Annotated in this window: 53 protein-coding genes (2 of these 53 running past the window's edge); 26 read left to right on the top strand and 27 right to left on the bottom strand. The window is 75.0% G+C overall.

Features of this window, described 5'->3' with window-relative positions:
* The 5 genes from AYX06_RS15750 to AYX06_RS20270 all read left to right on the top strand — a co-directional run.
* On the top strand, nt 1-675 hold the 3' portion of the coding sequence (locus AYX06_RS15750) for a glycosyltransferase family 2 protein (RefSeq protein ID WP_062736574.1). It extends 291 nt beyond the left edge of the window; the window shows 675 of its 966 coding nt (coding positions 292-966); its start codon lies off the left edge, out of view; it ends in the stop codon at nt 673-675.
* A 7-nt stretch (nt 676-682) separates the two neighbouring features.
* Entirely contained in the window at nt 683-1957 is a 1275-nt protein-coding gene (locus AYX06_RS15745; RefSeq protein ID WP_062736573.1) for an O-antigen ligase family protein, read from the top strand.
* Entirely contained in the window at nt 1954-3480 is a 1527-nt protein-coding gene (locus tag AYX06_RS15740) for a lipopolysaccharide biosynthesis protein (RefSeq protein WP_062736572.1), read from the top strand. Before AYX06_RS15745 ends, AYX06_RS15740 begins: the two co-directional genes overlap by 4 nt.
* 167 nt (nt 3481-3647) lie before the next feature.
* Nucleotides 3648-4775: a GumC domain-containing protein gene (locus AYX06_RS19405; RefSeq protein WP_084271666.1), complete on the top strand. Its 1128-nt coding sequence runs from the start codon at nt 3648-3650 to the stop codon at nt 4773-4775.
* On the top strand, nt 4700-4960 hold the full coding sequence (locus tag AYX06_RS20270; protein WP_198161404.1) for a hypothetical protein: 261 nt from the start codon (nt 4700-4702) through the stop codon (nt 4958-4960). Before AYX06_RS19405 ends, AYX06_RS20270 begins: the two co-directional genes overlap by 76 nt.
* A 392-nt stretch (nt 4961-5352) precedes the next feature.
* On the opposite strand, the gene AYX06_RS15720 is transcribed toward AYX06_RS20270, so the two are convergent.
* On the bottom strand, nt 5353-6300 hold the full coding sequence (locus AYX06_RS15720; protein ID WP_062736568.1) for a 4-(cytidine 5'-diphospho)-2-C-methyl-D-erythritol kinase: 948 nt from the start codon (nt 6298-6300) through the stop codon (nt 5353-5355).
* Nucleotides 6297-7199: a 16S rRNA (adenine(1518)-N(6)/adenine(1519)-N(6))-dimethyltransferase RsmA gene (rsmA, locus tag AYX06_RS15715; RefSeq protein WP_062736567.1), complete on the bottom strand. Its 903-nt coding sequence runs from the start codon at nt 7197-7199 to the stop codon at nt 6297-6299. The genes AYX06_RS15720 and rsmA overlap by 4 nt, the downstream gene beginning before the upstream one ends.
* A gap of 368 nt (nt 7200-7567) precedes the next feature.
* On the opposite strand from rsmA, the gene AYX06_RS15710 reads away from it, so the two are divergent.
* Nucleotides 7568-8464, top strand: a complete 897-nt coding sequence (locus AYX06_RS15710) for a DUF559 domain-containing protein (protein ID WP_186815675.1) — start codon at nt 7568-7570, stop codon at nt 8462-8464.
* Between the two features lie 249 nt (nt 8465-8713).
* On the opposite strand, the gene AYX06_RS15705 is transcribed toward AYX06_RS15710, so the two are convergent.
* A complete protein-coding gene (locus AYX06_RS15705) occupies nt 8714-9727 on the bottom strand; it encodes a TatD family hydrolase (RefSeq protein WP_062736565.1) in 1014 nt (337 codons plus the stop codon).
* Nucleotides 9728-9849: 122 nt separating this feature from the next.
* On the opposite strand from AYX06_RS15705, the gene AYX06_RS15700 reads away from it, so the two are divergent.
* From AYX06_RS15700 to AYX06_RS15690, 3 genes are read left to right on the top strand one after another with little or no spacing between them, the layout of a single operon-like run.
* Nucleotides 9850-10800: an AAA family ATPase gene (locus AYX06_RS15700; protein ID WP_062736564.1), complete on the top strand. Its 951-nt coding sequence runs from the start codon at nt 9850-9852 to the stop codon at nt 10798-10800.
* A gap of 53 nt (nt 10801-10853) precedes the next feature.
* Nucleotides 10854-12344: a DUF58 domain-containing protein gene (locus AYX06_RS15695; protein WP_232319329.1), complete on the top strand. Its 1491-nt coding sequence runs from the start codon at nt 10854-10856 to the stop codon at nt 12342-12344.
* The gene (locus AYX06_RS15690; RefSeq protein WP_062736562.1) at nt 12341-14671 is read left to right on the top strand and encodes a transglutaminase family protein; all 2331 of its coding nucleotides are present in this window, start codon (nt 12341-12343) and stop codon (nt 14669-14671) included. The genes AYX06_RS15695 and AYX06_RS15690 overlap by 4 nt, the downstream gene beginning before the upstream one ends.
* 445 nt (nt 14672-15116) lie before the next feature.
* On the opposite strand, the gene cynS is transcribed toward AYX06_RS15690, so the two are convergent.
* Nucleotides 15117-15566 carry a cyanase gene (cynS, locus tag AYX06_RS15685; protein ID WP_062736561.1) on the bottom strand — a complete coding sequence of 150 codons (450 nt, stop codon included), beginning with the start codon at nt 15564-15566 and terminating at the stop codon, nt 15117-15119.
* Between the two features lie 303 nt (nt 15567-15869).
* On the opposite strand from cynS, the gene AYX06_RS15680 reads away from it, so the two are divergent.
* Nucleotides 15870-16880 carry an IS481 family transposase gene (locus AYX06_RS15680; protein ID WP_062736560.1) on the top strand — a complete coding sequence of 337 codons (1011 nt, stop codon included), beginning with the start codon at nt 15870-15872 and terminating at the stop codon, nt 16878-16880.
* A gap of 84 nt (nt 16881-16964) precedes the next feature.
* Here the strand turns inward: AYX06_RS15680 and AYX06_RS15675 are convergent, their stop codons facing one another.
* Both AYX06_RS15675 and rsmI read right to left on the bottom strand, forming a co-directional pair.
* Nucleotides 16965-17807, bottom strand: a complete 843-nt coding sequence (locus AYX06_RS15675; RefSeq protein WP_062736559.1) for a formate/nitrite transporter family protein — start codon at nt 17805-17807, stop codon at nt 16965-16967.
* A gap of 163 nt (nt 17808-17970) precedes the next feature.
* On the bottom strand, nt 17971-18876 hold the full coding sequence (rsmI, locus tag AYX06_RS15670; protein ID WP_062736558.1) for a 16S rRNA (cytidine(1402)-2'-O)-methyltransferase: 906 nt from the start codon (nt 18874-18876) through the stop codon (nt 17971-17973).
* A gap of 73 nt (nt 18877-18949) precedes the next feature.
* Between rsmI and AYX06_RS15665 the strand changes: the two genes are divergently transcribed.
* Nucleotides 18950-20602, top strand: coding sequence for a dolichyl-phosphate-mannose--protein mannosyltransferase (locus tag AYX06_RS15665; RefSeq protein WP_186815676.1), 1653 nt, complete (start codon nt 18950-18952; stop codon nt 20600-20602).
* A gap of 54 nt (nt 20603-20656) precedes the next feature.
* Here AYX06_RS15665 and AYX06_RS15660 read toward each other — a convergent pair whose 3' ends face one another.
* From AYX06_RS15660 to AYX06_RS20780, 5 genes are all read right to left on the bottom strand, one after another.
* The gene (locus AYX06_RS15660) at nt 20657-21718 is read right to left on the bottom strand and encodes a TIGR01906 family membrane protein (protein ID WP_232319327.1); all 1062 of its coding nucleotides are present in this window, start codon (nt 21716-21718) and stop codon (nt 20657-20659) included.
* Between the two features lie 100 nt (nt 21719-21818).
* Nucleotides 21819-23129, bottom strand: a complete 1311-nt coding sequence (locus AYX06_RS15655) for a L,D-transpeptidase (protein WP_062736557.1) — start codon at nt 23127-23129, stop codon at nt 21819-21821.
* Nucleotides 23130-23302: 173 nt separating this feature from the next.
* Nucleotides 23303-23626 (bottom strand): hypothetical protein, encoded by a 324-nt coding sequence (locus AYX06_RS15650; RefSeq protein ID WP_062736556.1) that lies wholly within the window; start codon nt 23624-23626, stop codon nt 23303-23305.
* A gap of 116 nt (nt 23627-23742) precedes the next feature.
* Nucleotides 23743-24216 (bottom strand): DUF3499 domain-containing protein, encoded by a 474-nt coding sequence (locus AYX06_RS15645; RefSeq protein WP_062736555.1) that lies wholly within the window; start codon nt 24214-24216, stop codon nt 23743-23745.
* 14 nt (nt 24217-24230) lie between these two features.
* Complete coding sequence (locus AYX06_RS20780; protein WP_062736554.1) at nt 24231-24761, bottom strand: WhiB family transcriptional regulator; 531 nt, start codon at nt 24759-24761, stop codon at nt 24231-24233.
* A gap of 312 nt (nt 24762-25073) precedes the next feature.
* On the opposite strand from AYX06_RS20780, the gene AYX06_RS15635 reads away from it, so the two are divergent.
* Nucleotides 25074-25862: a TIGR03089 family protein gene (locus AYX06_RS15635; protein WP_147017751.1), complete on the top strand. Its 789-nt coding sequence runs from the start codon at nt 25074-25076 to the stop codon at nt 25860-25862.
* A gap of 10 nt (nt 25863-25872) precedes the next feature.
* On the opposite strand, the gene AYX06_RS15630 is transcribed toward AYX06_RS15635, so the two are convergent.
* The gene (locus AYX06_RS15630; RefSeq protein ID WP_232319326.1) at nt 25873-26517 is read right to left on the bottom strand and encodes a GtrA family protein; all 645 of its coding nucleotides are present in this window, start codon (nt 26515-26517) and stop codon (nt 25873-25875) included.
* Nucleotides 26518-26787: 270 nt separating this feature from the next.
* On the opposite strand from AYX06_RS15630, the gene AYX06_RS15625 reads away from it, so the two are divergent.
* From AYX06_RS15625 to AYX06_RS15610, 4 genes are all read left to right on the top strand, one after another.
* Nucleotides 26788-27903, top strand: coding sequence for a 5-(carboxyamino)imidazole ribonucleotide synthase (locus AYX06_RS15625; protein WP_062736552.1), 1116 nt, complete (start codon nt 26788-26790; stop codon nt 27901-27903).
* 136 nt (nt 27904-28039) lie between these two features.
* A complete protein-coding gene (purE, locus tag AYX06_RS15620; RefSeq protein ID WP_062737125.1) occupies nt 28040-28525 on the top strand; it encodes a 5-(carboxyamino)imidazole ribonucleotide mutase in 486 nt (161 codons plus the stop codon).
* A 49-nt stretch (nt 28526-28574) separates the two neighbouring features.
* Nucleotides 28575-30185 carry an LCP family protein gene (locus tag AYX06_RS15615; protein WP_062736551.1) on the top strand — a complete coding sequence of 537 codons (1611 nt, stop codon included), beginning with the start codon at nt 28575-28577 and terminating at the stop codon, nt 30183-30185.
* A gap of 75 nt (nt 30186-30260) precedes the next feature.
* The gene (locus tag AYX06_RS15610; protein WP_062736550.1) at nt 30261-31274 is read left to right on the top strand and encodes a lipid II:glycine glycyltransferase FemX; all 1014 of its coding nucleotides are present in this window, start codon (nt 30261-30263) and stop codon (nt 31272-31274) included.
* Nucleotides 31275-31428: 154 nt separating this feature from the next.
* On the opposite strand, the gene AYX06_RS15605 is transcribed toward AYX06_RS15610, so the two are convergent.
* Together AYX06_RS15605 and glpX are read right to left on the bottom strand one after the other, a co-directional pair.
* Nucleotides 31429-32610 carry a hypothetical protein gene (locus tag AYX06_RS15605; RefSeq protein ID WP_062736549.1) on the bottom strand — a complete coding sequence of 394 codons (1182 nt, stop codon included), beginning with the start codon at nt 32608-32610 and terminating at the stop codon, nt 31429-31431.
* Nucleotides 32611-32808: 198 nt separating this feature from the next.
* The gene (gene glpX, locus AYX06_RS15600) at nt 32809-33756 is read right to left on the bottom strand and encodes a class II fructose-bisphosphatase (RefSeq protein ID WP_062737124.1); all 948 of its coding nucleotides are present in this window, start codon (nt 33754-33756) and stop codon (nt 32809-32811) included.
* 235 nt (nt 33757-33991) lie between these two features.
* Here glpX and AYX06_RS15595 point away from each other — a divergent pair, with 235 nt between their 5' ends.
* The 3 genes from AYX06_RS15595 to AYX06_RS15585 all read left to right on the top strand — a co-directional run bounded on the left by AYX06_RS15595 (nt 33992) and on the right by AYX06_RS15585 (nt 36827).
* Nucleotides 33992-34684 (top strand): DUF4245 domain-containing protein, encoded by a 693-nt coding sequence (locus AYX06_RS15595; protein ID WP_062736548.1) that lies wholly within the window; start codon nt 33992-33994, stop codon nt 34682-34684.
* Complete coding sequence (locus tag AYX06_RS15590) at nt 34681-35331, top strand: carbonic anhydrase (RefSeq protein WP_062736547.1); 651 nt, start codon at nt 34681-34683, stop codon at nt 35329-35331. Before AYX06_RS15595 ends, AYX06_RS15590 begins: the two co-directional genes overlap by 4 nt.
* Before the next feature lie 62 nt (nt 35332-35393).
* Complete coding sequence (locus tag AYX06_RS15585; RefSeq protein WP_062736546.1) at nt 35394-36827, top strand: class II fumarate hydratase; 1434 nt, start codon at nt 35394-35396, stop codon at nt 36825-36827.
* A gap of 114 nt (nt 36828-36941) precedes the next feature.
* Here the strand turns inward: AYX06_RS15585 and AYX06_RS15580 are convergent, their stop codons facing one another.
* From AYX06_RS15580 to AYX06_RS15570, 3 genes are all read right to left on the bottom strand, one after another.
* On the bottom strand, nt 36942-37187 hold the full coding sequence (locus AYX06_RS15580) for a hypothetical protein (RefSeq protein ID WP_062736545.1): 246 nt from the start codon (nt 37185-37187) through the stop codon (nt 36942-36944).
* A gap of 154 nt (nt 37188-37341) precedes the next feature.
* Nucleotides 37342-37812, bottom strand: a complete 471-nt coding sequence (locus AYX06_RS15575) for an NUDIX hydrolase (RefSeq protein WP_062736544.1) — start codon at nt 37810-37812, stop codon at nt 37342-37344.
* 111 nt (nt 37813-37923) lie between these two features.
* Nucleotides 37924-38448: a prepilin peptidase gene (locus AYX06_RS15570; RefSeq protein WP_062736543.1), complete on the bottom strand. Its 525-nt coding sequence runs from the start codon at nt 38446-38448 to the stop codon at nt 37924-37926.
* Nucleotides 38449-38516: 68 nt separating this feature from the next.
* On the opposite strand from AYX06_RS15570, the gene AYX06_RS15565 reads away from it, so the two are divergent.
* A complete protein-coding gene (locus tag AYX06_RS15565) occupies nt 38517-39272 on the top strand; it encodes a hypothetical protein (RefSeq protein ID WP_062736542.1) in 756 nt (251 codons plus the stop codon).
* A gap of 21 nt (nt 39273-39293) precedes the next feature.
* Here AYX06_RS15565 and AYX06_RS15560 read toward each other — a convergent pair whose 3' ends face one another.
* Complete coding sequence (locus tag AYX06_RS15560; RefSeq protein WP_084271662.1) at nt 39294-40658, bottom strand: PhoH family protein; 1365 nt, start codon at nt 40656-40658, stop codon at nt 39294-39296.
* Nucleotides 40659-40788: 130 nt separating this feature from the next.
* Nucleotides 40789-41550, bottom strand: coding sequence for an isoprenyl transferase (locus AYX06_RS15555; protein ID WP_062736541.1), 762 nt, complete (start codon nt 41548-41550; stop codon nt 40789-40791).
* Nucleotides 41551-41767: 217 nt separating this feature from the next.
* On the opposite strand from AYX06_RS15555, the gene trhA reads away from it, so the two are divergent.
* Entirely contained in the window at nt 41768-42475 is a 708-nt protein-coding gene (trhA, locus tag AYX06_RS15550) for a PAQR family membrane homeostasis protein TrhA (protein WP_062736540.1), read from the top strand.
* A gap of 1 nt (nt 42476) precedes the next feature.
* On the opposite strand, the gene AYX06_RS15545 is transcribed toward trhA, so the two are convergent.
* From AYX06_RS15545 to mca, 3 genes are read right to left on the bottom strand one after another with little or no spacing between them, the layout of a single operon-like run.
* Nucleotides 42477-44594 (bottom strand): thioredoxin domain-containing protein, encoded by a 2118-nt coding sequence (locus AYX06_RS15545; RefSeq protein ID WP_062736539.1) that lies wholly within the window; start codon nt 44592-44594, stop codon nt 42477-42479.
* 56 nt (nt 44595-44650) lie between these two features.
* Nucleotides 44651-44986 (bottom strand): hypothetical protein, encoded by a 336-nt coding sequence (locus tag AYX06_RS15540; protein WP_084271661.1) that lies wholly within the window; start codon nt 44984-44986, stop codon nt 44651-44653.
* Between the two features lie 8 nt (nt 44987-44994).
* Nucleotides 44995-45873: a mycothiol conjugate amidase Mca gene (gene mca, locus AYX06_RS15535; RefSeq protein WP_062737122.1), complete on the bottom strand. Its 879-nt coding sequence runs from the start codon at nt 45871-45873 to the stop codon at nt 44995-44997.
* A 184-nt stretch (nt 45874-46057) separates the two neighbouring features.
* Between mca and AYX06_RS15530 the strand changes: the two genes are divergently transcribed.
* The 3 genes from AYX06_RS15530 (at nt 46058) to AYX06_RS15520 (ending at nt 47481) form a co-directional block, all read left to right on the top strand.
* Complete coding sequence (locus AYX06_RS15530) at nt 46058-46528, top strand: DUF4307 domain-containing protein (protein ID WP_232319325.1); 471 nt, start codon at nt 46058-46060, stop codon at nt 46526-46528.
* A 232-nt stretch (nt 46529-46760) separates the two neighbouring features.
* Nucleotides 46761-47264 (top strand): transcription elongation factor GreA, encoded by a 504-nt coding sequence (greA, locus tag AYX06_RS15525; protein WP_062736537.1) that lies wholly within the window; start codon nt 46761-46763, stop codon nt 47262-47264.
* 7 nt (nt 47265-47271) lie between these two features.
* Nucleotides 47272-47481 (top strand): hypothetical protein, encoded by a 210-nt coding sequence (locus AYX06_RS15520; RefSeq protein ID WP_062736536.1) that lies wholly within the window; start codon nt 47272-47274, stop codon nt 47479-47481.
* 90 nt (nt 47482-47571) lie between these two features.
* Here the strand turns inward: AYX06_RS15520 and ilvA are convergent, their stop codons facing one another.
* The gene (ilvA, locus tag AYX06_RS15515) at nt 47572-48819 is read right to left on the bottom strand and encodes a threonine ammonia-lyase (protein ID WP_062736535.1); all 1248 of its coding nucleotides are present in this window, start codon (nt 48817-48819) and stop codon (nt 47572-47574) included.
* A gap of 88 nt (nt 48820-48907) precedes the next feature.
* Complete coding sequence (locus AYX06_RS15510) at nt 48908-50311, bottom strand: AI-2E family transporter (protein ID WP_062736534.1); 1404 nt, start codon at nt 50309-50311, stop codon at nt 48908-48910.
* Nucleotides 50312-50474: 163 nt separating this feature from the next.
* On the opposite strand from AYX06_RS15510, the gene AYX06_RS15505 reads away from it, so the two are divergent.
* A complete protein-coding gene (locus AYX06_RS15505) occupies nt 50475-51077 on the top strand; it encodes a nitroreductase family protein (protein ID WP_062736533.1) in 603 nt (200 codons plus the stop codon).
* A gap of 102 nt (nt 51078-51179) precedes the next feature.
* On the opposite strand, the gene AYX06_RS15500 is transcribed toward AYX06_RS15505, so the two are convergent.
* From AYX06_RS15500 to AYX06_RS15490, 3 genes are all read right to left on the bottom strand, one after another.
* On the bottom strand, nt 51180-52067 hold the full coding sequence (locus AYX06_RS15500) for a Bax inhibitor-1/YccA family protein (RefSeq protein WP_062736532.1): 888 nt from the start codon (nt 52065-52067) through the stop codon (nt 51180-51182).
* Nucleotides 52068-52301: 234 nt separating this feature from the next.
* A complete protein-coding gene (locus AYX06_RS15495; RefSeq protein WP_062736531.1) occupies nt 52302-53597 on the bottom strand; it encodes a Glu/Leu/Phe/Val family dehydrogenase in 1296 nt (431 codons plus the stop codon).
* Between the two features lie 292 nt (nt 53598-53889).
* A complete protein-coding gene (locus tag AYX06_RS15490) occupies nt 53890-55428 on the bottom strand; it encodes a PucR family transcriptional regulator (protein WP_062736530.1) in 1539 nt (512 codons plus the stop codon).
* A gap of 314 nt (nt 55429-55742) precedes the next feature.
* Here AYX06_RS15490 and AYX06_RS15485 point away from each other — a divergent pair, with 314 nt between their 5' ends.
* Nucleotides 55743-55970 carry the 5' end (the start) of a carbon-nitrogen hydrolase family protein gene (locus AYX06_RS15485; protein ID WP_062736529.1) on the top strand. The gene runs 579 nt beyond the window's last position, so the window shows 228 of its 807 coding nt (coding positions 1-228); its start codon is at nt 55743-55745; the stop codon falls past the right edge of the window.

The following is a 55970-nucleotide window of genomic DNA, read 5'->3' as shown; positions in this document are numbered from 1 at the left end:
GCCGCCACCGGGGAGATCATCGCCTTCTGCGACGACGACGACGTCTGGGCCCCGCGCAAGCTCACCCGCCAGGTCGCGCACTGGAATCGGCATCCGGAGGCCTCGGCGATCGCCGGGGCGATCCACATCGTCTCCCACGAGCGCACCATCCGGCGCGTCCCGCAGGCCGTGGCCACCTTCGAGGAGCTGCTGGCCGACCGGATGATGGAGATCCACCCCTCCGCGCTGATCTGCCGCCGCGCCGACCTGTACGGGCCCGTGGGCCTGGTCGACGAGGACCTGCCCTCCTCCTACGGCGAGGACTACGACCTGCTGCTGCGCCTGGCCCGGCACGCCCCGGTGCACTCCGTGCCCGAGACCGTGCTGACCGTGCGCTGGGACCGGCCCTCCTTCTTCCGCCAGCAGTGGGGGGACATGGCCGACGCGCTGACCTACATGCTGCGCAAGTTCCCCGAGTTCGAGACCTCGGCCCGGGGCACGGCGCTGATGGCCGGGCAGGTGGCCTTCGCCCACGCCGCCCGCGGCGACCGCCGGGCGGCGGTGCGGTGGGCGCGGGCCGCGCTGGGCCGGGACCGCGGGCAGCTGCGGGCGTGGGGCGCCCTGGCCGTGGCCACGGGCGCGGTCAGCGCCGAGCGGCTGCAGAACGCGGTGTCCTTCTTCGGCCGGGGAGTGTGAGCCGGCCGTGGCGCTGTCGACCTCCGCGGTGGTGCGGCCGGCCCCGGTCCGCCGCACCACCGGCGCCCTGCCCGCCTGGCCGCTGCTGGCGCTGTTCTGGGGTCTGCCGCTGATCTGGGCCTCCGGGGCGCTGCAGTTCGCTCCGGCCCTGCTCGCGGTGGTCATGCTGTTCCTGCTCGTGCTCCGCCGCGGCGTCACGGTCCCGTGGCCGGCGTGGGTGCTCGGCGTGTTCCTGCTCTGGATGGCCGCCAGCTCGGTGCAGATCGAGGGGTTCGGCTCCTGGATGGGGTTCGCGCTGCGCTGGGTGAACATCTTCGCCGCGCTGGTCTACGTCGTCTACTACTGGAACGCCCGGGAGACCCTGGACTCCCGGCGGTTCCTGCGCGCCGCCGTGGTCGCGTGGGCCACGCTCGTGGGGTTCGGCCTGCTGACCTTCGTGATCCCCGAGGCGCGGCTGACCACCCCGATCGGCCTGCTGCTGCCGGAGGGCATCACCTCCAACGCGCTCGTGCAGAACTACTTCTTCCCGCCCCTGGCGGAGGTCCAGCTGCCCTGGGGCGCCCCGGAGCCCTACAACCGGCCGGCCGCCCCGTTCCCGTACACCAACGGGTGGGGCTCCGGGTTCGTGCTGCTCACGCCCCTGGTGCTCGCCTACCTCACCACCGTCCGGTTCCGCGCCCGGCACCTGCTGGTCGTCGCCGGGCTGCTGGCCTCGCTCGCCCCGGCCGTGGCCACGACCAACCGCGGCATGTTCCTCGGCATCGCGGTGGCCCTCGGCTACGTGATGGTCCGGATGGTCCTGCGGGGCCGGATCGGGGTGGCGCTGGCCGGGACCGCCGCCGTGGCCGCCGTGGGGGCGTGGCTCGTGGCCAGCGGCGCCGTGGAGCGGATCCTGGGCCGGCAGGAGTACAGCGACAGCACGGGCACGCGCTCCGACCTCTACCGGGACACCTTCTTGGCCACCCTGGACTCCCCGCTGCTGGGCTACGGGGCCCCGCTCTACGACGAGACCGTGGGCATCGAGATGGGCACCCAGGGCTACGTGTGGACCCTGATGTTCTGCTACGGGTTCGTGGGCCTGGGCCTGTTCGTGGCCTATCTGCACGGGACCACGCTGGCGACCCTGCGGGTGCGCACCACGACCGGGCTGCTCGTGCACTCCGCCCCCGTGGCCGCGTGCCTGTTCTTCACCTACTACGGCCTCGACGCGGTGCAGTTCATCCTGATCAGCCTGAGCCTGGCCGTGCTGCTGCGCTCCCGGCACCACGGGGAGGGGCTGTGACCCCGCAGCGGCTGGCGCGCTCGGGCACCCTGACCTTCGCGTTCGTGGTCACCGGGGCGGGGCTGGCCTTCGCCGCCACGCTGGTGGTCTCCAACGCCTCCGGGGCGGCGGCGGCCGGTCAGTTCTTCCAGGTGGTCGCCGTGCTGGCGATCGCCACGACCCTGTCCACCTTCGGCGCCGACACCGGGCTGGTCCGGTCGGTGCCCGCCCTCACCGCCCGGGGACAGGGCGCGGCGGTGCCCGCGGTGCTGCGGATCGCCGGCCGGCCGGTGCTCGTGCTCGCCGCCGGGGTGGCCGCCACGGCGGCCGTGCTCGCCCTCGCCCCGGGGGCCCTGCCCGACGGGGTCGGGCCGGCGGTGCTGCTGGCGGCGCCCTTCCTGGTGCTGGGGGCCGTGCTCAACCTCGCCTTCGGCGCCCTGCGCGGGCTGCACCGCGTGCCGACCTTCTCGTTCTTGCAGAACGTGGTGCTGCCGTCGCTGCGGGTGCTCGGCGTCCTCGGCGTCGTCGTCGCCGGCGGCGGGCTGCTCGCGCTGACGGCGGCGTGGACGGTGCCGGTCGCCGTGGTCTGCGTGCTCGCCCTCGTGCTGCTGCACCGGATCGTCCGGGACCTGCGCGACGAGCCGGGGGCCGCTCCCCCGCCGGACACCGGCACGCAGCGGCGGGCGTTCTGGTCCTTCTCCTCCGCCCGCGGGGTCACCGCGGTGGTCGAGGCGCTGCTGGAGTGGCTCGACGTGCTGCTCGTGGCCGCGTTCCTGGGCCCCGCCGCGGCGGGCGTCTACGGCGTGGTCAACCGGTGCATCAGGGTCGGGGCCATGCTCGACCACACGGCGCGCATCGTCACGGGACCGTCCATCAGCGCCGCCCTGGCCGTCGACGACCTCGCCACCGCCCGCTCCGTGTTCACCCGCACCACGGCCGTGCTCGTGGCCGGGGCCTGGCCCTTCTACCTGACCCTGCTGCTGTTCGGGCCCGGGGTGCTCGCGTTCTTCGGCGACGGCTTCGCGTCCGGCTACCCCGCGATGCTCGTCATCGCCGCCGCGATGCTGCTGGCCGTCTCGGCCGGCGGGGTGCAGTCGCTGCTGCTGATGGCCGGGCGCAGCCGGTGGCAGCTGATGAACAAGTCCACCGCGCTGGCCGTGGCCGTGGCGCTCAACCTGTGGCTGATCCCGCAGTGGGGGCTCGTGGGCGCGGCCACGGCGTGGGCGGCGTCGGTGCTCACCGACACCGGGCTGGCCCTGTTCCAGTGCGTGCGCCTGCTGGGCATCTCGCCGCGCTGGCCCGTGGTGGGCGCGATCGCCGCGGCCGCCGCGGTGCTCAGCGGCGGGAGCGGGCTCCTCGTGCGCGCCGCCCTCGGTCCGGGCACCACCGGGCTGCTCGTCCACCTCGGGCTCACCGGCGTGCTCGTGGCCGTCGCCGCGGCGGTGCTCGTGCTCCGGCAGCGGTCGGCCGTCCGGGGGACGGAGGCCGCCGCGTGTGGCCCGAAGAGACCACGGAGCTCCCGGCCGCTGCTGTGGTCCCGCTGAGTTTGCATCTGTAACATTCAAATCGATCGACATCGGATCAGGACGCCGCCGGCCGGGCTGGGCCCGGCAGCGCATCCCGAGGCCGGGGTCGGCGATCCGCCGGGGGGCGGAGGCCGGCCACGACCGCTCCTGCCGAGCCGACCCGCGATCCACCAGGGGGGAACCACATGAGTGACACCATCAACGCCGTCGGCGCCGAGCGGCGCCGCACCCAGTACGACACCGCCCGGCCCCGGCCGCGCCGACCGGAGCCGGCGGACCCGACGCCGGCCTGGCGCCGCGTCCTGCGCCGGTGGCCCACGATCCTCAGCACCTGGCTGCTCGTGCTCGCCGCCGCCCTGGTGGCGGGTCTGCTGTGGCCGCCGACCTACCAGGCGACCGCCTCCATGACCGTCACCCCGAGCGCGGTGAACCCTCTCACCGGGGACGCCGGCTTCGAGGAGGTCGAGATGCAGACGGAGATGGCCACGATGGCCTCGCAGCGGATCACGCTGCGGGCCGCGGCCCTGCTCCAGGACGTCCCCCTCGAGGAGGCCGACCCCGTGCTGGCCGAGGAGCTGCTCGAGAGCCTCTCGACCACCGCCCCGGACGACACCCAGGTGCTCCGGGTGACCGTGGACGCCCAGGACCCGAACCTGGCCGCCGAGCGGGCCAACGCCCTGGCCGACGCCTACCTCGCCGACCGCGGCGAGGACGTGCAGACCACCGCCGACGACACGCTCAAGCGCATCGACGAGTCCATCGCCGGGCTCGAGCGGACCGACGAGGACTCCTCCAGCCTGCGGCAGCTGCGCGAGCAGCGCACTGCCCTGGCCCTCATCGCCCCGACGCCGGGCCGGGTGATCAGCGAGGCGACGCCGCCGCAGGCGCCCTCCTCCGCCGGACTGCTGCTGTTCATCGCCGGCGGCCTCGTCGGCGGCCTGGTGCTCGGTGCCCCGACAGGCTCGCCGACGCGACCGGCTCGGCCGTCGTGGTGCTGCGCTCCGAGGACGACGAGGACGGTGCCCTCGAGCTGCTGCGCCGCCTCTCCCAGGACGAGGACCGCGCCGTGCCGCGGCCGGGCTCCCGGATCGCGGTCCACTCGCCGCTGCCCGGCCAGTCCGCGGTGGTCGTGCAGGCCCTGGACGCGGTGGTCTCCTCGTGGGGCGGCACCGTGGAGGTCGTCGACGTCGACACGCTCGCCGAGCCCGTGGGCCCGCTGGCTGCCGGCTGGCTGGACATGGACAGCGCCACGCCCTCGCTGTACGTGGCCACGGTCCCGCCGCGGACCGGTGCCGCGCAGCTGGCCGCCCTGACCGACAGGGTCGACGGCGTGGTCCTGGCCGTGGAGCCCCGGGGCCGGCTGCGCCGGTTCCGCGAGCGCTTCGAGCGGCTCAGCGGCCGCGGCGCCGCGGTGGTCCCTGCGTACGTGGTGCAGCGCCAGGCCCGTCCCGCCGTCGCCCCGGCGCCGGCCCAGGAGGCCCTGCCGCAGCACCGCTGAGCGTCCGCCGGCGCCACCCGGACCCGGGAGGCCGGCATCCGGCGCCGGCGGCCGGAAGCCAGGGGCCAGGGAGACCGCACCGCGAGAGCGGGCGCTCCCTGGCCCCTGAGCCGTGCCGCCGGGTCCGGGTCCCCATCAGCTGCGCCCGCCACGGGATGCGACGCTCACCCGGGCCGGGGGGCCCGCACCCCCGGAGCGGGCACTACCTCGCCCCGAGCCGTGCCGCCGGGTCCGTGACCGCCATCGGCCGGCCCCGCAACGGGATGCGAAGATCGCCGAGGGTCAGGGAGCCCACACCGCCAGAGCGGGCGCTCCTAGCTCCCCGAGCTTTGCGGCCGGGTCCGTGTCCGCCACCGGCCGGCCCCGCAACGGAACGTGAAGATCGCCGGGGGTCAGGGAGCCCGCACCGCCAGAGCGGGCGCTCCCTGGCCCCGGAGCCGTGCGGCCAGGCCCTCGGCCGCGTCCGCGTCCGCCATCAGGTGGGCCACGGTGGGCCCGGAGCCGGACACGAAGCTGGCCAGGGCACCAGCCGCAGCGCCCGCGGCCAGGACCGGCGCCAGCTGCGGGGCCAGGGAGAGGGCGGCGGGTTGGAGGTCGTTGGCCAGCAGCGGGGCCAGCTCCTCCGGGGTCCCGGCCGCCAGGGCGTCCTCGAGCCCCTCCGGCAGCCCGGGCGCCGGCACGTCCTCGAGCGCGCGCAGCCGGTCCAGCTCGGCGTAGACGGCCGGCGTGGACAGCCCCGCCTCGGCGGCCACCAGCACCAGGTGCAGGGGCGCACCGACCGCCGCGGGCCGCAGCCGGGCGCCCGTGCCGGTGCCCACCGCGGCGCCGCCCGTGAGGGCGAAGGGCACGTCCGCGCCGAGACCGGCCGCGAGCCGCAGCAGGGCGTCGTCGTCGAGCCCGGGGACGCCGCCGGCGCGGGCGGCGAGACGGTTCACGGCGACGAGCGCGGCGGCGGCGTCGGCGGATCCCCCGCCCATGCCGCCGGCCACGGGCACGGCCTTGTCGATCTGCAGGTGGAGCCCGCCGGGCAGCGCGGGCAGGTGCTCGAGCACGGCGCGGGCGGCGCGGACTACCAGGTTGGAGTCGTCGGTGGGGACCGCGTCGAGGCGGAAGCTGCCGCGGGCGATCTGCTGGGCCACGAGCGAGCCCGGGACCGCGGCGACGCCCACGGCGATCCCGGTTCCCGCGGTGAGCGTGGCGGTCACGGTCTCGGTCGTGCCGACCGCGCAGTACAGGCTGGCCACGTCGTGGTAGCCGTCCGGGCGCGGCGGGCCGGCGGCGAAGAAGAGGTTGACCTTGCCGGGGGCCTGGGCCCGCTCCGCGAGCATCATCGTGCTCATGCGCCGCGTGCTCCAGCGGTGAGCCCGGCGGCGGCCCCGGCCTGGGCGATCCGGGCGAAGGCGGTCACGTCCAGCTTCTCGCCGCGCTGCCCCGGGTCGATCCCGGCGGCCTCGAGCAGCTCCCCGGCCGCCGCGGCGGAGCCGGCCCAGCCGGCGAGGGCGGCGCGCAGGGTCTTGCGCCGCTGGGCGAACGCCGCGTCCACGGCGGCGAAGACCAGCTCCCGGTCCACCTCCGCCACCGGCTGCTCGCGGCGCACGAAGCGCACCAGCCCGGAGGCGATCTGGGGGGCCGGCCAGAACACGTTCTTGCCGATCGTCCCCGCCTTCGTGACCTCGGCGTACCAGGCGGCCTTGACCGACGGCACCCCGTAGACCTTGGACCCCGGCGGCGCGGCGAGCCGGTCCGCCACCTCCTCCTGCACCATGACCAGCCCGTGCCGGATCGAGGGGAACCGGGCCAGCAGGTGCAGCAGCACCGGGACGGCCACGTTGTAGGGCAGGTTCGCCACCAGGGCGGTGGGCTCGGCCGGGAGCTCCAGGACGCGCAGGGCGTCCTGTTCGAGCACGTGCAGCCGATCGGCCAGCTCCGGCCGGAAGCGCTCCACGGTCAGGGGCAGCTGCGCGGCCAGCGGGGGGTCGATCTCCACGGCCACCACGTGCTCCGCGGCGTCAAGCAGCCCGAGGGTGAGCGAGCCCAGGCCCGGTCCCACCTCCAGCACCGTCTCGTGCTCGCCCAGCCGTGCGGCGGCGATGATCCGCCGGATCGTGTTGGGGTCGATCACGAAGTTCTGCCCGAGCGTCTTGGTCGGCCGGATGCCCAGCTGCTCCGCGAGCGCGCGGATCTCCGCGGGCCCGAGCAGGGGGCGGGCGGCGGGTCCTGACGGGGTGGATTCTGTCACCGGGACATCGTATCGGCCGCCCCGCCCCCGCCCCGCCCCCGCCGCCGCCCCGCCCCCGCCGCCGGCCTGGGCCCCTCGCCCCCTCCCCCGCCGAGTCCCCACACCCCAGCCACGGAAGCCGCCGAGCTCCCACTGTTGCTCCGTGTCCCCAGTAATCGGCGTGGGGGAATGCCACTGCATTGGGGACTCGGCGGGAGGACGACGTGGGTATGGCAGGGCTCGGCGGTTGCTCGGCGAGGGGGCGGCTGGGGCTCGCAGGGATGCCATCTTCACTCCCCATGGCAGTGTTGTCCGGCCGTTCCACTTGCTTTTTCCCCGTCGCGGTGATGCCGAGCCACCAGGGGTTCCGTACGGCCTATCAACATGGCATGACCGAGCTGATGAGCCTGACCCAATTGCACGACACCGGCCTCAGCGGCCACGAGATCCGGCGTCGTCTGCGCGTCGGAGAGCTCTACCGGGTCCACCCCGGCTACTTCGCGGCGGCGGACGCCTACCGGATGCTCAAGCCCGAGGAACAGTCGCTGCTCCGCCTCCGGGCGCTCAGCCGAGCCGCTACCGCGCCGCCGGTGTTCTGCCTGGCCTCGGCCGCCGTGGTGCACGGTCTCGCCCTCCGACGTGTCCCGGCACGCGTGCACACGCTCACCCGTCCGGGACAAGGGACCCACAACGGATACGCCGGCGTCGTCAGACACCAGGAGCCGCTGCCGGAATCAGACATCGTCACCGTCGACGGGTTGCGGACCACATCGGGCGAGCGGACACTGCTGGACTGTGCCCGGCTGCTGCCCTTCACCGACGCCGTGGTCCTGGCGGACCAGGCGCACCGCTTCGGTCTCACCCGGGTCCGGCTGGAGAACCGCCTGTCGGAGTGGGTGGGTCGGCGGGGCGTGCGCAGAGCACGGCGCGTGCTGGACGCCATGGACACCCGCGCCGAGTCGGTCGGCGAGACCCTCACCCGGCTCCTGCTGGCGGAGTCGGTCCTGCCTGCGCCGGAGCTGCAGTGGGTGATCGTGGGCCGGACGGGCTCCTACCGGGCCGACTTCGCGTGGCCCGAGCACCGGCTGGTGCTCGAGTTCGACGGCGAGATGAAGTACACAGACTTCGCCGCCACGGTGATCCGCAACGAGCGGAGGCGCGAGATCGAGATCCAGGAGCTGGGCTGGACCGTCATCCGGGTGGGGTGGCACGACGTCGTGCGCGCTCCTGCTGCCACCCTCGCCCGGATCGAGGCGGCCCTGCGCCGCACGGCCGCCGCCCACTGACCCCCGTCCCCCCAGCCCGCGGTGTGTCCGCCGCCGTGACCCCCACACCCCGCCGAGTCCCCAGGGCGCTCCCGTTTCCCCACGAACATTCATGGGGACATACGAGCGCCCTGGGGACTGGCCGCGGGTGGGCGCCGCGGGGTGGGGACTCAACACCGCACAACAACCTGGTTGGGGGCTCGGCATGCGGGGGTGGCAAGGCCGGGTTGGAGAGAAGGAGCCGGCAGAGACGGAGCGGGGCGCTGCGGGTCAGAAGGGGCCGTAGGCCTCGGCCGTGTTCGACCAGATCCGCTCGCACAGCGGCTCCAGGTCCTGCTCCAGGATCTCCGCCATGCCGCGGACCGTGTAGTTGACCACGTAGCTGGCGTTGGGCCGGCCCCGGTACGGGTGCGGGGTGAGGAACGGGGCGTCGGTCTCGGCGAGCACCAGCTCGGGCCGGGCGGTGCGCAGCGCGGCCTTGAGGTCGTGGCTGTTCTTGAAGGTCACGGTGCCGGAGAAGGACATGTACCAGCCGTGCTCGTTGCAGGTCCGGGCGAGCTCCGCGTCCCCGGAGAAGCAGTGGAAGACGGTGCGCTCCGGGGCGCCCTCCTCGAGCAGGACGGCGACGACGTCGGCGTGCGCGTCCCGGTCGTGGATCTGCAGCGCCTTGCCGGTCTCCCGGGCGAAGCGGATGTGCTCCCGGAAGGAGCGCTTCTGGTGCTCCCGGCCCTCCCCCTCGGTGCGGTAGTAGTCGAGGCCGGTCTCACCGAAGGCCCGCACCCGGTCGTGCTCCCCCAGGGCGCGGATCTCCGCCAGCGCCTCGTCGAGGGTGCCGGCGGCGGCCAGCTTCGGCGCCTCGTTGGGGTGCAGGGCCACCGCGGCGAGGACGCGGGGGTCGGCCTGGGCGGCTGCCACGGCGAAGCGGGAGGAGGGGACGTCGCAGCCGACCTGCACGAGCCCGCCCACCCCGGCGAGCGCGGCGGCGTCCGCGGCGTCGCGGACCGAGACCTGGACCCGGCCGTCCTGCAGGTCCAGGTGGGTGTGGTTGTCGACCACCGGGTGCGGCAGCGGCTCCGGCGCCGGCGGGTAGGCGAGGTTGCGGCGGCGCCCGTCGTCGCCCTGGGCGGAACGGCGCCGGGTGCCCTCCCCCGCGGGGGCGTCCTCGGGCACGGCGTAGTGCTCGGGCGCGTAGGCGGCGGGGGCCGCGCCAGCGGCGGGCTCGGGCCGGGACGCCGGATCGGGCCACAGGGAGGTGGTGAGGAGGGTGGTGTTGGGGTCGGTCACGGGCGGCACCTCGGGGGGACTCGGGGAACGGGGCGGGAAACACGCGGGCACCGACCAATCTACGAGCTGGGGCCGGACAGACATACTGGGAGCAGACGCCCGAGCAGGAAGCCGAGGAGCCCATGGAGTCCTTCCCCCAGTACACGCAGGCGGTCCTGGACCGGATCAACACGGTGATCGAGGGCAAGCCCGAGGCGGCCCGCACCGCCCTGAGCGTGCTGCTGGCCGGGGGCCACCTGCTCGTGGAGGACGTGCCGGGGGTGGGCAAGACCATGCTGGCCCGCACGCTGGCCTCGGCGATCGGCGGGTCGGTGGCGCGCATCCAGTTCACCCCGGACCTGCTGCCCACGGACATCACCGGGGTGGCGGTCTACGACCAGGCCCGGCGGGAGTTCGAGTTCAAGCCCGGCCCGGTGTTCGCCAACGTGGTCATCGGCGACGAGATCAACCGGGCCTCGGCCAAGACGCAGTCCGCGCTGCTCGAGTGCATGGCCGAGGGGCAGGTCACCGCGGACGGCACCACCTACCGGCTGTCCTCCCCGTTCATGGTGGTCGCCACGCAGAACCCGGTGGAGATGGACGGGACCTTCCCGCTGCCGGAGGCGCAGCGGGACCGGTTCACCGCCCGCATCTCGATGGGCTACCCGGACACCGCCGCGGAGACGGCGATGCTCGCCGACCACGGCGGCGGCTCCCCGCTGGAGGGCCTGCGCCCGGTCGTCCCGCTCGAGGACGCCGCCCGCCTGGTCGCCCACGTGCGCGGGATCCACGTCTCGGACGCCGTGCGCGCCTACGTGGTGGCGATCGGCCAGGCCACCCGCTCGCACCCGCAGATCCGGCTGGGCGCGAGCCCCCGGGCGCTGCTCCAGCTGCAGGCCACCGCCCGCGCCGAGGCCGCGCTCTCCGGACGGGAGTACGTCCTGCCCGACGATGTCCGCGCGGTCGCGGTGCCCGTCCTGGCGCACCGGCTGATCCTGGACCGCCGCGCCGGCACCGACTCCGCGGAGGAGCTGGTGCAGGCGGTCCTGGACGAGGTCCGCGTCCCGGCCGAGCCGGCCTCCCGGTCCCGATGAGCCGCCGGCCGGAGACCGTGCGGACGGAGGACGGCGAGCGAGCGGAGCAGCCCGTGGACTCCCGCGCGCGGTTCACCGGCCGCGGCTGGGCGTTCCTCGGGGCGGGGGCGCTGTGCCTGCTGCTGGCCACCTGGCTGGGCCGCAAGGACGTGCTGGCGCTGGCGCTGTTCCTGGGCGGGGCCCCGCTGTTCGCGACCCTGTCCCTGTACGTGGTCAAGCCTCGGGTGCTGCTCAAGCGCGGGGTGGACCCGGCGCTGGTGACGGCCGGGGACTCGGCCGTGGTGCGGCTGCGGGTCCGGCACCGGTCCCGGCGCGCCGGCAGCGCCGCGGGCGCCGTGGCCGTGCTCGAGCGGGTCCCGGAGCCCCTGGGCGGGGACCGGGAGCTGAACGTGCAGGCCGGTGGGGAGCCGGCCGCCTACACCGTCCGGCCGCGCCGGCGCGGGGTGTACGCGCTGGGTCCGGCCACGGTGCGGGTCGCCGATCCGTTCGGCCTGGCCACCGAGCTGCTCGACGCCTCCGAGCGCACCTCCCTGCACGTGGCCCCGGATCCCGTGGAGCTGCCCGAGATCCGCGCCGACCGGCTGCGGGAGTCCGGCACCGACCCCGCCCGCACCGCGCAGCCCCAGCCCGGCCCCGACAACGTGACCGTGCGCGAGTACCGGCACGGGGACCCCGTGCGCCGGGTGCACTGGGCCGCCTCCGCCAAGCAGGGCACGCTCATGGTGCGCCAGGAGGACCCCCGCAGCATCCGGCGGCTCAGCCTGCTCCTGGACCTCGACGACACGGCGTGGCCCGGTGAGCGGCAGTGGGCCGGGGTGCTCCCCAGCACGGCCGAGTTCGAGTGGGCCGTGTCCTTCACCGCCGCGGTGCTCGAGCACCTGACCCAGCGGGAGACCGCCGTGCACGCCCTGGACACCCGCGGCCGCCCCCTGCCCCGGGGCGGGGAGGACGACGACGCCGCTGTCCGCGGGCGCGTCACCGCGATCGACGACGACACCGCCGAGGACGCCCGGCACGGCCTGGCCCGGGTCCGGCCCCTGCCGGCGCCCGGGAGAACCGCAGGCGCCGCCGGCACCGGGGGCAGCAGCGGAACCGCCGGCACCGACGGCGGCCGCGGTGGAAGCGTCGACCCCGGCCGCCGCGGGATCGTCCGCACCGTCAGCGGCAGGCGCAGCGGCAGGACGGCCGGCAGCGGCGGCGCGGACCCGGGCTCCGTGCCCGGCGCCGGCCCGGAAACGGGTGCCGGTGCCGGTGCGGACGACCGTCTGGCCGACCGGTTCGACCGCGACGGCCTGGTCCACCCGGTGCTGCTGGTCTCCGGCGACCTGGACCGGGCGGGCGCGCAGCGGATCCTGCACGGCACGCACCGGGCGGGCGCCGGCAGCGCGGTGCTCGTGGCCTCCGCCGCCGACCGGGTCCCGGACGGCGCGGCAGTGCTCGAGGCGGCGGGCTGGTCCGTCGTCGTCGTCACCGCGGCCACCGCCCCGGAGGAGGCCTGGGCGCACCTGGGCACCGGGCCCCGCACGGCCGGGGCGCTGCGGTGACCGCCGCCCCCGTGCGCGCCCCCGCCGCCCCCGGCGCGCCCCCGGCATCCCGGCGCCCCGTGGCCGCCGTGCTCGGCCTGGCCGGCACGGTGCTGCTGGCCGTCGCGCTGTCCTTCGTGGGGCCGGCCGCGGTCCTCGACGGCGCGGGCTGGGTCCCCGGCTGCCTGCTGGCCGCACTTGCGGTGCTGGCCGCCACCGCGACGTCGCGGGTGCTGGGCCTGTCCGTGCTCGCGCCCCTGTTCGGGGTGGGCGCCCTTGCGCTGGTGCTCACGGTGGTGTTCCTGCGCGAGCCCGCGCTGCTGGGCTTCGTCCCGACCCCCGGCAGCCTCGCCCTGGCCGGGGAGCTCGGGCGGGAGGCCGCCGGGATCGCGGCGGAACAGCCCGCCCCGTACCCGGACACGACGGCGCTCGCGTTCGTCACCGCCCTCGGCGCGGGCCTCGTGACCCTGTTCGTGGACACCGTGCTCGTGGCGCTGCGCCTGCCCGGCGCCAGTGCCCTGGGCGTGCTCGCCCCGCTGGTGCTGCCCGCCCTGGTCCTGCCCGAGAGCGTGGGGCTGGCCGGGACCGCGGCGGCCGTGCTCGCCGCCCTGCTGCTGCTCGCCGGGGCCCGCCGCTTCGGCGCGGTCCGCGAGGCCCGCACCGCCGCCGCCCCGGGCACCTGGGCCCGGGCGGTGGTGGTGGTCGCCGGGGTGCTGGCCGTGACCCTGCTCGTGCCCGGTGTGGTGCCGGGCTTCGTCAACGGCGTGTTCCCCCAGGGCAGCGGACCGGGCGGGGACCGGGCCCCCGGGGTGGGACCGCTGCGGGCCGTGGGGCAGGACCTGCGCTCGGCGGAGCAGCGGCCGCGCCTGGAGTACAGCACGAGCACCGGTGAGCCCGAGCTCCTGCGGGTGCTCGTGCTCGACGACTTCACCGGGGCCGAGTGGTTCCCGGACAGCACCGGACTGGAGCCCGGTCTCGACGCCCTCGGCGCGGACACCTCCGGACCGGGCGCTGCCGAGCGCAGCGCCGCCGTGCAGCTGCGGGACTGGTCCGAGCGCTGGCTGCCCCTGCCCTGGGCGCCCGTCGGCGTGACGGGGCTCGACGAGGGCGACTGGGCCGTGAGCCCTCAGCACCGCACCGTGCACGCGGACCGCGTCCCGCCCGAGGGCACCGCCTACGAGGCGCGGGCGGTGACTGCCGAGCCCACGTCCGCGCAGCTGCGCGGAGCACCGGCTGCGCCGCGGACCCCGGAGCTGGCCCCGTTCCTCGGGCTGCCCGAGGACACCCCGGCGGCCGTGCGCGAGGCCGCCCGGGAACGGGCCGGGGACGCCCCGACCGCGTTCGACCAGGCGCTGGCCCTGCAGGAGTGGCTGCGCTCGGAGGAGTTCCGCTACGACGTGGACGCCCCCGCCGCCCAGGGCTACGACGCCGGTGGCATGGCCGCGCTCGAGCAGTTCCTCGCCACCCGCACGGGCTACGCCGGGCACTTCGCCCCGGCGATGGCCGTCATGGCGCGCGAGCTGGGCATCCCGGCCCGCGTGGCGGTGGGCTACCTGCCGCCGTCCACCGCGGCCGAGGACCCGTTCGGGGGCACCTTCACCGTCCTGCCGCGCGACGCCCACGCCTGGCCCGAGCTGTGGTTCGAGGGCACCGGATGGGTGCGCTTCGAGCCGACCCCCGGCACCGGTGACGTGCCCGGCTACGCCGCCGAGGGCGCCGCCGAGGACGAGGGGCCGGCGGAGGGGGAAGGCTCCACCGAGCCCACCGAAGCACCGACGGACACCCCCACCCCGGCGAGCACGGCCGGGCCCGAGGAGAGCGGCGCGCCCTCGGCCGCGCCCACGGCCGTGCCGACGCCGGAGCCTCCCCCGGCGCCCGCGCCCGAGGCCGATCCCGGACCGGCCGGCTGGCTGCTGTGGCTCGCCGGCGGACTGGCCGCGGCGCTGCTCGCCCTGCTCGCCGCCCTCCCCCGTCTGCTGCGGGACCGGCGGCGCCGGCGGCGCATGCGCCTGCTCGGGGACGCCGGCGCCCCGGCGGGCGCCCGCGCGGCGGCGGGCTGGGCGGAACTCGAGGACCTCGCAGCCGACCACGGCCTGGGCCGGGCCGCCGCGGAGACCCCACGGGCCTTCGTGGACCGGGTCGCGGTGACCGTGCCCGCGGCCGCCGCTGCGCTGGGCCGGCTGGGACGGGACGTGGAGCGCGCCCTCTACGCGCCGGCAGCGGCGCAGTGGTCCCCCGAGGCCGGTCCCGAGGACCTCACCGCGGTGCGCGCCGCGCTGGCCGGGCGCGGAGGGCCGGGTGCCCGGCGGGCCCGCTGGCTGCCGCCCACCTGGCGCCGCCGGCCCTGACCGCCCCGCCCCACGCGCTCCACCGGCCCTCACTCGCCGAGTCCCCCACATACCGGCGCTCCACCCACCGAGTCCCCCACATCCCGGCGCTCCACCCACCGAGTCCCCCACATCCCGGCGCTCCACCCACCGAGTCCCCCACATCCCGGCGCTCCACCCACCGAGTCCCCCACATCCCGGCGCTCCACCCACCGAGTCCCCCACATCCCGGCGCTCCACCCACCGAGTCCCCCACATCCCGGCGCTCCACCCACCGAGTCCCCCACATCCCGGCGCTCCACCCACCGAGTCCCCCACATCCCGGCGCTCCACCCACCGAGTCCCCCATGAGCTCGCAATTCCCCCCGTCTGATCGGGGGGAATTGCGAGCTCATGGGGGACTCGGCGCTCGAGGGGCATCGCCTCGGGGCTCAGGGCGCCCGGAGAGGGAGTGGGAACGACGAGCTCACCACTTGTAGTCGAGGAACTTCCCGTCGAAGGTGACCACGACGCGGTCGCCGTCCGGGTCCGGGCGGCGGGAGACGTCGACCCGGAAGTTGATCGCGCTCATGATCCCGTCCCCGAACTCCTCGTGGATGAGCTCCTTGAGGGCCGGTCCGTAGACGGCCAGCGCCTCGGTGAAGCGGTAGATCGTGGGGTCGGCCATGCGTGCCGGGTCGGCGCCCCGGGACGGCTGCCGCTGCAGGCTCTCGGCCACCGTCCCGTCCAGCCCGAGGAGCTCGCACACCCGGCCGGCCTGTTCCGCGCTCAGCGGGTGCTGCCCGAGCAGCGCGGCGGTGGTCCACACCGGTGCGGCGCCGATCTGCTCGGCGATCTCGTGCCAGGACAGTCCGCGCCGCAACCGGGCGGCGACCACGAGCTCGACGGCGTCGGATCTGGTCATGATGGGGGTCATCTGTGCTCCTCGATATGGCGTAAATGGCGGAAGGGCGGAAGGACGTTCGGTGCGGAGGACTCGGGCCCGGAGGGCAGGTCCCTCCCCGGGAAGCTCCAGGGGCGGCTTCTCGAATCCGTTCGGCGGTCCGGGTCTGCGGGACGGTGCCGACGGGTGCGGCCGACGAGCACAGCCGACGGGTGCGGCCTAGGTGTTGTGGGGCATGAGGTTCTTGCCACGGGTGTGCCGGTGAGATGAGGAACGGGCTCCTCGCCACAGGATGGAAGTTCCTACACCGTCCGTCCGCAGCAAGAGAGCCCGTTCATGCCCCACGTTAACGCACCCCTGACCCCGACCGGCCGGCTGCGCATGGTCCTGCGCCACCTCGACGACGGGATCCCCAAGGCCCACGTGGCCACCGAGTTCCGCGTCAGCCGACCCACGGTGGCCACGTGGGTGGCCCGCTACCTCGAATCCGGCGAAGCTGGGTTGGCCGACCGGCCCTCGACTCCCCGGCGCAGCCCTCAGCGCACCCCGGCGGCCGTCGTGGAGCTCATCGAGTCCCTCCGGCGAGACCGGAAATGGTCCGCCCGACGCATCCACCGCCACCTGCTCGGTCTCGGCCATGAAATGCACCTGCGCACGGTCGGTCGCTGGCTGGCCCGCCTGGGCATCTCCCGGCTGCGCGACCTCACCCCGGCGGGGGACGACCTGCGACGCCCACCCCAGCGGATCCGTGCCGCCTGGCCCGGGCACATGGTCCACCTGGATGTGAAGAAGGTCGGGCGGATCCCCGACGGCGGCGGCTGGCGCGCCCACGGCCGCGGCAGTACGGCGGCGAAGGCGGCCAAGCGCGGACCCGGGGCGAAGGTCGGCTACACCTACCTGCACTCGGCCGTGGACGGCTTCTCGAGGCTGGCCTACACCGAGGCTCTGGCCGATGAGAAGGCGGTGACGACGATCGGATTCTTCTGCCGAGCCCGGGCGTTCTTCGCCGCCCACGGCATCACCCGGCTGCACCGGGTGGTCACCGACAACGGCGCCAACTACAAGGCCCGCGACTTCACCCGCACCGTGGAGGCCCTCGCCGGCCGGCACCAGCGCATCCGCCCCTACACGCCCCGGCACAACGGGAAGGTCGAACGGTTCAACCGGCTGCTGGCCGACGAGGTGCTCTACGTCCGCCCCTACGCCAGCGAGCAGGCCCGCCGGGACGCCATCGTGGTCTGGGTGAATCACTTCAATTACCATCGGCCCCACACCGCCTGCGGCGATCAGCCCCCGGCCTCACGCACCCCGGCCCGAGTCAATAACGTCACGCCCTCTTACACCTAGGTGCACAGCCGACGGATGCGGGCGACGGGCACGGCCGACGGGCACGGCCGACGAAGGTGACCGGCAGGTGCGGCCGGCGGCGGGTCACTCCGCGGCGACGGGCACGTCGTGGGCCACCGGGCGGGGGCGGGTGAGGCCCGTCCGGGCGTGGGTGGCGTAGAGGGTGAGCCCCACGAAGGTCAGCCCGCCCACCAGGTTGCCGAGCACGGTGGGGATCTCGTTCCACACCAGGTAGTCCATGACGGAGAAGTCGCCGCCGAGGATCAGGCCGGAGGGGAACAGGAACATGTTGACGATCGAGTGCTCGAAGCCCATGTAGAAGAAGAGCAGGATGGGCATCCACATGGCGATCACCTTGCCGGAGACGCTCGTGGACATCATCGCGGCGACCACACCGGTGGAGACCATCCAGTTGCACAGCACGGCCCGGACGAACAGGGTCAGCATCCCGGCGGCGCCGTAGTCGGCGTAGCCGACCGTGCGGCCCTCCCCGATCGAGCCGATGGCCTGTCCGACCTCGTCGGGCGCGGTGGAGAAGCCGTAGGTGAAGATGATCGCCATCATGACGGCCACGGTGAACGCCCCGGCGAAGTTGCCGAGGAAGACGAGCCCCCAGTTGCGCAGCATCGACCGCACCGTGACGCCGGGACGCTTGTCGATCAGGGCCAGGGGCACCAGGGTGAACACCCCGGTCAGCAGGTCGAAGCCGAGCAGGTACAGCAGGCAGAAGCCGACCGGGAAGAGCAGCGCCCCGACCACCGCCTGACCGGTCTGCACGGTGACGGTCACGGCGAACGCCGCGGCCAGGGCCAGGATGGCCCCGGCCATGAACGCCCGGATCAAGGTGTCCCGGGTGGACATGAAGACCTTCGCCTCACCGGCGTCGATCATCTTCGTGACGAAGTCCGAGGGATGCACGTAGGACATGGCATGGCTCCGATGCGGGAAGGACGGGAGGTGCCGGGGACCCGGCTCTCCCCGATTCTGGGCGAGCCGTGTTTCCGTGCCGTGACGGTGCCGGCACCACCGGGTCAACTCGGGCGCACCCGGGACGGGCCCCGCAGTGAGGGGCCGCGGTGAGGCGCCGGCCTCAGCCCCTGCGGGCGGCCAGCACCGTCTCGTAGAGCTCCCGCTTGCCCACGCCGGAGCGGGCGGCGACCTCCCCGGCGGCGTCCTTCAGCCGGGCGCCTCCGGCCACGAGGGCCTCGACCTCGGCCACGAGGTCCTCGGGGCGGGCCGCCTCGGGGGCCGGGGCACCGGCGACGACGACGGCGATCTCCCCGCGCACCTGGCCCTCGGCGCACCAGTCGAGGAGCTCGGCGAGGGAACCCCGCACGACCTCCTCGTGCAGCTTGGTGAGCTCCCGGGCGACGACCGCCCGGCGCCCGGGCCCGAACGCCTCCTGCAGCGCGGTCAGCATGACCGCGAGCCGGTGCGGGGCCTCGTAGAAGACCATGGTGCGGCGCTCGCCGACGAGCTCGGCCAGGCGGGCGGCCCGCTCGGAGGACTTGCGCGGCAGGAAGCCCTCGAACGTGAACCGGTCGGTGGGCAGCCCGGACACCGCCAGGGCCGTGAGCACCGCGGAGGGGCCGGGCACGGCGGTCACGGTCAGGCCCTCCGCCGCGGCGGCCTCGGCCAGCCGGTAGCCCGGGTCGGAGACGGTGGGCATCCCGGCGTCGGAGAGGACCAGCACGGTGGCCCCCGAGCGCACGGCGTCGAGCAGCTCGGCGACCCGCCCGGCCTCGTTGTGCTCGTGGTGGGTCAGCACCCGCCCGCGGGTGGTGACGCCGAGGCCGGCGGTGAGCCGGCGCAGCCTGCGGGTGTCCTCGACGGCGAGCACGTCCGCGGTCTCCAGGGCCTCCCGCAGCCGGGGCGGGGCGTCCCCGAGGTTGCCGATCGGGGTGCCCGCCAGCACGACCCGCCCGGGGCCCGCGGTGCCGCCGGCCGGGTCGGCGGGGGCGGCGGTCGGGGCGTCGTCGTGGGGTTCGGTGTGCACGGGTCCACTCTACGGCCCGGCCCCGGGGCACTCCCCCGCGGACGTCCGGGGCGGGCGGGAGCCGTCCCCTACGATGACTTCCGTGAGTTCCTCGGTGCGCGCCCCAGCCCCCGGCCCGGTGACCCGGGCCGCGGACCCGGTGACCACGCTGCGCCGGTCCCTCGCCCCGGACGCCCTGCGGGAACGGCTGCTGCCGCCCGCCGCGGCGCTGCCCCGCCTGGCCTGGCTGGCGCCGCTGCTGGTCGTGGTGCTGGGCGGGGTGCTGCGCTTCCACGGGCTCTCCCACCCGGACGCGATCGTCTTCGACGAGACGTACTACGTGAAGGACTCCTACTCCCTGCTGCGCTACGGCTACGAGCGGCAGTGGCCGGAGGGCGCGGACGAGCTGTTCGTGGCGGGCACTCCGCCCGAGGCCCTGAGCGGCCCGTCCTACGTGGTCCACCCGCCGGTCGGCAAGTGGCTCATCGCCTGGGGGATGTGGCTGGTCGGCGCCGAGGACCCCGTGGGGTGGCGCTTCTCCTCGGCGCTGTTCGGCACGCTGTCGATCGCGCTGGTGTGCGCCGCCGGGTGGCTGCTCTTCCGCTCGGTCACGGTGGCCACGCTCGCGGGGCTGTTCACCGCCGTGGACGGGCTGCACCTGGTGCAGTCGCGGCTGGCGATGCTGGACGTGTTCCTGATGTTCTTCGTCCTGCTCGCCTTCGTCCTGCTCCTGCTGGACCGGCGGGACGGCCGCCGCCGCCTGGTCGCCCGGCTGGGGGTGCCCCCCGGCGAGCGGGTGCCGGAGGCGCAGCTGGCCCGCCGCCTCGCGTGGGGGCCGTGGCTGGGGGTGCGCTGGTGGCGGATCGCCGCGGGCGTGGCCTGCGGGCTGGCGGTCGGCGTGAAGTGGAGCGCCCTGTTCCTGGTCGCCGGCCTCGGGGTGCTCACGGTGCTCTGGGACCTCAACGCCCGCCGCACGGCCGGGATCCGGCACTGGTTGCCGGCCGCGGTGCTCAAGGACGGCGTGCCGGCGTTCCTGGCGGTGGTCGGCACGGGAGCGGTGGCCTACGTGCTCACGTGGACGGGTTGGCTCGCCTCGACCGGCGCCTACGACCGCCGGTGGGCGCAGGATCACCCGGGCGAGGGCGTGCTGTGGCTGCCCGCTCCCCTGCGCTCGCTGTGGGCCTACCACTCCTCCGCCTACGGCTTCCACAGCGGCCTGGGCACCGAGCACTCCTACGAGGCGCTGCCGTGGCTGTGGCTGACCCTGGGCCGGCCCACCTCCTACTTCTACGAGGCGCCCGAACGGGGTGCGGCCGGATGCACCGTGGAGCACTGCTCGCAGGCCATCCTCAACATCGGCAACCCGTTGCTGTGGTGGACGGGGATCGCCGCCGTGCTCGTGGCGGCGTGGCTGTGGGCGGTACGGCGGGACTGGCGCTGGGGGGCGCTGCTCGGCGTGTTCGCCGCCGGGTACCTGCCCTGGTTCCTGTACCCGGAGCGGACCATGTACTACTTCTACGCGCTGCCCGTGCAACCGTTCCTGATGCTGATGCTGGCCGGGATGCTGGGACTGGTGCTGGGCCGGCCGGAGGACTCCGTGCGCCGGCGGCGGGCGGGCCTCGTGGTGGTCGGGGTGTTCACGGCCGCGGTGCTGATGCTGAGCGCCCACTTCGCCCCCGTCTGGTACGCCGAGACGGTGCCCTACGGGCAGTGGCGGGAGCGGATGTGGTTCGCCGCCTGGATCTGAGCCGCCCCGACTCGAGCCGTCCGGAACCGAGCCGCCCGGGTCCGGGCCGCCCGGTCAGCGCCCGGCGAGCCGCCGCTTGAGCTCCTGGCGCCGGCGCACCCGGTCGAGGGCCCGGTGCCGGCGGAACGCGGTGGGCCAGGTCGCGGCCATCACGGCGAGGGCGCCCAGCAGGGTCAGCGCGCCCACCGTGATCGCGGCGTCCATCCAGAACTGGGTGGGATAGAGCCGGATCAGGGTGTCGGAGACCCGGAAGGTCCAGGAGCCCTCCGCGAAGAACAGCGAGTGGAACAGGGCGAAGAACTGCTCCCAGCCCAGCACCGCCGCCACGGCCAGCAGCACCAGCAGCACCACGGTCAGCCACGACCCGAAGAACAGGGCGCCCGAGGCCGCCCCCGGCGCCTTGGCCCGCAGGTACAGGGAGGAGACGAGGCCGAGCACGGCCAGGACGGCGACCGCGGCCAGGGCGCTCTGCAGGACGATCTTCACGTCCGTCATGTGCGCGACCTCCGAGCCCAGGAAGAGCCGGCCCCCGCCCGGGCCCACGAGCCCGCCGAGGAACTCGGGCGGCGCCCAGTTCAGCACGTAGTCCAGACCGTAGGACCCGTAGACCATCCGCTCGTCGGTGGAGAAGCCGTAGCGGTCCGCGGGGAAGCCGGGCCGGTGGTACTCCGACCACAGGAACAGCGGCGTGGCCACCGTGCGCACCGCCGCCGCCAGCAGCGCCAGCGGCAGCAGCAGGGCCAGGAAGACCTGCTGCAGGCGCGGGAACCGGGGCTCGTCGGCCAGCGCATCGCGGCGCAGGGCGGCCCGGCGGCGGGCCTCCGCGTCCGCCTCCTCGTCCTCCCCGACGTCGGCGGCGCCGACGGCGCGGGAGCCGCCCGGGGCCCGCCCGGACCCGGCGGCCCCCGCGGTGCCCTCCGCGGGTCCGGTTCCGCCCTCGCGCGCGGGGGCGCCGTCGCGGCCGGACTCCGCCGCGGTGCCCGGCTCCGGCGCGGGGTCCGCGGGCGGGACGGCGGGCAGCAGCCCCGTCCACACCGGGTCCTCGCCGCGCCGGGCGTCCGCCGCGGCGGAGCCGGCCTGCTGCCAGGGGGCCTTGTCGTTGCTGGAGGAGGGCACGGGCGGGTCCTTCGGTCGGGGGTGCTCGGGGGCTCCGGCGCGGGCGGGACCGCGCCGGTCGGTCCCGATCCTACCCACCGGGGACCTCAGCGGCGGCGCCTCACCAGTTGCCCTTCCACGACTCGTCGGCGTAGTGCTCCAGCGGGATGTTCCAGTCGCCGTAGCCGTCGTCGGGGTCGGCCTGCGGGTACCCGGTGCCGACGACCTCCACGATGTCGCCGGGGCGGAAGACGTCGTGGATGAACCTCGCGCCCTCGGCGGACATGCCCACGCACCCGTGCGAGACGTTGGCCTGGCCCAGGACGGGCATCGCCGAGGGCAGGGCCTGGTGCACGAACTCGCCGCTGGCCGTCAGCCGGGACACGTTGGAGGCCCAGAAGGTCTCGTACCAGTGCGGGTCGCCGGGCTGCAGGCTCAGCGAGGAGGCCTTGAACAGGTAGCTGGGGGCCTGCTCCATGATGACCTTCCGGCCCGTGGTGGAGGGCCAGTCGGGGTTGCCGAGGGTGACGGGGAACGTCCCGGCGACCTCGCCGTCGACGTAGGCCGTCAGCGTCTTGGTCGCGTCGTCGACGCGGGCGTAGTGCTCGGCGCCGATCGAGAAGCTGCGGCGCAGGTCGTGGTTGCCGATCATCCCGCCGCCCACGTCCAGGCCCAGCAGGTCGAGGGAGACGGTCACCTCGGAGTGCGGCTCCCAGGTCTCCGCGGGCCGGTAGCGCAGCACGGTGTCGGAGTACCAGCGGAAGGCCCCGGCCCGGTCGCCGCCGCCGCGCACGGTGATCGCCCGCTCGATCTCGTCGCGGTGCAGGACGGGCTCCGAGAAGGTGAACTGCAGGATCTGACCGGTGCCGTAGGTTCCGCCCTCGGCCACGTTGACCCGCGCGTCGACCTCCTGGGCCGCCGAGACGGTGCTGAACGTGCTCGTGCCGGCGCTCGGGGTGCCGCCGGCCGCGGCGGTCCAGTGCAGCACGTACGCGGTGTCGAAGGCCAGCACGTCCGTGCTGGTCCACGTGCGTCCGTCCGCGGAGCGCTCCCCGGGCACGGGCTCCCCGCCGGCGGCGGGCACGAGCACGACCTCGCCCAGCTCGCCCCGGCCGGTGCGCACCACGACCGGGTCCACGGGGTTGTGCTCGACGGCGGCGTCCGCGGGCGTGACCACGACGCCAGCCGACTGCGGGTCGGCCGGCCCCGTGGCGGCCGGCGTGGCAGCGGACGTGGCGGTCGGCGTCGCGCTCGGGGGCGGCGTCGCCGGCGACCCGGTGGAGGACGCGGCGGTGGGAGCGGGCTCACCGGAGTGGGCCCCGGCGGAGTACGCGCAGCCGGTGGCGAGCAGGGCCGTCACCGTGCCCAGGGCGAGCAGGCGGCGGGCCGGGACCGCGCAGGGCGCGCGGTCGGGACGGGAGGACAGGGGCATGGTGGGGGGCACCTCGCGGGGAAGGGGGGAAGCGCTCGGGGACGGGCCCCACGATAGGCGCACCGGCCCGCGCAGGACCTACTCGGCCGCCCCGTGGGTACGAATGTTAACTGCTTCGTGACCCCGCTCGGCGCTGGAGGGAGGGCGCCGGCAGGCGCGCCGGTCACCGGCGCTCAGCGGTCGGGGCACAGGCAGGCGATCCCGTTGCGGATCGGATAGACGGGGTGCACGCCGTCCCGGAACGGGCGGTCGCTCATCAGGCGGTCCGCGTCCACGGGGATCAGCGTCCCGCCCGTCAGGGGGCAGCGCAGGATCGCGGCCAGTCCCGGGTCCAGGGCGGTCGCCGCCGGGGGCGCCGGCTCCGGAGCGGCGGCGGGCGCCTCCCAGGGAGCGGCACGGTGACCGCCGCCGGTCTGCGGGTGGCGCACGGGGCCGTCCGCGTGCGGGATCTCGGCCGGGACGGCGTGCGTCGGCTGCGTCGTTGCAGGGACAGTCATGGGGTCTCCTGGTGCTCCGGGGGGAAGAGCCTCCGTGCCGGACAGGCACGGTCTGCGGCTCATCCTAGGGCCGGGGCACCGCCGTGCGGGGGATCCCCCGCAGGACGCCGCGCCGCTCAGGCCTCGGGCACCGCCGCGCCCCCGTGCCCGATGGGCCGGCGCAGGTGCGGCCGCCGCAGGCTGTCGGGCATCGGGACGTCGCGCCGGACGGGCTCCGGGGGGCGGCGGGCCGGGGGCGTGTCCCGGGGCGCGGCGGAGCGGGGCAGGGACACGTCGCGCAGCACGGCCCGGGGACGCTCCCGGACGGCCGCGGGCGGCTCCGGCTCGCGGACCGCCTCGGCCACGGCGCCGATGTCCTCACGGCGTGCCCGGTCCTCCGGCAGCTCCAGGCGCACCACCTGCCAGCCGCGCGGCACCGTGAGCCGGTCGGAGTGCACCGCGCACAGGTCGTAGGCGTGGGGCTCGGCGTGGCCGGCCAGCGGTCCGACGACGGCGGTCGAGTCCGAGTACACGTAGGTGAGGGTCGTGACCGCGTCCCGCGTGCAGGTCTGGCGGGAGCAACGTCGGGTGGCACTGCCGGAGGAGCTCATCGAACGAAACTACCTCAGCGCGTGAGCCGGCGCAGGCGGCGGCGCTCCCGTTCGGACAGCCCGCCCCAGATGCCGAACTTCTCGTCCTTGCTCATGGCGTAGTCCAGGCACGCGCTCTGCACCGGGCACGCCTCGCAGACGCGCTTGGCGTCACGGGTGGATCCACCCTTCTCCGGGAAGAAGGCCTCCGGGTCCGTCTGGGCGCACAGGGCGTCGGTCTGCCAGGCGAGCTCGCCCTCGTCCTCCTCCACCGCGTACAGCCCGGCGACCGAGCCCCAGTCCAGGCCGCCGTCGGCGACCGGGGTCCCGAGCAGGTCGACGACCGGCCCGGATGCGTGCTCCGCGAGGTCCTGCACGGTGTCGTGCGCGGCGAGGTAGGCGGTGGCCTGCTCCTCCAGGCTTCCACCGGTGCGGCGGACGTGGCGCTCGGCGGCCCGCGGGTCGGCCGGATCCACGAACCAGTCCTCGGGCACCGAGCGCACGCTGCGCCGCGAGGTGCTGAGGGGGGTGGAATCGACGAGCTGCTGGCGTGCGGCCTCTCCCATGACTTTCCTTCCATCCGACACGTTGGCCCCGGACTGGCATACTGCGGGGGTACCAGTCCGTTGCATCCCGGAGAACGTATCTTTGGTGATCGCCTGCCGGACTTCCTCATTACACGTGTGTAACTACTACTGCGTCAACCCTCTCGCCGGAGGGACCCTTGGAACCATATCGGCCTGGATTTTCTTTGGGAGTAGACGTTTTTCCAGGTCACGACGGCTTTGGCGCGAGGCGCCCCGAAACGTGAAGAATGCACGCCGACGCATATGCTCCGGGGCGGCCTCCGGCGGCCCCGCACCCCTCAGGAGGAGCCCTTGGACACCCCGATCCCCGCCTCTGTCCCCCGCTTGGTGGACAGGTTGCGCCGGAGCAGCCACCCCGCCCTCATCTGGTACGGGCAGGACGGCGAGCGCGTGGAGCTCTCCGGCCGGGTGCTGGACAACTGGGCGGCCAAGACCGCGAACCTGTGGGTGGACGAGCTGGACCTGCAGGCGGGCGACGTCGTCGCCCTGGGCGACGAGGTGCACTGGCGCAGCCTCGCCGTGGCCCTGGGCACGTGGACCATGGGCGCCGCGCTGCGGCCGGTCGACCCGTCCGGAGGCGCCCCGGAGCCCGGTGACCGGGCCGTGGCGGGTCTCGTGGACCCCCGGGGCGAGCTTCCCGCCCTGCTCGGGCGGGTGCCCTCCGGGGCGCGGGCGGTGGTGTTGGACCGCCCGGCGCTCTCCCTCGGATACCGGGGGGAGCTGCCCGGCGGGGACGCGCTGGACTACTGCGCCGAGGTGCGGTCCCACGCGGACGTGTACGAGGGACTCGAGGAGCCGGACCCGGACGGCCCCGCCCTGTGGGCGGCGGGAGCGGACGGGCCCCTGAGCCACGGGGCGCTGCTGCCGGGCGCCGCCGCGCGCGTGTCCGGTCGGGAGCAGGCATGGGGCGGTGCCGCGGCGGTGCACGTGCCGGGACGGCGGATGGACGCGGAGCACCTGCTGCGCGCCCTGGGGGTGCTGGCCGGTGGCCGGGCGGTGGTCGTCACGGACCGGCCGGCGGACGGCACCGACCCGTCCTGGACGTCCGTGCTGGCGGCCGAGAACGCCGTGGCGTTCTGATCCGCTCCGCTCAGCGGCCCTCGGCCGGGCCCGCGCCCTCGTGGGCGTCCGGGCCGGGGTGCACCGCACTCTCCCGGGGCGAGTGCTCGGCGGTCTCCGGGGGCGCCTGCTCGGCGGTTCCCCGCCGCGCGTGCTCGGCGCGGCCCGCCGGGGCGGCCCCGGTGATCAGCGCGATCTCGAGGGCAGCGGTGTCGGCGAAGTTCGGGTCCTCGTCGAGCTCCTCGGTGAAGACCCAGAAGCGGTAGGCGAAGTAGCGGAAGATCGTGCCGAGGATGGTGCCGATGATCGTGCCGGACACGAAGGACGCGTAGGCGCTGGTGAGGCCCAGGACGTAGTAGCTGAAGCCGAGGCAGCCCAGCTCGATGGCCATGCCGATGCCGTTGGCCACGAGGAACTGCACCAGCTCGCGGCGCTTGTCCGACTGGCGCTTGTGCCGGAAGGTCCACAGGCGGTTCGCGACCCAGGCGAAGAGGATCGCGACGGCGGTGGCGATGAACTTGGCCTTGAGGTGCCCGTCCTGGAACCAGGTGTGCATCAGCACCCAGGTGAGCGACGCGTTGATGACGAAGGCGAGCGCCCCGACGACTCCGAACTTCATGAGTTCCTTGACGAACAGGTGCCACAGGGCATCGAAACGGTCGACGAGACGGTTCACGCGGCTTCAGGTCTCCCAGGTGGTGGGTCGGTGGGCGCCGGCCGGCGCAGCGGTCGACGGGCGCGGGGAAGCCCCCGCGGCGGACCTCGGCACATCCTACCCCGCCCCTCCTGCGCGGTCCCTGGGCGGCGGTGCCCTGTTACGGGCGCCCGGTGACGGGCGGGGGACGGCCCGCCGGGCAGTCCCTCCGGGCCGGGATACGCTGGTCGGGTGAGAGCTTCTGGAACCGCACCTGTCGTCGGCGTCGTCGGAGGCGGGCAGCTCGCCCGCATGATGGCGCCCTCCGCCACCGCCCTGGGCATCGAGCTGCGCGTGCTCGCCGAGGGCCCCGACGTCTCGGCGGTCGCCGCCGTACCCACCGCGCCGGTGGGCGACTACACCGATCTCGAGGCGCTGCGCCGGTTCGCCGCGGACGTGGACGTGCTGACCTTCGACCACGAGCACGTGCCCACCGAGCACCTGCACGCCCTGCTCGCGGAGGGCGTCGCCGTCCGCCCCGGGCCGGACGCCCTGGTGCACGCCCAGGACAAGCTGCGGATGCGCCGGGCCGTGCAGCGCCTCGGCCTGCCCAACCCCCGGTGGGCGGCGGTCGCCGACGCCGACGAGCTCGTCGCCTTCGGCGAGCAGGCCGGCTGGCCCGTGGTGCTCAAGACCCCGCGCGGGGGCTACGACGGCAAGGGCGTCATGGTGCTGGACACCGCCGCCGACGCCCGTGGCGACGAGCCGGCGCAGTGGTTCGCGCGCACGGACGGGCCGCTGCTGGCCGAGGAGAAGGTGCCGTTCTCCCGCGAGCTCTCGGCCCTCGTGGCCCGCACGCCCTCCGGCGAGGTGCGGGCGTGGCCGGTCGTGGAGTCCATCCAGGTGGCCGGCGTCTGCGACGAGGTGCTCGCCCCTGCCCCGGACCTGCAGCCCGCGGTGGCGACCGCCGCCGCCCACGCCGCCCGGACCCTGGCCACCGAGCTCGGGGTCACGGGCGTGCTGGCGGTGGAGCTGTTCGAGACCCCCGGCCGCGGCCCCGGGTTCCTCGTCAACGAGCTGGCCATGCGCCCGCACAACTCCGGGCACTGGACCATGGACGGGTCCGTGACCAGCCAGTTCGAGCAGCACCTGCGCGCCGTGCTCGACCTCCCGCTCGGGGAGACCGGGCTGATCGGCGGGTCCGCGGTGATGAAGAACTACCTGGGCGGGGCCAACCAGGACCTCTTCGGCGCCTACCGGGACGCCATGGGCGCCGAGCCCCGCGCCAAGATCCACAACTACGGCAAGGCGGTGCGGCCCGGGCGCAAGATCGGCCACGTGAACATCACGGGCGCGGCGGACGAGATCCCGGAGCTGCGCCGCCGGGCGTCCCGCGCCGCGGCCGTCCTGCGCGACGGCCGGGCCTGACCCGCGTGCCTCCCACAGCCCGTCCAGCCGGGACGGCTACCGTAGCCCCAGACCGGAGCGCGGTTGCGCCGCGCACCACCCCAGCAGTCCAGGAGTGCCAGTGAACGAGAAGCAGCAGCCCGTCGTGGGCGTCGTGATGGGGTCGGACTCCGACTGGCCCGTGATGGAGGCCGCGGCCACCGCCCTGGACGAGTTCGGCATCGCCTACGAGGTCGACGTCGTCTCCGCCCACCGGATGCCCGCCGAGATGATCGACTACGGCCGGCGCGCCCACGACCGGGGCCTGCGCGTGATCATCGCCGGGGCGGGGGGCGCCGCCCACCTGCCCGGCATGCTCGCCTCGGTGACCCCGCTGCCCGTGATCGGGGTGCCCGTCCCCCTGAAGACGCTCGACGGCATGGACTCGCTGCTGTCGATCGTGCAGATGCCCGCCGGTGTGCCGGTGGCCACCGTCTCCATCGGCGGGGCCCGCAACGCCGGGCTGCTCGCGGCGCGCATCCTCGCCGCGGGCGCGGACGACCGGGCGGCGCAGCTGCGCGAGCAGCTGGTGCACTTCGCCTCCGAGCTGCGGCAGACCGCCCAGGACAAGGGCGCCGCCCTGCGCTCGCGCCTCGGCGCCTGAGCCCGCCGCCCCGCCCTTCCCCGCCCGCCCTTCCCCGCCGGAGCTGCCCGTGAACGGCCACATCCCCCGCGCCGAGCCGGACCCCCGTCCGCCGCACCACCGATCCGACCCGGGCCCCGGCGCCACGCCCGAGGACGTCGTCACCGCCGTGCGGCGGGCCGACGACGACGCCGCGTCCCCGCCGCGGCTCACGGACCCGCTGCGCCACCCGCAGCACGCCGGGGAGGGCACGCGCGCCCGGCGCGCCTGGACGCTGCTGCTGTCCACGCTCGTGGTCCCCGGCAGCGCCCAGCTCGTCGCGGGCCGGCGGGCGACGGGGCGCGCCGCCCTGAAGGTCGACGTGGTCGTCTGGGCCGCCCTGGTGCTGGCCCTCGTGAGTCTCCTGCTGTGGCGGACCCCCCTGATCTGGTTCCTGACCAACTCGGTCACGTCCCTGCTGCTGATCGCCGTGCTGCTGGGTCTGGCCCTGGGGTGGGCGTTCCTCTTCTTCGACACGCTGCGCCTGATCCGGCCCGGGCTGCTGGCGCAGCGCACCCGCCGGGCGGTGGCCGCGGCCACCGTGGCGCTCATGCTCGTCACCTCGGGCGGGCTGGCCTACTCCGCCTACCTGCTGTCCGTGACGCGCGGGGCGGTCTCGGACGTCTTCGGGGGCGGGCTGCCCTTCCGGCCCACGGACGGGCGCTACAACATCCTGCTCATGGGCACCGACTCCGGGGAGGACCGCTCGGGCCGCCGCCCCGACTCGATGACGGTGCTCAGCGTGGACGCCGACTCCGGGCGGACCGTGACCATCTCCCTGCCCCGCAACCTCCAGAACGCCCCCTTCCCCGAGGACTCCCCGCTGGCCGAGGTCTACCCCGAGGGCTTCAACTGCGGCGACGAGTGCATCCTCAACGCCCTCTACACCGACGTCACGAACAACCACGCCGAGCTGTACCCGGACGCCGCGGACCCCGGCGCCGAGGCCATGAAGGACGCCGCGTCGGGGGTGCTCGGCATCGAGGTGCAGGCCTACGCGATCGTCGAGATGAACGGCTTCGAGCAGCTCGTGGACGCCCTCGGCGGGATCACCATCGACGTCGGAGGGCGCGTGCCGATCGGCGGCGGCACCGACATGGTCACGGGCCTGCCGAACGAGATCTTCGGCTACATCGAGCCGGGAGTCCAGCACCTGGACGGCTACCACGCCCTCTGGTACGCCCGGTCCCGTGAGGGGGCCACCGACTACGACCGGCAGGCCCGCCAGCGCTGCGTGCAGGCCGCGATGCTCAAGCAGCTGAACCCGGTCAACGTGCTCGCCCGGTTCCAGGACCTCGCGGAGTCCGGCACGCAGGTCGTCGAGACCGACATCCCGCAGAGCCAGATCGGCTCGTTCGTGGACGTGGCCCTGAAGGCCAAGGAGCACGAGCTGGTGGAGTTCGCCGCCGGACCGCCCTACTACGACCCGTCCTTCCCGACCTACCCGGACTACGACCGGCTGCACGAGGATCTCGCCCGGGTGCTGGAGGAGGCCACCGACCGCGGGGCCCGGGACGCCGAGGCCCTGCCGCGCGGCGCCGCCGTGGGCCCCGGCGTCGCCATGGCCGTCCCGATCCCGGCCGCGCTCCCCCGGGTTCCTGCCGAGGAGCTCACCCCCAACGGCACCTGTTCCGTGCCCTGACCTGGGCCGCCGTCCCGGTCGGAGGGCCCGGTCGACCGCGCCGGGGGCTCCCGGACGCACCGGTACAGTGGGGGCGTGGCGAACATACTTCAGTCGAATGCATGGGCCGATTTCCAGCGGAACCTGGGGCACCGGGTGTTCCAGGCCTCCGGGGACGGATGGCGCTACCTGGCCATCCTGGAGGGCGGCCGGCTCGGCCGCTACCTGTACTGCCCGTACGGTCCCGAGGCCGGCACCCCCCAGGCCTTCGAGGAGGCGCTCGAGCACCTCGTGCGCACGGCCCGGGAGGAGCGGTGCTGGTTCGTGCGGGTGGAGCCGGTGGACGCCGCCGTGACCGACGGGCTCGAGACCCCCGAGGCCTCGCTGCGCCGGCGCGGCCTGCGCCCGGCGCCGCGCCAGGTCCAGCCCGGGCACACCCAGGTGATCGACCTGACGCAGGACGAGGACGCGATCCTCAAGGACATGAAGTCCACCAACCGCAACCTGCACCGCAACATCGCCAAGAAGGGCGTGACGTTCACCGCCTCCACCGACCCCGGGGACGTCGACGTGCTGCTGGGCTTCCTGGACGCCACCGCCGAGCGCAAGGACTTCACCCGGCAGCAGGACGCCTACCTGCGCGAGGCCGCGCGCACGCTCATGCCGCTCGACGCCGCCGTCCTGTACGTGGCGCGGCTCGACGGCCGGCCCATCGGCGCCTCCCTCGTCTACGACTCCGACGACACCCGCACCTACGCCCACGCCGCGATGGACTTCGAGCACCGCAAGCTCTCCGCGGGCATCCCGATGGTGGTGCGGATGGTGCTCGACGCCCGGCAGAAGGGCCTGCGCCGCTTCGACCTGTTCGGCACGGCCCCCGAGGGCGCCGGCCCGGAGCACGCCTGGCACGGCTTCACGAAGTTCAAGAAGTCCTTCGGCGGCCGCCCGGAGGCCTACCCGGGGACCTGGGACCTGCCGGTGAGCCGCAGCCGGTACGCGGCCTACACCGGTCTGCGCGCCGCCCGCGAGACGGCCGCGTCGGCCCGGCGGGAGCTCCCGGGAGCGCCGGGGCGCCTCCGCGCGGCCCTGGCCCGCCGCCGGGACGGCTGAGCGGATCGCCACGGGCGGCGCCCGCCCCCGGTCGAGCCTCGGTCAGGACGACCGCCGGCACGGACGCCGCGCCGGTCACGGGGACGAGGCCCGGCCGGTGACTCGGCGCCGACGGCGCTCCTGCGGCCGCCGCCGGGTGGCCGGCGCGGCCTCGTCAGCGCCCGGCCGCGTCGCGCAGCGCGGAGAGCCCCTCCCCGACCACCCGCCGGGTGAGCTCCCGGGCCCGGCGGGCCCGGGAGCGGGCGGCGTCCCCCGTGCCGTCGCCGTCGGTGGCCGCGGCGGCCGTCTCGGCCCCGTCCGGGGACCACGACCGCGCCGGGGCCGGCGTCTCCAGGCCCAGCTCCGCGGCGACGGCCGTGCCGGTGCGCGCCGCCGCGGCGTCGGCCGCCTCCGCCGAGAACTCCCCGGCCGGGCTGCGCCCCAGGGACTTCTCCCACGGGCCCAGCACCGGCCGCTCCGTGCCGGCCAGCTCGCGGACCACCTGGGGCACGTCCGCCTCGTCCGGGTCCCCGCCGTCGAGGCGCTGCACGCGGCGCTTCTGCAGCTCCACGAGCCCGGTGAGCAGCAGGGCGTCGTCCAGGCCCAGGTCGCGGCCCCGGCGGGTGAAGCCCAGGCGGTAGATCATCGCGAGCCCACGGGTGTGCACGAACCACAGGTAGCCCAGGGCTGCCTCGGCCCCGTCGTCGCCGGCCTCGGTGGCCACGAGCAGCAGGGAGTCGTCCCCCAGGTCCTCGAGCAGCTGCGAGATGAGCCGGGTGCGCAGCCCGATGTTGGCCAGCGCCCGGCTCTGCGCGGTGACCTCGCGCACGGTCACGCCGGGGGTGCGCAGGGCCGCCCGGCACCGGTCCAGGGTGGCCTCGGAGAGCCGGCGGGAGAGGTCCTGCTGGGTCTCCCCCAGCAGGACCTCCAGCCGGCGCGGCTCGTCGGGGCCGGCGCCGGTGGCCGGGCGCGCGAAACCGGCGGCCGCCAGGGCCTCGGCCGTGCCCGGCGCGCGCAGCGTGTCGGGCTGGAAGCGCAGCAGCTCCGCCGCGTGCTCCTCCCGGGCCCAGACCGCGAGGGCCTCGGCGACCACCGGCAGGTCCTGGGGCCGGTGCACGTGGGCGTGCACCGTGCCGGCGACCACGCGCTCGGCCTCGGAGCGCAGGTAGAGCTGGGCGTAGCCCACGGTGCGCTGCTCGGCGTCGTGGACCATGACCCGGTCCACCCGCAGGCCCGGGCCCTCGGCCGAGATCTGGGCCTGGCCGATCCCCCACAGCTGCTGGGGGTGGCCGCCGGTCACCCGGACGGTGGCGTCCCAGGTCTTGCGGTTGGGGCACGGGCTGACCGTGGTGCTCACGATGGAGTCCTCCTCATCACCCGGGCGCCCCGCCCCGGTGGGGGGACCGCGGTCGGCGCCCGCAGTTCGGCTCCAGTCTAGGGCGGCCGGTCGCCGCAACCGCCCCCGGACACGGGATGACCGGGACGACGAGGACCCCCCGTGCCGGTGGCCGGCCCGAGGGGTCCTGTGCCGGCCGGTCGGGCCGGGGCGGCGAGGTCAGCGGCGGGCGTACTTCTCCCACTTCGCGGCGAGGTGCTCGGCCTCGACCATGCGCACGGTCCCGGAGCGGGAGCGCATCACGATGGACTGGGTGGTGATCCGACGGCCGCGGTAGCGCACGCCCCGCAGCAGGTCGCCGTCGGTGATGCCCGTGGCGGCGAAGAAGCAGTTGTCCGAGGTGACGAGGTCGTCCGTGGAGAGCACCGCGTCGACGTCGAGCCCGGCGTCGACGGCCTTCTGGCGCTCCGCGTCGTCGACCGGCGCGAGCCGGCCCTGGATGATCCCGCCGGTGGCCTTGACGGCGCACGCGGTGACGATGCCCTCCGGGGTGCCGCCGATGCCCATCATGACGTCCACGCCGGTGCCCTCGCGGCACGCGGCGATCGCCCCGGCCACGTCCCCGTCGAGGATCATCCGGGTGCGGGCACCGGTGGCGCGGATCTCGTCGACGAGCTTCTGGTGCCGGGGGCGGTCCAGCACGCACACGGTGAGCTGGTTGACGTGGATGCCCTTGGCCTTGGCCACGAGGTGCAGGTTCTGCTTGACCGGCAGGCGCAGGTCCACGAAGTCCGCGGCCTCGGGGCCCACCACGAGCTTGTCCATGTAGAACACGGCCGAGGGGTCGAACATCGACCCGCCGTCGGCCACCGCGATGACGGCCAGGGCGTTGTTCATGCCCAGCGCCGTGAGGCGGGTGCCGTCGATGGGGTCCACCGCGACGTCGGAGGCCGGCCCGGAGCCGTCGCCCACCTGCTCGCCGTTGAACAGCATGGGCGCCTCGTCCTTCTCGCCCTCGCCGATGACCACGGTGCCGTTGAAGTGCACGGTGGAGAGCAGGGACCGCATGGCGTCGACCGCGGCCCCGTCGGCGGCGTTCTTGTCGCCGGCGCCCACCCACTGGCCCCCGGCGATCGCCGCGGCCTCGGTCGTGCGCACCAGCTCCATCGCCAGGTTGCGGTCGGCCACGTTGTTGCTGGGTGCCTTGGTCGTTCCGGTGGATTCCTGGGCCACGATGTTCCTCACCTTCGAGTTTCGGGTCTGCGGGCCTCCGGGCCGGGATCGGCCGCGGCGCGGACCACGTCCCGCCCAGCATATCGCCCGCCCGTCCGCGCGCTGGGAGCCGGCTCACAGTCAGCCCGGCGGTGCGACCGCGACCGCCCGGACAGGGCACAATGGACCCGTGAGTTCCCCGACCCCCGACCGTTCCGCCGAGCCGCCCGCGGACGCGCCCCGTGCGGCCGCGCCCGGGACCGCGCCCGGCCCCGAGACGCCGCCCCTGCCCCGGATCACGGAGAAGCAGGCGCGGCGGATCAACGCCCCCGTGCAGGGCATGATCATCTCGATGGCCGTTCTGCTGCTGCTGGTGCTGCCGTTCGTGTGGCTGCAGCCGCGCCCGGACGCCCAGCCGTACCGGCCCGACGTCGACGTGGCGCAGGAGGCGGAGTACGTGGCCGACGAGGCGCCGTTCCCGCCGGTCGTCCCGGAGCCGGGCGAGGGCTGGACGGCCAACTACGCCCGCTGGGACGCCGGGGCCGCGGAGGGCGTGCCCTTCTGGGAGATCGGCTGGGCCACCCCGCAGGGCAACTTCATCGGCCTCGTCCAGACGTCCCTGGCCAACCCCACGTGGCTGGCCCAGCAGACCGAGGCGGTGCCCGTCTCCGCGTCCGTCGAGGCCGGGGGCGCGCAGTGGGACGTCCACGTCCGGGAGGAGTCCCGGGACCAGGGCGCCCTGACCGTGTACTCCGGCGAGGTCGACGGCTCCACCGTGGTGCTCAAGGGCGACGCGCCAGGCGCCGAGCTGGACCACCTCGCCACCGCAGTGACCGCGGCACTCGCCGAGGTCCCCGACCCCACACCCACGGAGCAGCCATGACCCCCGAGACCCGATCCGACGACTCCTCGCCCCGCACCCCGGCCGCCGCCTGGCAGCGCCTGCGCGAGGGCAACGCCCGCTTCGTGGCCGGCGAGTCCCTGCACCCCAACCAGGACGCCTCGCGCCGGCAGTCCGTGGCGGCGGGCCAGGACCCGTTCGCGGTGATCTTCGGCTGCTCGGACTCTCGGCTGGCCGCCGAGATCATCTTCGACCTCGGGCTCGGGGACGCCTTCGTGGTCCGCACCGCCGGGCAGGTCATCGACGACGCCGTGCTCGGCTCCATCGAGTACGCCGTGGCCAACCTGGGCACCCCGCTGGTCATGGTCCTGGGCCACGACTCGTGCGGGGCGGTCAGCGCCACGCACGCGACCGCGCGCTCCGGGGACATGCCGCGCGGCTTCCAGCGGGACCTCATCGAGCGGATCATGCCGTCCGTGCTCGACGCCCGGCGGCACGGGGAGTCCGACGTCAACTCGGCCGTGGTCGAGCACACCAAGCAGACGGCCTCCCGGCTGCTGGAGCAGTCGCGGATCATCAACGAGGCCGTCTCGCAGGGCGAGGTGGCCGTCGTGGGCGTCTTCTACCACCTGGAGGACGGGCAGGCCGAGCTCGTGCACGGCCACGGGACCTGGCTGCCGGCCCGCTGAGGGCCCCGGACGCCGCGGGTCACCGTGCCGGGCGTCACCTCGGGCTGACCTAGACTGACGCCATGGCAAACACCACGGCAAACAGCACGGCAGCGTCCACCGAGTACCGCATCGAGCACGACACCATGGGCGAGGTGCGGGTGCCCGCACAGGCCCTGTACCGCGCCCAGACACAGCGCGCCGTCGAGAACTTCCCGATCTCCGGCAGGACCCTCGAGCCCCAGCACATCGTCGCGCTGGCGCAGATCAAGAAGGCCGCCGCCCTGGCGAACGCGGAGCTGGGGGTGCTCGACGACGAGCGCGCCCGCGCCATCGCCGAGGCCGCGGACCAGGTCGCCACGGGCCAGTACGACGAGCACTTCCCGATCGACGTGTTCCAGACCGGCTCCGGGACGTCCTCGAACATGAACACCAACGAGGTCCTGGCCACCCTGGCCACCCGGGCCCTCGAGGGCAAGGACGTCGAGGTCCACCCCAACGACCACGTCAACGCCTCCCAGTCCTCCAACGACGTCTTCCCGACCTCCGTGCACGTGGCCGTCACGGGCGCCCTGGTCAACGACCTGGTCCCCGCCATGACGCAGCTGGCCGAGTCCCTCGAGCGGAAGGCCGCCGAGTTCCGGGACGTCGTGAAGTCCGGGCGCACCCACCTGATGGACGCCACCCCGGTGACCCTGGGCCAGGAGTTCGGCGGCTACGCCGCCCAGGTGCGCTACGGCATCGAGCGCGTCCAGGCCGCCCTGCCCCGCGTGGCCGAGGTGCCCCTGGGCGGGACCGCCGTGGGCACCGGGATCAACACCCCGGCCGGGTTCTCCGCCCGCGTGATCGAGCTGCTGGCCGAGGAGACCGGCCTGCCGATCACGGAGGCGCGCAACCACTTCGAGGCCCAGGCCAACCGGGACGGCCTCGTCGAGGCCTCGGGCCAGCTGCGCACCGTGGCCTACAGCTACATGAAGATCAACAACGACCTGCGCTGGATGGGCTCCGGCCCCAACACCGGCCTGGGCGAGATCCTCATCCCCGACCTGCAGCCGGGCTCCTCGATCATGCCGGGCAAGGTGAACCCGGTGATCTGCGAGTCCACGATCCAGGTCTGCGCCCAGGTGATCGGCAACGACACCACGGTGTCCCTGTCCTCCACCAACGGGGCCTTCGAGCTCAACGTGGGCATCCCGGTCATGGCCTCCGCCCTGCTGGAGTCGATCCGGCTGCTGGCCAACTCCTCGCGCGTGATGGCGGAGAAGATGATCGACGGGCTCGAGGCGAACGTGGAGCGCTGCCGGTTCCTGGCCGAGGCTTCCCCGTCCATCGTGACCCCGCTGAACAAGGCCATCGGCTACGAGGCCGCCGCGAAGATCGCCAAGCACGCCGTGGCGAACAAGATGACGGTGCGCGAGGCGACTCTCGCCCTGGGCTACGTCGAGAACGGGCAGCTCACCGAGGAGCAGCTGGACCGTGCGCTGGACGTCACCACGATGACGGGCCCCAACGCCTGACCCGGCGCGAGGCGCTCGCGCGACACAGGGGTCGCCCCCGCACCGGAACCGTGTCCCGGGCGGGGGCGACCCCTGTGTCGTCCGGCGGCTCGCGCCCCGGACCGGTGCTCCGGATCAGGAGGTCACGGCGGGGCCGGACTCGCTGGACTTGGAGAGCTCCTTGATGAACTCGTGGCACTGCTTGGCCCGTGCGGAGTCCTCGGACATCACCTTCTCGAAGAAGTCGGCGATGTCGTCGCGGCCGGCGTTGCGGGCGTCCCGCACGTACTGGCCGTAGTCGTGACCTGCTTTGAGCGCGTGGTACTGCACGGACACCAGGTCGTAGGTGACGTCGTCGAAACCGGTCTCTCCTGTGGCCATGTTGCTCCTCCTTGCTCGTCGGTGCTTCGGGTGCGGACGCTTCCGAGTCTAGGAACGTGTGCACCAGCTCACAAGTAAGCACGCTGTGTTTCTTGGGCGCCGTGTTCCCGCGGCGTCCGCTGCGTCCGGACCGGACCGCCCACCGGCCGCGGGCTCAGACCACGAAGCGCGCGCGGCCGTCGTGGGCCAGGGCCGCGTCGAGCCGGGCCCGCTGGTGCGGCGGGAGCGGCGGGGTGTCGGCCGGGTGGTACCAGCCGACCTCGAGGGACTCGTCGTCGTTGACCCGGGCCTCCCCGGAGACCCAGCGGCAGCGGAAGGTGTGGTCGAGGAACTGGCACCGGTCCCCGTTGGGGTACTGGACCGGCTCGCCGGCCTTGATCGCCACGAGGTCCTCCACGACGGCGACGACGCCGGTCTCCTCCAGGCACTCGCGCACCGCCGTGACCGCCGGCTCCTCGCCGGGTTCCACGATCCCGCTGACCAGCCCCCAGTTGCCGTTGTCGCTGCGCCGGGCCAGCAGCACCCGGCCGTCGTCGCGCAGGACGACGGCGGTGACGGCGGGCAGCCAGAGCAGGTCGTGGCCGATCTTCTCCCGCAGGGAGAGGACGAACTCGGGGACGGGCATGGGCGCTCCTTGTCCGGCGGTGGTCGGCCCGGGGGTCGGGGGTCCCGGCCCATTCTGGCAGGCGCCGGGGCCGGTGCGGGACGGTCGCGCGGCCCGGGCCGGTGCGGGCGCTCAGAGCAGCAGCAGCACCCCGAGGGCGCCGCTGATCATCGCCGGGCCGAAGGCCACGCGGGTCCGCGCCCCGGCCCGCCCGGCGGCCACCAGCAGGGCCCCGGCCAGGCCGCCGAGCACGAACCCGGCCGCCGCGCCCAGCACCGCGTGCCACACCGAGGCGAAGCCCAGGCACATGCCCAGCAGCCCGGACAGCCGGACGTCGCCCATCCCCATCCCGGCGGGATGCAGCAGGCGGAGCAGGACGTAGAGCCCGCCCATCACCGCCAGGCCCCACAGCATCCACAGCAGCCGCACCGGCTCCCCGGCCACGAGCGCCGCCGCTCCCAGCAGCCCGCCGCACATGGGATAGAGCGGGCGCACCACCCGGCCGGGCAGCAGGTGCTCGCGCACGTCCGTGCGCCACAGCCACGCGCACCCGCCGGCCAGCACCAGCAGACCGGCCGCCGCGAGCGCCCCGGCGGCCCAGCCGGCGGCGTCCCCGCGGGCGAACTGGTCGGTCAGGAAGGCGATCACACCGGGCATCGTAGCCGCCGGGCCGGTCGGCGGGCCCGGGCCCTGTGGAGCGGTGCCCGCCTCCCTAGACTGGGGCCATGTCCCGCTCCCCCGTGCCCGCGCCCACCGATCCGGACGAGTTCGCCGCGCTGTGCCGGTCCTCGCCGTGGCGCTGGGACACCCTGCGCTTCGTGCTGTCCTGGCTCGCCCCCGGGGACCAGGCCCCGCGCGAGCCGGTGCGGGCGTGGGTGCGCCGCCCCTCGGAGCTGCGCGTGGAGACCCTCGACGGGGTCCCCCTCTACACGGCCAGCACGCTGGAGCGCTCGCGCGACGACTTCTACGTCGCCTCCACCTCCTCCTCGTGGCTGCTCGCGCCGTCCCTCGTGGCCCCGGTCTTCACCGACTCCGGGCTGGTGGAGCGCCGGCCCGAGGCCGCCTACGGGGACCCCGTCTTCGGCGGCGGCCGGTGGCAGGCCATCCTCGATCCGGTCGAGCTCGCCGGCAGCGCCCCCGTGCCGCCCTACCTGCCGGAGCGGCGCCCGTGCGCCGTCGAGGAGGTCGGCGTGGGCGTCCACCACGGGCGGGCGGTGCGCGGCGCGGTGGTCACCCCGGGCTCCGCCTACGCGCCGACCACGCCGGGCCATCCGCTCGCCCCGGCCCGCACCCGGGTGCTGCTCGACGAGCGGACGGCCGTGTGCGTGCGCTCGGAGGTGCTCGAGGGGCCCCTCGCGGGCACCGGCCACGACCTGCGGATCGAGGCCGTCGACGACTACTTCATCGACGACCTGTTCACCTCCGTGCGGCTGGACCTCACCGACGTGAGCCGGCACCTGCCCTGGCCGGTCGGCCCCTGAGCCGACCGGCCAGGGCCGGGCTCAGGGCTCCAGGTCGCCCAGCACCTCCGTCACCAGGGCCGCGATCGGCGAGCGCTCCGAGCGGGTGAGGGTGACGTGGCCGAACAGCGGGTGGCCCTTGAGCGCCTCGACCACCGCGGTGACCCCGTCGTGGCGGCCCACCCGCAGGTTGTCGCGCTGGGCGACGTCGTGGGTCATGATCACCTTGGAGCCCTGGCCGATCCGGGAGAGCACCGTCAGGAGCACGTTCTTCTCGAGGGACTGGGCCTCGTCCACGATGACGAAGGCGTCGTGCAGGGAGCGGCCGCGGATGTGGGTCAGGGGCAGCACCTCGAGCATCCCGCGGTCGAGCACCTCCTCGACGACCTCCGGGGAGACCAGCGCGCCGAGGGTGTCGAAGACGGCCTGGCCCCACGGGTTCATCTTCTCCTCCTCGGACCCGGGCAGGTAGCCCAGTTCCTGGCCGCCCACCGCGTAGAGCGGGCGGAACACCATGACCTTGCGGTGCTCGCGGCGCTCCATGACCGTCTCCAGCCCCGCGCACAGGGCCAGGGCGGACTTGCCGGTGCCGGCCCGGCCGCCGAGGGACACGATGCCCACCTCGGGGTCGAGCAGCAGGTCGATGGCCAGCCGCTGCTCGGCGGAGCGGCCGTTGACGCCGAAGACGTCCCGGTCCCCGCGCACCACCCGGGCCGCACCGTCCGCGCGGACCCGCGCCAGGGCGCTGCCGCGCGCCGAGTGCAGGGTCAGGCCCGTGTTGGCCGGCAGGCCCTCCGTGCCCGGGACCACGACGGCCTCGCCGGCGTAGAGCCGGTCCACGACGTCGTCGGGCACGTCGACGGACGCGGTGCCGGACCACTCGACGTCCGAGCCGACCCACTCCGCCCGGTACTCCTCGGCCTGCAGGCCCAGGGCGGAGGCCTTCACCCGCATCGGGAGGTCCTTGGACACGATGCACACGTCCCGGCCGTCGTTGGAGAGGCTCAGCGCCACCGCCAGGATCAGGGAGTCGTTGTCCTTGAGCCGGAAGCTCACGGGCAGCACGGTGTCCGAGACGTGGTTGAGCTCCACCACGAGGGTCCCGCCCTGGTCCCCGATCGGGACGGGACGGTTGAGCCCGTTGTGCTCCACCCGCAGGTCGTCGAGCAGGCGCAGGGCCTGCCGGGCGAAGTAGCCCAGCTCCGGGTCGTGCCGCTTGCCCTCCAGCTCGGTGATCACCACGACCGGCAGCACCACCTCGTGCTCGGCGAAGCGCAGGATGGCCCGTGGGTCGGACAGGAGCACCGAGGTGTCGATCACGTAGGAGCGCACCCCGGTCCGCGGCTCGGCGGCGCCCAGCGGGGCGGAGATGTCGACGATGCGCTCCGGGTTCTTGGAGATGCTCATGGCGGCCCTTCCTCCTCTGTCCGGCGGTCGGCGTCCGCGCCGCCCGCCTGAGGACAACGTACGCAGGCCGGACCCGCCGCGCGAGCAGAAACGGTGAACGGGGCGGAAATTGCCAGCGACGTCGCGGGGGTCAGCCGCCGAAGCGCCGCTGGCGGGACGCGTAGTCGCGCAGCGCCCGCAGGAAGTCCACCCGCCGGAAGTCCGGCCACAGGGCCTCGCAGAAGTAGTACTCGCTGTAGGCGGACTGCCACATGAGGAAGCCGGAGAGCCGCTGCTCCCCCGAGGTGCGGATGAGCAGGTCCGGGTCCGGCTGCCCGCGGGTGTACAGGTGCTCCGAGATGTGCTCCACCGACAGCTGCTGGGCCAGCTCCCGCACGTCGGCGCCGGCGTCGAGGGCCTCGGTGAGGACCTCCCGCACCGCGTCCACGATCTCCTGCCGGCCGCCGTAGCCGACCGCGATGTTCAGGTGCGGGCCGGCGTTGTCCGCCGTGCGCTCGGTGAGGTCGGCCAGGCACGCGGCCAGCCGCGGCGGCAGCATCTCGAGGGCGCCCACGGGCTGGACCCGGCAGATGCCCGTCTCGGAGAGGGTGTCCATGAGGTCCGAGATGATCTCCAGCAGGGGCTCCAGCTCCGCGGCCGGACGCTTGAGGTTCTCGGTGGAGAGGATGTAGAGGGTGACCACCTCGATGTCCAGCTCCCGGCACCAGCCCAGGAACTCCACGATCTTCTGCGCCCCCGCCTTGTGCCCGTCCGCGGTCGAGGCGCCGAACTGCTTGGCCCACCGCCGGTTCCCGTCCACGAGCACGCCGACGTGCTTGGGCAGCCGCCGCGGGTCGAGGTCCGCGGCGAGCCGGCGCTCGTAGAACCGGTAGAGCGGCCGTGGCTTGGGCATCTGTGGGTCCTCCCGAGGTCTCGCCCGCGGCGCGGGCCGCGGGTCCTGGTGCTGGTGCTCGTGCTGAGCGGGGTGCCTGGCGCGCTGCCGGTGCTGGTGGGGGCGGCGGGCCCGGCCGTGTCGGCGGTCACGGGCCCCGGGCGGCGGCCGGGGACGCCTCCTAAACTACCCGGTGGAGGATCGTCCCGATTCACCGCCGCACGCCGGAAGGAACACCATGGAGCACTCGCACGGCGGGCCGGCCCGCGCCGCCGCAGAGTTCGGGGAGGCGATCGAGCACCGGCTCGAGGACCTCGTGGAGCGCAAGCCCGCGTGGCGGGGCTGGATCCACGCCGGCTTCACGCCCGTCGTCGTCGCCCTGGGGCTCGTGGCGATCCTGCTGGCCCCCACCACGGAGCTGCGCATCGCGTGCGCCGTGTACGGGGTCACGGGGATCCTGCTGTTCGGCGTGTCGGCGATCTACCACCGCGCCTACTGGCCCCGCCGGCTGCACATGGTCCTGCGCCGGATGGACCACTCGAACATCGCCCTGCTGATCGCGGGGACCTACACCCCGCTGGCCGTCGCGCTGCTGGCCCCGGAGCAGTCGCGGGTGCTGCTGAGCGTGATCTGGGCCTGCGCCGCCGGGCTCGTGCTCTTCCGGCTGCTGTGGACGCTCGCGCCCCGCTGGCTCTACACCCCGCTCTACGTGGTGATGGGCTGCCTCGCCGTCGTCTACCTCCCGCAGTTCTGGCAGACCAGCCCGGCGGCGGCCGTGCTCACCGCGGCCGGCGGCGCCGCCTACATCACCGGCGCGGTGGTCTACGGCACCAAGCGCCCACGGCTGCTGCCCGAGGTGTTCAGCTTCCACGAGATCTTCCACGCCTTCACCGTCCTGGGCTTCGGGCTGCACTACGTGGCGATCATGCTCGCGATGCTCGGCTGAGTCAGCCGCCCGCCGCCAGCTCCTCGCGCAGCCCGGCGACCGTGTGGACCGGGGCGCGGCAGGCGAAGCCGCGGCACACGTAGACCGTGAACCGTCCGCCCGGCGCCGTCTTCCCGCGGGCGGCGCCGGGCGCCCCGGGGGCGTCGGCGTCGATCACGTGGGCGCCCAGCACCGCGGCGGGCCCGACGGCGCGGCGGGCCTCGAGCTTGTCCTCGGCGGTCCCGCCGGCGAGCACCACGTGGGTCGGCGCGGAGCCCAGCTCGTCCTGCACGGCCAGGGCCCGTCCCGCGGCGCGGGGCGAGCGCCGGGCCAGGAGCTCCAGCGGGCCGAGCAGGGACGGGACGAGCCGGGCACGGGCCTCGTCCTCGTCCAGGGCCCACAGCTCCACGAGCACCCCCGCGAGCACGGCGGTGCCGGCGGGGGTGACGTCGTCGAGGGGCTGGGCGCGCCCCGATCCGCCGGCGGCCAGCAGCGGCGCGGGGACGTCGGCGAGGTCGGACCAGACCCGGCCGGGCGCCTCCTCCCCGCCGCCCGGGTCCGGGTGCGAGAAGCGCTCCTCGGCCGCGTCGGCGAGCGTGCGGGCCCGCCGGAGCCAGGCGGTGGCGCCGGTGGCCCGGTACAGGGCCAGGAACGCCTCGGCCAGCAGCGCGTAGTCCTCCAGCAGGCCCTCGATCGAGCGCTCCGCCGAGCCGGCGTGGCTGGTGCGCGCCAGCCGGCGGCGGCCGCCGTCCCAGTGCACCTCCCACAGGTGCCCGGCGGCCTCCTCGGCCGCGAGCAGCAGCGCGGGGTCCTGCAGCAGCACGCCGGCCTCGGCGAGGGCCGTGACGGTCAGCCCGTTCCACCCGGCCACGACCTTGTCGTCCCGGGCCGGGGCCGGCCGGGCCGCCCGGGCCGCCGCGAGCTCGGGCCGCGCGGCGTCCCACAGGGCCTGCTCCTCATCGTTCAGGGCGCGCCCCGGGTGCAGCGGCTGGGCGCGGCCGGCGGCCACCCCCATGAGGTCGGCCACCGCCGTGCCGCGCTCGGGTCCGAGCACCGCGGCCAGCTCGGCGCGGGTCCAGACGTAGAAGGCGCCCTCCCCGCTGTGCACGTCCCCGGCGGCGGAGGGGCTGTCCGTGGCGGGGCTGTCCGCGTCGAGGGAGGAGGCGAACGCCCCGCCGGGCAGGCGCAGCTCGCGCAGCAGGAACGCGGCCGTGTCCGCGGCCGTGCGGTCGTCGCCGCGGCCGGGCTCCCGGGCGGCGGCGCGCGCGTAGGCGCGCAGCAGCTGGGCGTTGTCGTAGAGCATCTTCTCGTAGTGCGGCAGGGACCACTCCCGGGTCACCGAGTAGCGGTAGAAGCCGCCGCCCACCTGGTCGAAGAGCGCGGAGACCCGCATGACGCCGAGGGTTCGGCCCAGCAGGCCGCGGGCCCGCTCCGCGGTCGGCGCGTCGGGTCCGGCCGCGATCCGCTCCAGCAGCGGCAGGACCGTGGAGGGCGGGAACTTGGGGGCCCCGCCGAACCCCCCGTGGACCGGGTCCTCCTCCTGCAGGAGCACCTCGAGGGCCGCGGCCGGCAGGTCCGGGCCGGCCCCGGCCGCCGGCACGGGCACCGCGCCGGCGGCCAGGGCGGTGCGCAGGTCCTCCGCCTGTCCGGCGACGGCGCGGGCGACCGCGTCCGCCGCCTGCTCCAGCTCCCCGCGGCGGGTGGCCCACGCCTCGGTCACCGCCTCGAGGACCTGCCGGAAGGACGGCATGCCGTGGGCGGGGCGGGGCGGGAAGTAGGTGCCGGCGTGGAAGGCCCGGCCGTCCGGGGTGAGGAACACGCTCATGGGCCAGCCGCCCTGGCGGGTGAGCAGCTGCGTGGCGCTCATGTAGACGGCGTCCACGTCGGGGCGCTCCTCCCGGTCCACCTTGACCGGCACGAAGTGCTCGTCGAGGTAGGCGCCGATCTCCGGGTCCTCGAAGGACTCGTGGGCCATCACGTGGCACCAGTGGCAGGCGGCGTAGCCGACCGAGAGGAACACCGGGACGTCCCGGCGGGCGGCCTCGGCGAACGCGGCGTCGTCGAAGGGCTGCCAGGCCACGGGGTTGTCCGCGTGCTGGCGCAGGTAGGCGGAGGACTGTCCGGTCAGGCGGTTGGGCATCGGGCGCTCCTCGGATCTCGGGTCCGGCACGGGGCCCCGCGGGAGGGGCCCCGGTCTCAGCCGCGCGGGTCGGGTCCCCCCGGGTCCTCGGCCGGGGCGCCCGGGGCCTCCCCGGCGGCCGGGGCGTCGGGGGTCTCCCGGGTGTAGCCGCCCACCTGCTCCTCGGCGGCGCGGCGCTCGGCGTACTCCGCGCGGTAGCGCATGCGCCGGTTGCGGCGGTTGAAGTCGAGCACGAGCAGGATCACGGCCACCGCGAGGACCAGGGACATGAGGAAGCCGGCCACCCCGGGGGTCACCTGGCTGGGGTCCAGCCCGGGGCGCAGCGTGCCCTCGTCGATCGGGTTGGGCGCCATCGCGGGGAGCAGGGCGAGCACGTTCAGCACGGCGGTCATCTCCTCGTTCAGCCCAGGATCCCGGCGAACAGGTCGTTCTCCGGCAGGGCGGTGGGCACCCGCGAGTCGGCCAGGACGTAGTCCTCCCACGGCCAGACCTCGGCCTGCATCTCGGCGGAGACGGCGAAGAACATCCCGTCCGGGGCCACCTGGGTGCGGTGGCTGCGCAGCGCCTCGTCCCGGCGGGCGAAGGTGTCCGGGCACTGGATCTTGGTGGTGGTCTCGTGCCGGGGGGCGGGCGGGCGGTGGCCCTCCGGGTCGGTCTCCTGCCAGGCGGCGATGCGCTCCGCGTACGGCGACTGCAGGCCGCGCTGCTCGAGGGCCTCGTGCAGGGCGACGAAGCGCTCGAGGTTGAAGGCCCGGTCGTAGTAGAGCTTCAGCGGCGTCCAGGGCTCACCGATGCCCGGGTACCGGTCGGGGTCGCCGGCGGCGCGGAACGCCTCGACCGAGACGTTGTGGGTCTGGATGTGGTCCGGGTGCGGGTAGCCGCCGTTCTCGTCGTAGGTGAGGATCACGTGCGGGCGGAACTCGCGCACGAGCCGCACCAGCGGGGCGGCGGCCCGCTCCAGCGGCTGCAGGGCGAAGCAGCCCCACGGCAGCGGCGGCAGCGGGTCGCCCTCGGGCAGGCCCGAGTCCATGAAGCCCAGCCACCGGTGCTGGATCTCCAGCGCGGCGGCGGCCTGGGCCATCTCCAGCCGGCGCAGGCCGGTGAGGTCCCGCTCGGCGTAGGGGTGGCCCTCCATCTCCCCGTTCAGGATCGACCCGCGCTCCCCGCCGGTGCACGTGGCCACCATCACCTCGACCCCCTGCCGGACGTAGTGGGCCATGGTCGCGGCACCCTTGCTCGACTCGTCGTCGGGGTGGGCGTGGACGGCCAGCAGGCGCATCTGGGACAGGGAGGTCACTCGGGAGGTCCTCTCGGGATCGGTCGGGGGTGGTGCGGCACGGCCGCTGCGGGCACGGGCCGCCCTCCATTTTACGCGTCCGCGGGGCCGCGGCGTGCCCGGGATGCTCCCAGCGGGCTCGGCTACAGTGGACGGGCGGTCGCCGGGCCCGGCGCCGCCTTCCCCGTTGCCGAGACCCGAGGCCGCCGTGTCCACCGACTCCCCCGCCCTGCTCCGCGACCGCTACGGACGCCCCGCCCGTGCCCGCCGGCTCGGTCCGCGCGGCTGGCTGGGCCTGCTGGTGCTGGCGACCCTGCTCACGGCCGTGTTCATCGCGTGGGTGGTCACCGCCCGGGGCGCGGCGCCCACGTTCAAGGACGTCGGCTTCCAGGTCGTCTCCGAGGCGCGGGTGACGGCGGACTTCGACCTCACCAAGCGTCCCGGCGACGTGGTGACCTGCGCGGTGAGCGCCCTCAACAAGGAGTACGCCGTGGTGGGCTGGGCGGAGGTGACCGTCGGGGCGGTGGCCGAGGAGCAGCTCGGCCAGGGCGGGACGAGCACCCACCGCGCCTCCGTGCGGACCACGAACCTGGCCACCACCGCGGTCGTCGACTCCTGCTGGGTCGAGGACGGCGCGGCCGCCACGGATGTGTCGTAACCCTCATCGTGCTTTGGGCCATCCCCCCGGCCCCGCCTAGACTGGGGGATCAGGACTCCCCGTCCCCGGCCACCGGGCACCGTCCGCACGGACGGCCCGGCTCCGGGGCGGGGACTTTGCGTTATGCGGATCCCCGCACCGACGACGGCGCCCGCGCCGTCGCTCCGGTCCGCCGCCGCCCGGGACGCCCCGGGCGGCGGCGGACCGGCCGTCCGTCCACCGAGGAGAGATTGTGACCAAGACCAGCAACCAGGGCGCCTGGCTGACCCAGGAGGCCTACGACCGTCTGAAGAAGGAGCTCGACTACATCTCCGGCCCGTACCGGCACGAGATCGTGGAGCGCATCGACCAGGCCCGTTCGGAGGGCGACCTCAAGGAGAACGGCGGCTACCACGCCGCCCGCGAGGAGCAGGGCAAGAACGAGGGGCGCATCGCCCACCTCAAGGGCCTGCTCGAGAACGCCCAGGTCGGGGAGGCCCCCGCGGACGACGGGGTCGTCGAGGCCGGCATGGTCGTCACCGCGGAGATCGCCGGGGAGCCGATGACCTTCCTCATCGGCTCCCGCGAGGTGGCCGAGGACCTGGCCGCCGGCAGCGACCTGGAGGTGTTCTCCGAGAAGTCCCCGATGGGCTCGGCCATCTCCGGTCACCAGGTCGGCGACGAGCTGTCCTACACTGCGCCCAACGGCAAGCAGATCCCGGTCAAGATCCTGGACGCCAAGCCGTTCCAGGGCTGAGCGTGCCGTGACGACCCACTGGCTGCGCAGCCCCGGGCCCGGCACCCGGGCCCTCATGGTGCTCACCGTGGTGCTCGCCGTCGTCGCCGTGGTCCTGCACTTCGCCGGCCAGGGCGACCCGGCGGCGAGCGCCCCCGGCAGCCTGCGCAACATCTTCGTGTTCGCGACGTTCGTCAGCGGCTTCGCCACCTACCTCACCGGGCGGCGCCGCTCCTGACGTCCTCGCCCGCGCGCACGGCCACGGCGCCGGTCCCCACGGGGGCCGGCGCCGTGGCCGTGCCCGGCGCGGTGTGCACCGGCGGGGTGCTCAGTGCACGACGACGGGGTGGAACCCCTCCGCCTCGAGCGCCCGGAGGACCTGGCGGCAGTGCTCGTGGCCCTTGGTCTCCATGTCGATGGTGATGGAGACGTCGCCCATGCTGAGCGAGCCGCCGATGCGGGTGTGGTCCAGGCCGGTGACGTTGGCGTCCTGCACGGCGATGACCTTGGAGATCAGCGCCAGCTCGCCCGGCCGGTCGGTGAGCATCATCTTGATCGTCATGTACCGGCCGGCGGCGGAGAGGCCGCGCTGGATGACCTTGAGCATGAGCATGGGGTCGATGTTGCCGCCGGAGAGCACCACCGCGGTGCTGCCCAGGTCCGGGTAGCGCTCCTGCAGCCGGCCGTCCAGCAGGGCGGCGACCCCCACGGCGCCGGCCGGCTCGACCACGAGCTTGTTCCGCTCCAGCAGGAAGATCAGCGCCTGGGCGAGGGAGTCCTCGGAGACCGTCACGACGTCGTCGACGAGCTCCTTGATGATGCTGAAGGGCAGCTGGCCCGGCTTCCCCACGGCGATGCCGTCGGCGATGGTCGAGACCCGCTCGAGGGTCACCAGGGCGTCCCCGGCGAGGGACGGCGGATAGGCGGCGGCGTTCTCCGCCTGCACGCCGATCAGCCGGATCGGCCGGCCCAGCTGCTCCGCGCGGGCCTTGACGGCCACGGCCAGCCCGGCGAGCAGCCCGCCGCCGCCCACACCGGTGATCACGGTGTCGACGTCGGGGATCTGGTCGAGGAGCTCCAGGCCGAGGGTGCCCTGGCCGGCCACGATGTCCGGGTGGTCGAAGGGGTGGACGAAGACCGCCCCGGTCCGCTCGGCGTGGCGCTGCGCCTCGGCGAGCGCCTCGTCCACGGCGTTGCCGTGCAGCACGACCTCCGCGCCGTGGTCCCGGGTCGCGGCGACCTTGGGCAGGGCCGCGCCCATGGGCATGTAGATGCGGGCGGTGATGCCCAGTCGGTCGGCGGCGAGGGCCACGCCCTGGGCGTGGTTGCCGGCGGAGGCGGCGACCACCCCGCGCGCCTTCTCATCGGCGGTGAGCTTGGCCATGCGCACGTAGGCGCCGCGGACCTTGAAGGAGCCCGCGCGCTGGAGGTTCTCGGCCTTGAGGTTGACCTCGGTGCCGACCAGCCGGGACAGCGCCCGCGAGTGGGCCACCGGCGTGCGGTCGATCACCCCGTCGAGCAGTGCGGCGGCGTCCTCGATGTCGGCGAGGCGGACGGGCAGGGCGGCCAGGCTCACGGTGAGTCTTCCTTACCGGTCGGTGCGTGCGCGGGACCCGGGGGCGGGGCACGGCTCGCGCCCGCCGGCGGCGGGCGCGGTCTCCATCCTAGTCGGTGCCCGGGGGCCGCCCCGGGGCCTCCTCGGTGCCGGTGCCGGCCTGCTCCGGCCGTCCGCCGCCGCCCGGCCGTCCGGCGTCCCCGGCCGCGGTCCGGGTGCGGTCGGCCTTGCGCCGGCGCTTGAGCGCGGCCTGGAGACGCTCCTGGGCCCGGGTCCGGCGGAAGCGCTGGAGCTGGGCCATGATCTGGTCCCGGGTCAGCTCGTTGCGGCTGGCGTGCTTTTTGATCTCCCAGGGGAAGTAGTAGGGCTCCCACGGGATCTCCTCGTCCCCCTTCCAGGTCCCGCCCACGAGGTAGCGCACCACCGTGTTGAGGAAGGCCATCACGGGCACCGCGAACAGGGCGCCGGCGATGCCGAAGAGGATCGTGCCGGAGGCCACGGCGAGGAACACGGCCAGCGGGTGCAGGGACACCGCCCGGCCCATGACGAGGGGCTGCAGGACGTTGGACTCGATCTGCTGCACCAGGAGGACGAACGCGAGCATGGCCAGGGCGGTGCCGAAGCCGTTGGCCACCAGGGCGACGAGCACGGCGACCGCGCCGGTCAGCACCGCGCCCACGATCGGGACGAAGGAGCCGAGGAAGACGAGGATGCCGATGGGCAGGGCCAGGGGCACGCCCAGGAAGAAGGCGCTCAGGCCGATGCCCACGGCGTCCACGAACGCCACGAAGCCCTGGATCCGCGCGTACTGCACGAGGGAGTGCCAGCCTCGGCGGCCGGCGCCGTTGACGGCGCGCCGGGCGCTGACCGGGAACAGCCGGACCAGGAAGAGCCAGATCCGCTCCCCGTCCATGAGGAAGAAGAGCAGCGTGAAGAGCATGATGATGATGCCGGTCAGCACGCTGCCGGCCGTGGAGCCGAAGGACATGGCCCCGTTGAGGATGGCCTGGCTGTTGTCCTGCACCGTGGTGCCGAGATCGTCGATCCAGTCGTTCACGCTGTCCGCGCTGAGGTTCAGGGGCCCGTCCTCGAGCCAGCCCAGCAGCTGCTGCGTGCCGACCACCACGTTCTCGGACAGCTGGGCGAAGCCGAGCACGATCTGCCGCCCGGCCAGCACGAGCAGGCCGACGACGAGTCCGATGAAGCCCAGGACGGTGAGGCCCGCGGCCAGGCCGGCGGGCACGTGCTGGGCCCGCATCCCCTTCACCAGGGGGAACAGCAGCCCGGCGAGCAGCCCCGCGATGAGCACGGGGATGATGACCACCGTGATCGTGGAGAGCATGTAGCCGAACAGGCCCACGGCCGCGAGGATGATGAGCAGCCGCCACGACCAGGCGGCGGCGACCCGCACCGAGACCGCCACGCCCCCGGCGGCGTTGCCGTGCAACGGCGGGAGCTCGTTGCTGGGCCCCGGGACCGGGGGACGCTCGGAGTCGTGCGCAGTGGAAGGCATGGCATCATCCTTCCACGGCCGCAGGACCGGCAGGTGACGCGGGGCCGACGCGGGCAGCCGGCCCCTCCGGGTGCCGACCGGCCCCGGAGCGCCCCCGCCGGGACGGCCGACGCGGCTGTCGGGGAAACCGCCGCCGGGGCGCCCGCGGTGACAGACTGGCGCCATGTCACGTGCGTTCCTCCGGATCCTCGCCCAGCGGCGTCCCGCCCCCGCCCTGACCCCGGACGCTCCGCCGCGGGAGGAGCTGGAGGCCGTGCTCCGCGCGGCCGCCGGCCCGGCCGCCGCGGACCCCGGGCTCAGCTGGCGGGTGGCCGTGACCACGCGCCGCTCCGCGCCCGAGCTGGCGGCGGCGGCCGCGGGCATGCGGCGGGTGCCCACCATGAGCACCCCGTTCCCCCGTCTGAAGGGCAAGCAGCTGCGGCGGCTGGCGACGTTCCGGGGGTCCCTGCAGTGGGCGAGCACCGGGGGGCTGGGCTGCGCGCTGGTGTTCAGTCCCGACGACGCCCTCGGGGTGCCGCGCAAGGAGCAGCTCGCCGCCGCACACGGGGCCCGGCCCCTGCTCGAGGCCGCCTTCTGGGGCGCGGGCTGGGCCACGACGTGGGCGCCCCGTGACGGGGCGGACGAGGACGCGCTGCGCGCCTTCTACGGGCTCGCGCCCGGGGAGAAGGTGCTCGGTTGGCTGTTCGTGGGGCGTCCGCCGCGGGGGGCCGCCGCGGCGCACGCGGCCACGCTTCCCGTGCCCGGTCCGCGGATCACCTACCACTGAGGCCACCGCCCGGACCCGGGGGCGGGACCGCGGACACGGCGACGGCCCGGCCCCCGGTCAGGGGGCCGGGCCGTCGCTCGTGGCGGAGCCGGGGGTCAGGACCTAGTTCGAGGTCATCTCCCGGATGATCGCCAGGATGCGCAGGATCTCGATGTAGAGCCACACGAGGGTGACGGTCAGGCCGAAGGCCGCGGACCAGGCCATCTTCTCCGGGACGCCGACCTCGACACCGCGCTTGATGTTCTCGAAGTCGAGCACGAAGCTGTAGGCCGCCAGCAGGATGGCGATCGCGCCGATGGCCAGGCCCAGCCACGGGCCCAGGGGGCTGTCCGTGCGGATGTTGAAGCCGAAGAGCAGGACGGCACCCAGGTTGACCAGGGCGAACACGACGTAGGCCATGAGGGCGACCATGAAGATCTTGGTCGCCCGCGCCGAGGCGCGCAGCTTGCCCGAGCGGAAGAGCACGAGCACGGAGCCGAACACCGCCAGGGTGCCGATCACGGCCTGGACGGCGATGCCCGGGTACATGCTTTCGAACATCGCCGAGATGCCGCCGAGGAACATGCCCTCGAACAGGCCGTAGGCCAGGATCAGCGCCGGCGAGGGCTGGCGCTTGAAGACGTTGACCATGGCCAGGACGAACCCGATCAGGGCGCCCGGCAGGGTCAGCACGGGCATGATCCAGCCGGCCAGCGCACCGACCACCACGGCGCCGAGCACCGTGGCGGTGCGCATGATGACGTCGTCGTAGGTCATCCGGCCGGTCTGGTTGGTGCCCGCCGCCGGGGCGTTGTACATCGAGTCCAGCCGGTCGGCGGAGTACGGGCCGGCCTGCCCGTAGCCGGCCTGACCGTATCCGGGCTGCTGGTATCCGGGCTGCTGGTAGGGGGTCCCGTAGGAGCTCTGCCCGTACTGGGTCCCGTGGGACTGCTGGGCGCTGCCTGCGCCCTGCTTGGTGAAATCGCGGAGGAGCGGGTTCCCGCCGGCCATGTGTCGGTCCTTCCCTGGCACTGCTGTGCGTGATGTGCCTCAAGGGTAGCAACGCAGGCCGCACGGAAGCAGGGGAACTGCTGTGCTTAAGCCGAGGGCGTGGCGCGGACGGCGCTGCCCCGCCCCCGCGGCGGGCACCGCGGGGGCGGGGCAGCGCCGTCCGCGCCCGGTGCGCCGCCCGGCCGACGGCGCCCGGCCGACGGCGCCGGGCCGCCGGCCGGGCGGTGCCGCCGATCAGGGGTAGAGGCCGCGGGTGAGGTGGGCGTCGGCGACCCGCTGGACCGCGGTGACGGTGGCGGCCTCGCGCAGGCTCAGCCCGCGCTCGGCGGCGACCTCGAGCACCTTTCCCCAGGCCGCGAGCATCCGGGCCTCCAGGCGGGCGTCGACCTCGGCCGCGGACCACCAGTAGGCCTGGTCGGACTGCACCCACTCGAAGTAGGAGACGATCACCCCGCCGGCGTTGGCGAGGATGTCCGGGACCACGAGCACGCCGTGGGCGGCCAGGATCTCGTCGGCCGCGGCCGTGGTCGGCCCGTTGGCGCCCTCCACCACGACCGACGCGGCCACCTCGGCGGCGTTGCCCGCGTGCAGCACGCCCTCCACGGCGGCCGGCACCAGCAGGTCCACCGCCAGCCCCAGCAGCCGCTCGGCCGGGAGGGGGTCCGCTCCCGCGAAGCCGACGACGGAGCCGGTGGCGGCCACGTGCTGCTGCAGCGCGGGCACGTCCAGCCCGCCGGCGCGGTGGACGGCCCCGTACTGGTCGGAGACCGCGACGACCTCCACCCCGGCCTCGGCCAGGAACAGCGCGGCCCCCGCGCCGACCTTGCCGAAGCCCTGCACCGCGGCGGTGGCCCCGGCCGGGGTGATCCCGCGGTGGGCCAGGGCGGCCAGGGCGATGTGCACCACGCCCCGGGAGGTCGCCGAGGAGCGGCCCAGGGACCCGCCCACGGACACCGGCTTGCCGGTGACCACCCCGGGCACGGTGTAGCCCACGGACACGGAGTAGGTGTCCATCATCCAGGCCATGGTCTGCTCGTCGGTGCCGATGTCCGGGGCGGGGATGTCCCGCTCCGGGCCGATGATCGGCAGGATCTCGGAGGTGTAGCGGCGGGTGACCCGCTCCAGCTCCTCCCGGGAGTAGCGGCGGGGGTCGATCGTGATCCCGCCCTTGGCCCCGCCGTAGGGCACGTCCAGGAGCGCGCACTTCCAGGTCATCCACATCGCCAGGGCCCGCACCTCGTCCAGGTCCACGGCCGGGGAGAAGCGCAGCCCGCCCTTGGCGGGGCCGCGGGAGAAGTTGTGCTGCACCCGGTGACCGGTCAGCACCTCCACGCTCCCGTCGTCACGGCGCAGCGGGATGGACACGGTCATCTCCCGGCGCGGCCGGGCCAGCAGGGCGTGCAGGCCGGTCTCGTAGCCGAGGGCGCGCACGGCCGCGGCCAGCTGGGCCTGGGCATCGGCCAGCGGGCCGGTGCCCGCCGCCGCCTCCCCCGGGGCGTCGGCGGCGGGAGCGAGGACGGGGGGGGTCATGGGATCTCCTTCGATGCGGACGGCGCGGCTCGGTCGGTGTGGAACGGCCGGGACGGAACGGCCGGGACGGCGCACGGACCGGTCCGCCGGCACGCAGGGGCGCAGGGCGGGGCCGGGTCGACGGCGGAGCGGCGCCCCTCGCGGACCCACGTCCGCACGTCCCGACAGTGCGAGACTAGGCTCACACCCGCGTGGCACAGTGCCGCTGTCCACCCCGCCCGGTGTGCAGCGTGCCCAGCCGTCGCCGGCATGCCGTGGGCACCGGCGGGCACCCGCCGGCACCCGGCCGGTCCTAGCCGGCGTGGACGCGGAGGGCGATCCAGAGATCGGCCCGCAGCTGCGGGTCGTCCAGGGAGCGGCCCAGGGCCTGCTCGACGGCCTGCAGCCGCTGCAGCATCGTGTTGCGGTGGATCCCCAGCTCGGCCGCCGCCTGCCGCCGATTGCCGTTGTGGGCGAGGAAGGTCCGCAGCAGGCCCAGCAGCTGATCGCCGCCCTCCCGTGCCCGGACCGGCGCCAGCAGGTCCCGGGCGAAGGCCCGCGCCGCCTCGGGCGGCAGGAGCCCGGCGAAGCCACCGGTCACCAGGTCGTCCCAGACGCCCACCCGGTGCCGGGCCGTGGTGCGTCCCAGCACGTCGAGGGCCTGGTGCTCGCTCGTGCCGGCGGCCTCCACGGGAGCGGCGCCGCCGACGCCGGCGCGTGCCCCGGAGCGCTCGACGACCTCGCGCAGGGCCCGGAGCAGCTCCGCGTCGTCCTCCACCAGCACGGCGACGTCCGCCTCCCCGGCCGCGTGCTGCGCCGCGGCGCCCACCAGCGCCCGGTGGCCGGTGCGGTCGGCGTATCCCTCGATCCGCCGGGCCGCCTCCCGGACCGGCTCGGCGTCCCCGCGCAGGCGCACCACCCGCACCCGCCGGGACGACCCGGCCCAGCCGCCGTCCTCGGCGACCGCCAGCAGGGCGTCCCCGGAGCGCACGTCGCCCCCGAGGACGAGGGCCAGGGCTCCGGCGCGGACCCGGCGCCGGAACAGGGTCCGCTCCCCCGCCCGCTCGGCGTGCAGGGAGAGCAGGGCCACGGCGGTGGTGATCGCCCCGGCCTGGACCCGTTCCACGGGCCGGGGCGTGACCACGACGAGGTAGGTGAGCGGCACCCCCTGCACGCCCAGCGGGTGGATCACGATGCTCCCCGCGGGTCCGGACTCGCTCAGCGACCCGCGCAGCCGCGCCGGGCGGAGCCGGTCGACGAGCTCCTCCAGGCTCCGACCCGTGGGCAGCTCGGGGACCGCGGGCCCGGACCGGTGCGTGATCTCGGCGTCCGCGGTGCAGATCGCCGCCCAGCCGCCCTCGATGAGCCCGGCCAGGGACTCCAGGACCCGGGTGGATCCGTCGGCGCCCGTGGCGGCACGCGTGAGCGTGCGCTGCATGGTGAGCATGGCCTCCAGGACGGTGCGCTCCTGGGCGGCCCGCATCTCGGCCACGGCCTGGATCAGTTCCAGGAAGGGTGTCTCCTCGGGCACGCTGAACAGAGTGAGGCCGGCCTCCCGGGCCGCCTCGACCAGCTGCTCCGGCACCTCGGGGTGGGACAGGCTGCGCCCGACGCCCATGCCCAGGGCCACGACCCCCTTCTCGGCGAGGCGGCGGGCGTAGCGCCCCCAGGAGGGCCGGTCGACGGGGCTGTTGAGCCCGGTGAACAGGACGATCTCCCCGCCGTTGAGATAGGGGGTGGGGTCGGCCAGCTCGCTGGTGGCCACCCAGCTCACGGGGGCGCCCGTGTCCCCCTCGACGACCATGCGCAGGCCGAGACCGTCGAGCCCGAGCACCTGGGCGACCGTGATCACTGATGTGTCCTTCCGTGCCGGCCGGGAGGACGACGGCCGTGGTGGCGTCCCGCCCCCGGCCGCGGCACGGCGCGCCGGCCCGCGCCGCTGCCGCCGAGACTATCGTGCCAGTCCGGGCGAGGGCGCGGCTGGCGGACCGGCCCGGACGAGGCCGGCGGCGCGGCGGGCGGATCCGACCGGGGCGGCGCCGACCCCGACCGTTCTGACAACATTTGTTGCCCAGCGAACAACGTGCTGGCAGACTGTGCCGGGCATCACAGCCCCCGGCGCCGGCGGCTCACGCCCGGCGCCGGCTCCCGCGAGAAAGGCCGCCCATGAAGATCGCCGTGCTCCAGGCCGAGGCCACGGTCCTGGACCTGGAGGCCAACCTCCGGGTCGTCGACGCCGCCGCGCGGCGGGCCCGCCAGGACGGCGCGGACCTGCTGCTCACCCCGGAGCTGTTCACGTGCGGCTACAGCCCCGAGCTGGTCCGGCAGCGGCTGACGGCCGAGGACCTGCGCCTGATCGCCGACCGCGCCGCGGCGATCGCCCGCCGCCACGGG

It is taken from the genome of Kocuria turfanensis, from assembly GCF_001580365.1.
Classification (GTDB): domain Bacteria; phylum Actinomycetota; class Actinomycetes; order Actinomycetales; family Micrococcaceae; genus Kocuria; species Kocuria turfanensis.
Note: the sequence above shows the minus strand (reverse complement) of the source record. Positions and strands in the feature narration are given on the sequence as shown.

Coding starts and splice junctions, on each gene's coding strand:
- AYX06_RS15645 (WP_062736555.1), bottom strand. CDS start 24,216: ATGAGCTCCTCCGGCAGTGCCACCCGACGTTGCTCCCGCCAGACCTGC.
- AYX06_RS15700 (WP_062736564.1), top strand. CDS start 9,850: ATGGAGTCCTTCCCCCAGTACACGCAGGCGGTCCTGGACCGGATCAAC.
- AYX06_RS15580 (WP_062736545.1), bottom strand. CDS start 37,187: ATGGCCACAGGAGAGACCGGTTTCGACGACGTCACCTACGACCTGGTG.
- glpX (WP_062737124.1), bottom strand. CDS start 33,756: ATGGAGCTGGTGCGCACGACCGAGGCCGCGGCGATCGCCGGGGGCCAG.
- AYX06_RS15500 (WP_062736532.1), bottom strand. CDS start 52,067: ATGGCCGGCGGGAACCCGCTCCTCCGCGATTTCACCAAGCAGGGCGCA.
- AYX06_RS20270 (WP_198161404.1), top strand. CDS start 4,700: ATGGACAGCGCCACGCCCTCGCTGTACGTGGCCACGGTCCCGCCGCGG.
- AYX06_RS15680 (WP_062736560.1), top strand. CDS start 15,870: ATGCCCCACGTTAACGCACCCCTGACCCCGACCGGCCGGCTGCGCATG.
- AYX06_RS15650 (WP_062736556.1), bottom strand. CDS start 23,626: ATGACTGTCCCTGCAACGACGCAGCCGACGCACGCCGTCCCGGCCGAG.
- AYX06_RS15560 (WP_084271662.1), bottom strand. CDS start 40,658: ATGAGCATCTCCAAGAACCCGGAGCGCATCGTCGACATCTCCGCCCCG.
- mca (WP_062737122.1), bottom strand. CDS start 45,873: ATGCGCCTGCTGGCCGTCCACGCCCACCCCGACGACGAGTCGAGCAAG.
- AYX06_RS15565 (WP_062736542.1), top strand. CDS start 38,517: ATGTCCCGCTCCCCCGTGCCCGCGCCCACCGATCCGGACGAGTTCGCC.
- AYX06_RS15545 (WP_062736539.1), bottom strand. CDS start 44,594: ATGCCCAACCGCCTGACCGGACAGTCCTCCGCCTACCTGCGCCAGCAC.
- AYX06_RS20780 (WP_062736554.1), bottom strand. CDS start 24,761: ATGGGAGAGGCCGCACGCCAGCAGCTCGTCGATTCCACCCCCCTCAGC.
- AYX06_RS15495 (WP_062736531.1), bottom strand. CDS start 53,597: ATGACCCCCCCCGTCCTCGCTCCCGCCGCCGACGCCCCGGGGGAGGCG.
- AYX06_RS15555 (WP_062736541.1), bottom strand. CDS start 41,550: ATGCCCAAGCCACGGCCGCTCTACCGGTTCTACGAGCGCCGGCTCGCC.
- AYX06_RS15585 (WP_062736546.1), top strand. CDS start 35,394: ATGGCAAACACCACGGCAAACAGCACGGCAGCGTCCACCGAGTACCGC.
- AYX06_RS15575 (WP_062736544.1), bottom strand. CDS start 37,812: ATGCCCGTCCCCGAGTTCGTCCTCTCCCTGCGGGAGAAGATCGGCCAC.
- AYX06_RS15720 (WP_062736568.1), bottom strand. CDS start 6,300: ATGAGCACGATGATGCTCGCGGAGCGGGCCCAGGCCCCCGGCAAGGTC.
- purE (WP_062737125.1), top strand. CDS start 28,040: ATGGGGTCGGACTCCGACTGGCCCGTGATGGAGGCCGCGGCCACCGCC.
- AYX06_RS15625 (WP_062736552.1), top strand. CDS start 26,788: ATGATGGCGCCCTCCGCCACCGCCCTGGGCATCGAGCTGCGCGTGCTC.
- AYX06_RS15540 (WP_084271661.1), bottom strand. CDS start 44,986: ATGACCGCCGTGCTGAACGTGCTCGCCCTGCTCCCCGCGATGGCGCCC.
- AYX06_RS15505 (WP_062736533.1), top strand. CDS start 50,475: ATGTCACGTGCGTTCCTCCGGATCCTCGCCCAGCGGCGTCCCGCCCCC.
- AYX06_RS15510 (WP_062736534.1), bottom strand. CDS start 50,311: ATGCCTTCCACTGCGCACGACTCCGAGCGTCCCCCGGTCCCGGGGCCC.
- AYX06_RS15590 (WP_062736547.1), top strand. CDS start 34,681: ATGACCCCCGAGACCCGATCCGACGACTCCTCGCCCCGCACCCCGGCC.
- AYX06_RS15570 (WP_062736543.1), bottom strand. CDS start 38,448: ATGCCCGGTGTGATCGCCTTCCTGACCGACCAGTTCGCCCGCGGGGAC.
- AYX06_RS15665 (WP_186815676.1), top strand. CDS start 18,950: ATGACTTCCGTGAGTTCCTCGGTGCGCGCCCCAGCCCCCGGCCCGGTG.
- AYX06_RS15655 (WP_062736557.1), bottom strand. CDS start 23,129: ATGCCCCTGTCCTCCCGTCCCGACCGCGCGCCCTGCGCGGTCCCGGCC.
- cynS (WP_062736561.1), bottom strand. CDS start 15,566: ATGACCCCCATCATGACCAGATCCGACGCCGTCGAGCTCGTGGTCGCC.
- trhA (WP_062736540.1), top strand. CDS start 41,768: ATGGAGCACTCGCACGGCGGGCCGGCCCGCGCCGCCGCAGAGTTCGGG.
- AYX06_RS15710 (WP_186815675.1), top strand. CDS start 7,568: ATGACCGAGCTGATGAGCCTGACCCAATTGCACGACACCGGCCTCAGC.
- AYX06_RS19405 (WP_084271666.1), top strand. CDS start 3,648: ATGAGTGACACCATCAACGCCGTCGGCGCCGAGCGGCGCCGCACCCAG.
- AYX06_RS15675 (WP_062736559.1), bottom strand. CDS start 17,807: ATGTCCTACGTGCATCCCTCGGACTTCGTCACGAAGATGATCGACGCC.